The 57671-nt window shown below is 45.0% G+C and carries 44 protein-coding genes and 4 pseudogenes (1 of these 48 running past the window's edge); 21 read left to right on the top strand and 27 right to left on the bottom strand.

Annotated features, from left to right (window positions below; all coding sequences use genetic code 11):
* Positions 1-73 precede the first annotated feature (73 nt).
* Positions 74-274, bottom strand: a complete 201-nt coding sequence (locus JGK22_RS10480; protein ID WP_293312826.1) for a type II toxin-antitoxin system Phd/YefM family antitoxin — start codon at positions 272-274, stop codon at positions 74-76.
* Between the two features lie 557 nt (positions 275-831).
* Here JGK22_RS10480 and JGK22_RS10485 point away from each other — a divergent pair.
* Complete coding sequence (locus JGK22_RS10485; RefSeq protein WP_293204707.1) at positions 832-3480, top strand: hypothetical protein; 2649 nt, start codon at positions 832-834, stop codon at positions 3478-3480.
* A 30-nt stretch (positions 3481-3510) separates the two neighbouring features.
* On the opposite strand, the gene JGK22_RS10490 is transcribed toward JGK22_RS10485, so the two are convergent.
* Both JGK22_RS10490 and JGK22_RS10495 read right to left on the bottom strand, forming a co-directional pair.
* Complete coding sequence (locus JGK22_RS10490; RefSeq protein ID WP_293204708.1) at positions 3511-3900, bottom strand: hypothetical protein; 390 nt, start codon at positions 3898-3900, stop codon at positions 3511-3513.
* Positions 3901-3916: 16 nt separating this feature from the next.
* Positions 3917-4240, bottom strand: a complete 324-nt coding sequence (locus JGK22_RS10495) for a hypothetical protein (RefSeq protein WP_293204710.1) — start codon at positions 4238-4240, stop codon at positions 3917-3919.
* A gap of 89 nt (positions 4241-4329) precedes the next feature.
* Between JGK22_RS10495 and JGK22_RS10500 the strand changes: the two genes are divergently transcribed.
* The gene (locus tag JGK22_RS10500; protein WP_293204712.1) at positions 4330-4656 is read left to right on the top strand and encodes a nucleotidyltransferase domain-containing protein; all 327 of its coding nucleotides are present in this window, start codon (positions 4330-4332) and stop codon (positions 4654-4656) included.
* A 198-nt stretch (positions 4657-4854) separates the two neighbouring features.
* Here JGK22_RS10500 and lpdA read toward each other — a convergent pair whose 3' ends face one another.
* The gene (gene lpdA / locus JGK22_RS10505; RefSeq protein WP_293204714.1) at positions 4855-6294 is read right to left on the bottom strand and encodes a dihydrolipoyl dehydrogenase; all 1440 of its coding nucleotides are present in this window, start codon (positions 6292-6294) and stop codon (positions 4855-4857) included.
* Between the two features lie 570 nt (positions 6295-6864).
* Between lpdA and JGK22_RS10510 the strand changes: the two genes are divergently transcribed.
* Complete coding sequence (locus tag JGK22_RS10510; RefSeq protein WP_293204716.1) at positions 6865-7155, top strand: hypothetical protein; 291 nt, start codon at positions 6865-6867, stop codon at positions 7153-7155.
* A 117-nt stretch (positions 7156-7272) separates the two neighbouring features.
* On the opposite strand, the gene JGK22_RS10515 is transcribed toward JGK22_RS10510, so the two are convergent.
* Positions 7273-7575, bottom strand: a complete 303-nt coding sequence (locus tag JGK22_RS10515; RefSeq protein ID WP_293174246.1) for a hypothetical protein — start codon at positions 7573-7575, stop codon at positions 7273-7275.
* Positions 7576-7631: 56 nt separating this feature from the next.
* Between JGK22_RS10515 and JGK22_RS10520 the strand changes: the two genes are divergently transcribed.
* The 3 genes from JGK22_RS10520 (at position 7632) to JGK22_RS10530 (ending at position 16614) form a co-directional block, all read left to right on the top strand.
* Positions 7632-8747 (top strand): ATP-binding protein, encoded by a 1116-nt coding sequence (locus tag JGK22_RS10520; RefSeq protein ID WP_293174244.1) that lies wholly within the window; start codon positions 7632-7634, stop codon positions 8745-8747.
* A 766-nt stretch (positions 8748-9513) separates the two neighbouring features.
* Positions 9514-11040, top strand: a complete 1527-nt coding sequence (locus JGK22_RS10525) for an AAA family ATPase (RefSeq protein ID WP_293241336.1) — start codon at positions 9514-9516, stop codon at positions 11038-11040.
* A gap of 759 nt (positions 11041-11799) precedes the next feature.
* Complete coding sequence (locus tag JGK22_RS10530; protein ID WP_293312828.1) at positions 11800-16614, top strand: Calx-beta domain-containing protein; 4815 nt, start codon at positions 11800-11802, stop codon at positions 16612-16614.
* A gap of 971 nt (positions 16615-17585) precedes the next feature.
* Here JGK22_RS10530 and JGK22_RS10535 read toward each other — a convergent pair.
* The 5 genes from JGK22_RS10535 to JGK22_RS10555 all read right to left on the bottom strand — a co-directional run bounded on the left by JGK22_RS10535 (position 17586) and on the right by JGK22_RS10555 (position 25201).
* Positions 17586-19883, bottom strand: coding sequence for a tyrosine-protein kinase domain-containing protein (locus JGK22_RS10535; RefSeq protein ID WP_293189342.1), 2298 nt, complete (start codon positions 19881-19883; stop codon positions 17586-17588).
* A gap of 505 nt (positions 19884-20388) precedes the next feature.
* Positions 20389-21972 (bottom strand): polysaccharide biosynthesis/export family protein, encoded by a 1584-nt coding sequence (locus tag JGK22_RS10540; RefSeq protein WP_293174235.1) that lies wholly within the window; start codon positions 21970-21972, stop codon positions 20389-20391.
* A 131-nt stretch (positions 21973-22103) separates the two neighbouring features.
* Positions 22104-22814 (bottom strand): cyanoexosortase B system-associated protein, encoded by a 711-nt coding sequence (locus JGK22_RS10545; RefSeq protein WP_293174232.1) that lies wholly within the window; start codon positions 22812-22814, stop codon positions 22104-22106.
* Positions 22814-23689 (bottom strand): cyanoexosortase B, encoded by an 876-nt coding sequence (crtB, locus tag JGK22_RS10550; protein ID WP_293174229.1) that lies wholly within the window; start codon positions 23687-23689, stop codon positions 22814-22816. Before crtB ends, JGK22_RS10545 begins: the two co-directional genes overlap by 1 nt.
* A gap of 330 nt (positions 23690-24019) precedes the next feature.
* Entirely contained in the window at positions 24020-25201 is a 1182-nt protein-coding gene (locus tag JGK22_RS10555; RefSeq protein WP_293174226.1) for a DegT/DnrJ/EryC1/StrS aminotransferase family protein, read from the bottom strand.
* Positions 25202-25396: 195 nt separating this feature from the next.
* On the opposite strand from JGK22_RS10555, the gene JGK22_RS10560 reads away from it, so the two are divergent.
* Positions 25397-26434: an NADP(H)-dependent aldo-keto reductase gene (locus tag JGK22_RS10560; protein WP_293174223.1), complete on the top strand. Its 1038-nt coding sequence runs from the start codon at positions 25397-25399 to the stop codon at positions 26432-26434.
* A 437-nt stretch (positions 26435-26871) separates the two neighbouring features.
* On the opposite strand, the gene JGK22_RS10565 is transcribed toward JGK22_RS10560, so the two are convergent.
* Positions 26872-28812 carry an ATP-binding protein gene (locus tag JGK22_RS10565; RefSeq protein WP_293312830.1) on the bottom strand — a complete coding sequence of 647 codons (1941 nt, stop codon included), beginning with the start codon at positions 28810-28812 and terminating at the stop codon, positions 26872-26874.
* Between the two features lie 248 nt (positions 28813-29060).
* Entirely contained in the window at positions 29061-29927 is an 867-nt protein-coding gene (locus JGK22_RS10570) for a substrate-binding domain-containing protein (RefSeq protein ID WP_293174217.1), read from the bottom strand.
* Between the two features lie 259 nt (positions 29928-30186).
* On the opposite strand from JGK22_RS10570, the gene JGK22_RS10575 reads away from it, so the two are divergent.
* From JGK22_RS10575 to JGK22_RS10590, 4 genes are all read left to right on the top strand, one after another.
* Positions 30187-30711, top strand: coding sequence for a hypothetical protein (locus JGK22_RS10575; RefSeq protein WP_293174214.1), 525 nt, complete (start codon positions 30187-30189; stop codon positions 30709-30711).
* 457 nt (positions 30712-31168) lie between these two features.
* Positions 31169-31441, top strand: coding sequence for a hypothetical protein (locus JGK22_RS10580; RefSeq protein ID WP_293174212.1), 273 nt, complete (start codon positions 31169-31171; stop codon positions 31439-31441).
* Positions 31442-31530: 89 nt separating this feature from the next.
* Complete coding sequence (locus JGK22_RS10585; RefSeq protein WP_293174209.1) at positions 31531-31935, top strand: hypothetical protein; 405 nt, start codon at positions 31531-31533, stop codon at positions 31933-31935.
* Between the two features lie 5 nt (positions 31936-31940).
* Positions 31941-32309: a type II toxin-antitoxin system PemK/MazF family toxin gene (locus JGK22_RS10590; RefSeq protein WP_293174206.1), complete on the top strand. Its 369-nt coding sequence runs from the start codon at positions 31941-31943 to the stop codon at positions 32307-32309.
* Positions 32310-32488: 179 nt separating this feature from the next.
* Here JGK22_RS10590 and JGK22_RS10595 read toward each other — a convergent pair whose 3' ends face one another.
* Both JGK22_RS10595 and uvrB read right to left on the bottom strand, forming a co-directional pair.
* Entirely contained in the window at positions 32489-32812 is a 324-nt protein-coding gene (locus JGK22_RS10595; RefSeq protein ID WP_293174203.1) for a DUF4926 domain-containing protein, read from the bottom strand.
* Between the two features lie 76 nt (positions 32813-32888).
* Complete coding sequence (uvrB, locus tag JGK22_RS10600) at positions 32889-34901, bottom strand: excinuclease ABC subunit UvrB (protein WP_293174200.1); 2013 nt, start codon at positions 34899-34901, stop codon at positions 32889-32891.
* A gap of 171 nt (positions 34902-35072) precedes the next feature.
* Here uvrB and JGK22_RS10605 point away from each other — a divergent pair, with 171 nt between their 5' ends.
* Positions 35073-35546: a hypothetical protein gene (locus JGK22_RS10605; RefSeq protein WP_293174197.1), complete on the top strand. Its 474-nt coding sequence runs from the start codon at positions 35073-35075 to the stop codon at positions 35544-35546.
* 203 nt (positions 35547-35749) lie between these two features.
* Here the strand turns inward: JGK22_RS10605 and JGK22_RS33245 are convergent.
* The 8 genes and pseudogenes from JGK22_RS33245 to JGK22_RS10645 all read right to left on the bottom strand — a co-directional run.
* Positions 35750-35944, bottom strand: a pseudogene (locus JGK22_RS33245) (DUF5615 family PIN-like protein); the annotation flags it as partial.
* Between the two features lie 40 nt (positions 35945-35984).
* Positions 35985-36247 (bottom strand): annotated as a pseudogene (locus JGK22_RS33250) (hypothetical protein).
* A complete protein-coding gene (locus JGK22_RS10620) occupies positions 36237-37193 on the bottom strand; it encodes an ISAzo13 family transposase (protein WP_293202696.1) in 957 nt (318 codons plus the stop codon). The pseudogene JGK22_RS33250 and the gene JGK22_RS10620 overlap by 11 nt, the downstream one beginning before the upstream one ends.
* 255 nt (positions 37194-37448) lie before the next feature.
* Positions 37449-37739 carry a helix-turn-helix domain-containing protein gene (locus JGK22_RS10625; RefSeq protein ID WP_293189355.1) on the bottom strand — a complete coding sequence of 97 codons (291 nt, stop codon included), beginning with the start codon at positions 37737-37739 and terminating at the stop codon, positions 37449-37451.
* 265 nt (positions 37740-38004) lie between these two features.
* The gene (locus JGK22_RS10630; protein WP_293174188.1) at positions 38005-38787 is read right to left on the bottom strand and encodes a DsbA family protein; all 783 of its coding nucleotides are present in this window, start codon (positions 38785-38787) and stop codon (positions 38005-38007) included.
* 456 nt (positions 38788-39243) lie between these two features.
* A complete protein-coding gene (locus JGK22_RS10635) occupies positions 39244-39756 on the bottom strand; it encodes a hypothetical protein (protein WP_293174185.1) in 513 nt (170 codons plus the stop codon).
* A 573-nt stretch (positions 39757-40329) separates the two neighbouring features.
* Entirely contained in the window at positions 40330-40536 is a 207-nt protein-coding gene (locus JGK22_RS10640) for a hypothetical protein (protein WP_293206736.1), read from the bottom strand.
* An 81-nt stretch (positions 40537-40617) separates the two neighbouring features.
* Entirely contained in the window at positions 40618-42078 is a 1461-nt protein-coding gene (locus tag JGK22_RS10645; protein ID WP_293189357.1) for a hypothetical protein, read from the bottom strand.
* 721 nt (positions 42079-42799) lie between these two features.
* Here JGK22_RS10645 and urtA point away from each other — a divergent pair.
* The 3 genes and pseudogenes from urtA to JGK22_RS10660 form a co-directional block, all read left to right on the top strand.
* Positions 42800-45673, top strand: a complete 2874-nt coding sequence (gene urtA / locus JGK22_RS10650) for an urea ABC transporter substrate-binding protein (RefSeq protein ID WP_293174176.1) — start codon at positions 42800-42802, stop codon at positions 45671-45673.
* A 150-nt stretch (positions 45674-45823) separates the two neighbouring features.
* Positions 45824-46570 (top strand): annotated as a pseudogene (locus JGK22_RS10655) (IS4 family transposase); the annotation flags it as partial.
* Positions 46571-46691: 121 nt separating this feature from the next.
* Positions 46692-47315: pseudogene (locus JGK22_RS10660) on the top strand (transposase); the annotation flags it as partial.
* Between the two features lie 677 nt (positions 47316-47992).
* Here JGK22_RS10660 and JGK22_RS10665 read toward each other — a convergent pair.
* The gene (locus JGK22_RS10665) at positions 47993-48868 is read right to left on the bottom strand and encodes a DNA adenine methylase (RefSeq protein ID WP_293174173.1); all 876 of its coding nucleotides are present in this window, start codon (positions 48866-48868) and stop codon (positions 47993-47995) included.
* A gap of 434 nt (positions 48869-49302) precedes the next feature.
* On the opposite strand from JGK22_RS10665, the gene JGK22_RS10670 reads away from it, so the two are divergent.
* From JGK22_RS10670 to JGK22_RS10680, 3 genes are all read left to right on the top strand, one after another.
* Positions 49303-49506, top strand: coding sequence for a DUF751 family protein (locus JGK22_RS10670; RefSeq protein WP_293144336.1), 204 nt, complete (start codon positions 49303-49305; stop codon positions 49504-49506).
* A 403-nt stretch (positions 49507-49909) separates the two neighbouring features.
* Positions 49910-50302, top strand: a complete 393-nt coding sequence (locus tag JGK22_RS10675; protein WP_293144339.1) for a PadR family transcriptional regulator — start codon at positions 49910-49912, stop codon at positions 50300-50302.
* 321 nt (positions 50303-50623) lie between these two features.
* On the top strand, positions 50624-51160 hold the full coding sequence (locus JGK22_RS10680; protein WP_293175838.1) for a cofactor assembly of complex C subunit B: 537 nt from the start codon (positions 50624-50626) through the stop codon (positions 51158-51160).
* A gap of 832 nt (positions 51161-51992) precedes the next feature.
* On the opposite strand, the gene JGK22_RS10685 is transcribed toward JGK22_RS10680, so the two are convergent.
* Positions 51993-52316 carry a DUF3155 domain-containing protein gene (locus tag JGK22_RS10685; protein ID WP_293144355.1) on the bottom strand — a complete coding sequence of 108 codons (324 nt, stop codon included), beginning with the start codon at positions 52314-52316 and terminating at the stop codon, positions 51993-51995.
* Positions 52317-52950: 634 nt separating this feature from the next.
* Here JGK22_RS10685 and JGK22_RS10690 point away from each other — a divergent pair.
* Together JGK22_RS10690 and JGK22_RS10695 are read left to right on the top strand one after the other, a co-directional pair.
* The gene (locus JGK22_RS10690) at positions 52951-54330 is read left to right on the top strand and encodes an ATP-binding protein (RefSeq protein ID WP_293312834.1); all 1380 of its coding nucleotides are present in this window, start codon (positions 52951-52953) and stop codon (positions 54328-54330) included.
* 149 nt (positions 54331-54479) lie between these two features.
* On the top strand, positions 54480-55172 hold the full coding sequence (locus tag JGK22_RS10695) for a hypothetical protein (RefSeq protein WP_293312836.1): 693 nt from the start codon (positions 54480-54482) through the stop codon (positions 55170-55172).
* 136 nt (positions 55173-55308) lie between these two features.
* Here JGK22_RS10695 and JGK22_RS10700 read toward each other — a convergent pair whose 3' ends face one another.
* The 3 genes from JGK22_RS10700 to JGK22_RS10710 form a co-directional block, all read right to left on the bottom strand.
* Positions 55309-55440: a hypothetical protein gene (locus JGK22_RS10700; protein WP_293175832.1), complete on the bottom strand. Its 132-nt coding sequence runs from the start codon at positions 55438-55440 to the stop codon at positions 55309-55311.
* On the bottom strand, positions 55433-56428 hold the full coding sequence (locus JGK22_RS10705) for an Npun_R2479 family HD domain-containing metalloprotein (RefSeq protein WP_293175830.1): 996 nt from the start codon (positions 56426-56428) through the stop codon (positions 55433-55435). The genes JGK22_RS10700 and JGK22_RS10705 overlap by 8 nt, the downstream gene beginning before the upstream one ends.
* A gap of 123 nt (positions 56429-56551) precedes the next feature.
* On the bottom strand, positions 56552-56689 hold the full coding sequence (locus JGK22_RS10710; RefSeq protein ID WP_293193746.1) for a hypothetical protein: 138 nt from the start codon (positions 56687-56689) through the stop codon (positions 56552-56554).
* Between the two features lie 257 nt (positions 56690-56946).
* Here JGK22_RS10710 and JGK22_RS10715 point away from each other — a divergent pair, with 257 nt between their 5' ends.
* On the top strand, positions 56947-57671 hold the beginning of the coding sequence (locus JGK22_RS10715; protein WP_293197863.1) for an AAA-like domain-containing protein. It continues 1315 nt past the right edge of the window; only the first 725 of its 2040 coding nucleotides appear in the window; it begins with the start codon at positions 56947-56949; the stop codon falls past the right edge of the window.

Raw genomic sequence — 57671 nt, forward strand, 5'->3', positions numbered from 1 at the left:
GGTGTCATCACCCTCAAAACGTAGTTGTAACTGAGGCTGGCTATCTCTTCACCTTTAGGTACTGGTTGTCCTGTTATGTCCGGTGATTGGTGGATAGCAGCAGGTGTAATGTCTCCAGTAGACTTGCCAACTCATCAGCGGCAATTAAGGCGACGTTTTCGCCGTCTTTGCGGGTGATGATGATGGTATCGCGATCGCTGATGACTTGTTCGCAAAGTTCATCTAGATTGGCCAGAGCTTCAGTATAAGTTACTTGGGTTTGTCTGAGTGACATGGTTTTTGGCTTCCCAATACTAAGGATATTATAAGGGCGATCGGGCTTTTTGTTCTATTTGCGATTCAAGATTGAAGTCAGATCGATCGAAGATGCAGCGATCTAAATCGGTCGCACCGATTGTTTTGTGAAAATTCCCAAATTGCATTTGTAGAGAGGCGATCGATCGCCTCTCTACAAGATGCGATCGTTACTGAGAGTTTTTGTTCAGAACAATAACAATGACAACTTTCTGGGAGTCTGGTTTTTTAACTTCCCTTCTGCGTTCACTCCGGATCTGAGTTCGCGATGGGGGAGAATCATAGTAATTTTTTTCCTCGCCCCAAGGAAGACTAAGTTGCACGGCGACTGGTTGATATTGAGAGACTTTGCATCCTTTGGAATTAGCCATCTTTTTTCTGTGTCAAGTAGTGATTTGGATTGAGGAAAAGTTAGTTGGCCAACTGCGCTTCCCATATTTCTACAATGATTGATTTGTCATGGTTTCACTAGATCAGCTTCCGATCGTGGATATTTCGATCTAAAATCGATCTTGACAATTGCTTAATTCAGGTGTAATGGTGGCAAATCTCAAGACTTCTGAGCAGGGAATAGCAAAAAATAAGCAGGCAAGAAATGAAAAGGGGTGGAGAGTAGATGACCCCAGATGGCTTGTGGAAGCTAGTAAAATTTTGGAACCAAAGAAAATTTGGCAAGAAGGAGGCCCTTATGCTGACGGTTGCTCCGAAGGAAATTGGAAACGTTTTCTGTACGGAACAGGAGCCGTTAACACTGAAGTTTTCAAAGCTTTGTGTAGAGTTTTAGGGGTATCTTGGGAAGAGATTGTCGATCGGGCTGTTGTCGCTCAAGATTTTGCTGTTGAGCAGAGTCCTGACAAGTCGCAGGAGGTTGGTCGCCGGACGCTGTTGGTGGAACAAATAGACTTATTAAATCGAGAGTCTAGCGTTCGCTGCGCGGGGCTTTGGCAAGTCATAAGAGTTAACGATAAGGAAGCTGATGAACTTGCTAATGACCAGTCCCTTGGAGCCCCCCCAGCCAATCTCCAGCTCGATCCTGGTAGGCTGATTCTTTTAATTGGGGAAATGGGTGCGGGGAAATCACTGATGGCAGAGCGCCTCTTTCAAAGAGCAATTCAACAGTTAAGAGAGGATATTAATGCTCCCATACCTATCTACATAGAAGCATGGCAGTTGCAGGCTCAAAAACTACATGAAAAAGTTATAGAAGCATCTACCAGTAGTATGGGCAATCCACAAACTCAAGGCGCTGTAGTGATTATTGATAGAACAGATGAAGTTGAAAGAAGCCTTGCTTCCAGGATCTTGAGAGAAGCTAGAATTATTGTCAAAGGATGCCAGAAAACTACAATAATTATTACTAGCAGACCCATCCCAGACTTTGCAGAAGCAGAAGAATCAGTTATTGTACCACCGCTTTCTAATGAACAAGCATATACTTTAATTAATCGGCTTGCAGGAAAAACTGTCACTTCCATTGTTCAAAATTCAGCAGAATCAGTCCTAAATGCTATCAATAGACCTCTTTTTGCTGTGTTGATAGGTATTTATCTGCGAAATCAAAATGGCAGACTACCACGTTCAAAAGAACATTTATTATCCAGTCTTGTAGAACACTCTCTGCGTTTGGTAAAACTACCAGAGAAAAGGATTGTGCAAATGCTGCAACAGCTTGCAATCTTTTCTGTAGATGGTGGCGGTGCCCCTGTTCCTGCTAACAAAGTGGCATCGTGGTTTGAGCGACAAGAACTTTTAAATTCTGTGCTGGTCATTGAGCATTCTGAACACTTGAGATTTTCACTCCCAATTCTGACCCAATGGTTTGCAAAAGAGAGTTTAGCGATTGGCAAGCCTGACCCTAACGAACTAGCAAGCGAGATAGAGCGAATCGAGCGTTGGCGATACCCTTTGATTCTTGCTACTGCTACCCTCGACAGTGAACAAGTATCAAGATTTTTGGAGGTGATTGCTGAAAGATATCCTGCAATAGCTGCTGAAATTGTCAATGAAGCACTGGTAGATGGGAACATCACAAATGAAACTTCACTGCCGCAATCGCTTGAACTTGGGCGACAGGTACGAACAGCTATGCAAGCTTGGATAAATGGTATTGCATCAATCGCTCAATTGATTGCAGGAGTCCGAGAAGATGGTACACTTCGACCAATAGGTGTTCGTGTAAGTAAGAAGCGCTTAGATATCGATCTACCAATTGATTTTGATATATTTGAGAGCAAGATTGAAATTGCTAGATATATTGGGAATGATTTTCGCGCTGATGTCTTTAAGTTGAATTTAGACTTTACAAATCCAGAAGATTTCCTTAAAAATGGTTTTGACTGGTATCGAAGCCCTACGCTTCAGCAGCAGTCGTGTTGGCATTGGAAATGGACACAGCAAACACTTGTTGAGTCACTTTCTGTTTTATTACGAGAATTCAGATTGCCGATCGATCGAGGTATTCTTGTATATGAAGGGGCGTGGGTAGCAGCATTGTTGATTACTAAAAGATACTCAAATTGTTCTTTACATTATTCTCCGATTCCATTAGCAGAGATCGAACAATGCTTAGATAAGTTCGATCGTGTATTTAGAGATGAGATACTGGGAATAGGGATAGATAAACACCATTTCGATCTACTTGTAATGGAGATAGATTGTCTTCATATAAAAGGAAAAGAAGAGTTACGTTCTCCGTGGTTTAGTATAACAGAATTATCTCATGAGCAAATACTTGCACAGGCGATAGAGATTTACACTCAGTCCATTGAGACATATCAAAAAATAGTCAAACAGTGGTTTCCAAAATTTTCTGATAGCTTGCAAACAATGGCATTACTACCAGCTCAAATCGCAGGTGTAGTTATCCCACCATCTCTAAATAGAAGTCAAGCAAGTGTTAGTTGGTATTGGAAGCCTCTACCCGCTGGTAGCTTAAGTACAGTTGACTTTGTTCTCAGCGATCGCTCTATATCTGAAGAAGAAAATTGTTTGAGTTTAGCCTTCAAACAACTATATTACCAGCGTCCCCAAGTTTTAGAGCGGTCTGGAAAAAGAATGACTGTGCATACAATAGACCCTACAATATCCTGCCTAAGACCTGTGACTGAGCTAGTTTACAATTGGCTGTGGAATGACCTTAAGCGAATCTTTTGGGTGAAAGGAGAACTAAAATCCTCGAATTTTTGACAACAAATATGAACTTTATCGCACTCTCACTTAAACCTTAACCGCTTCTTGCGATTGAACTTCCATCGCCTGCAAAGCTTTCGATGCCACCTCAACTACCCTTGTCCACTCAGAAGATTTAATATACTCCTCATCCGAAGCTTCTGTCCCCAACACCTCAAATACTAAATCTATAGCCTGACAAACAGCTTCCATCAAACGAGCTTCTTTTTCATCTTCAATAATTACTCCGATCGCCGCATCAGGGTTTTCTGCCAACACTGTATCATCGTAAAGAAAATGAACCGCCTCATCAAAACTATCGTACTCAATTCCTGGCGGACAATCGTTCTCTAGCCAAACTTTATGTTGATATTCTCTATCTGCCAAACTGCGGAGAGTTTCTAATAACTCCTCTCTCATTTTTGGATACTTTACCATACAACTTTCTCCTTTACTAAGGTTCGTACCAAGTTTGCCATTGCAACCATTCATCTAAAGGGATGTGAGCTTCTGTTGGATTATTTTTGATGCTACCTGCGATGGGTTGACCATTTTTACCGATAACTTGACCGTCTTTTCTAAGAATAACGTGGTCTATCTGCTGAGAAGGAAAACTGCTATCTGCATCTCCTTTGTCAATCCTCACGCCATTTCCCTGATTTGCTGGATCTCGCCACCGCCAACCCGGTTTCTTTTTGTTTGGTTGTGCATCGCCCCAGGATTCGGGTATTTTCTGGCGGGCTGCTTCTGGGACTGTCCAATCTTGACTTGAAATCACCTCGCACCTGGTTTATGCTTAATCTTGTTCCTATACAGCAATTTTAGCACAGAGGATCTATCGACCTCCAATCATTTACAACAAAAAATATGAGCATTAACGATAAACTTAAGAACATATTGATAGAATTACGATCGCACTTCGAGCAACTTTACGACAGTCGCCTTGTCAAAATGGTGCTCTACGGTTCCCAAGCGCGAGGTGACGCACATCCAGACTCTGATATAGATGTGTTAGTAGTTCTCAAAGCCCCAGTTCAAGCGGGGGTCGAAATTGATAGAACTCTTCAGATTGTAGCAGATTTGTCGCTCCAAAATGATGAAGTGATTAGCTGCCAGTTTATGAATGAAGAACGGTTTACTAATTATCAAGACCCTTTGCTGAGAAATATCCGTAAAGAGGGAATAGCTTTATGAAACCTGAACAATTAGAATACCTAGATACCCGACTTCTTGAAAAAGTCGGGTATCTAAAAATAGCACTTACGCGCGGGGGCCAGAAACCGGGTTTTTTTAGGAAAATATTTCGTTCCAACCCACAGATTAAGTAAAAAACCCGGTTTCTTTGCGTGGAGTGCGTCCAGGAGTGTAAAAAAAGAACACCGCCCCTACAAATTAATGACCGCCCGCCGCCCCAGCCGCCCGTTTGAAAGCCTCATCCAACACTTCCGAAAGCGTCGGGTGCGTGTGAACTCGGAATGCTAAAGTGTTCACAGAATCCCGCTGGGCGATCGCATTTGCCGCCTCCTGAATCAAATCCGAAGCGTGCAAACCGAAAATGTGAACTCCCAACAATTCCCCAGTATCTTTCCGGTAAATCACCTTAGCCATACCGTCGGTTTCACCCTCCGCAATAGCCTTAGAATTTCCCTTAAAATAACTCTTGACAGAAGCGACCTCAAACCCTTCGGTTTTTCCTAACTCCTTCGCCGCAGGTTCATTCATTCCCACATAGCTAATTTCTGGGTGAGTAAAAGCCGCCGCTGGGATACTCAAATAGTCAACTTCGCGAGTGCGGCCGCAAATATTTTCGACGGCGGCAATTCCTTGAGCAGATGCAGCGTGGGCTAACATCATTTTGCCGTTAACATCGCCGATCGCCCACAAATTCGCGATCGGTTCTCCTGCTACCAAAACCTGCATCTTATCGTTAACTGGAATATAGCCGCGCATCGTTTCGACGCCAACTGTTTCTAACCCCAAATTCTTGCTGACGGGAACTCGACCAGTTGCTACCAAACAAGCGTCAACTTCCAAAATTTCCACAACTTCTTTAGTTTTGAAATCAGCTAATTCAATAATTACGGGCGAACCAGGAATAATTTTCTTAGCCAACAAACCAACTTTTGTTTCAATATCGCGCGGTGCAATCAAAACTCGTTCTGCTAATTTAGCAATATCCGGGTCAAAAGTTGGCATCAATTGATCTAGAGCTTCAATCATCGTAATTTCGCAGCCGAGGGCTGTGTAAATATCCGAAAACTCCAAACCAATATAACCGCTGCCAATAATTGCGATCCACTTCGGTAGAGATTCCAATCTGACAGCATCATCGCTAGTAAATACAGTTTTGCCGTCAATTTCTATCCCCGGAGGGACGAAGGGAATTGAACCGGGGGCGAGAATAATATCCTTGGCGGTAATAGTTTTCTCGCCTTTATCGGTTTCGATCGCAATTTTTTGAGCAGCGGCAATTTTGCCCCAACCTTGGATGACATCGACGTTCAAACGTTTGAGGCTGTTTGTCAAGTCGCCGCGCAGTTTGCTAACAATAGTATTAGCGTGATTGGCGATCGCCCCTCGATCGAAATCCACACTTCCCAACTGAATTCCCAAAGTCTTGAGATGGTGGGCATTCCGCATATCCCGCACCCGCCCGGAAGCCGCCAGCAGCGCCTTGGAGGGAATGCAGCCGCGGTTGACGCAAGTCCCGCCCATGTCGCCTGCTTCGATAATTGCCACTTTCAGCCCGCAGCTAACCGCGTGTATGGCGGCCCCGTGCCCGCCCACGCCGGCGCCGATAATTGCTAAATCGTAATCAAATCCTTGAGTCACCTTAAAATCTCCTAATGCCTTTGAAATCTTAGGACTCAAGCAAAAAACACCGTCTGTCCGTCCTTTCGAGGTGGTGCGTTGCGATCGCAACCTTTGAACAGCGGTAATAGTTGCATAAGTCCTGTGTCCTTATTCTCGACTAGACTAGGGTTAATTAGACAGTAACTGAGATTTTTTTAGGGTCGATTATGTTGAGCTGGCTGTGCGCCAAGTCTCAAATCACCCTGTCGGCGGGTGTAAAGTTAAGTACAGATTGATGGCTGACAATGCGTAAGCCGTGTCAACTGAAAGTCAAATGCAGTGTCGGTCTACTGTTTGACGATAGGGCCCAGATCCCCCCTAGCCCCCCTTAAGAAGGGGGGAACAAGAGGCGATCAAAGTTCCCCTTGTCAAGCCCTTCTTAAGGGGCGGACAGGATTCTTCTCAAAGTCCCCCTTCTTAAGGGGGATTTAGGGGGATCTCGCAAGAGGATAAAAGCGAAATTTCTCAAGGATTTTAGTTGATTGAGGTTTTGATGTCTAATATCTGCACGTGCCGGTGGGCAGAGTTTCTAGGCAAGTTTTGAAGTCTATGGAGTGGCTTATGATGGATGAGGATGATTTGAAAGATTCACGCCGGGCCTCGGCTCAAGCTTTTTTTCAGTCCCTGGATGAATTGTTTGATTATATAGAAGCTTCCAACCCAGAAGCAGCACAGCCTCAGTCTCCGTCGCCTCAAGCTAAGCCTGCGAGTGAGTCTGTGAGTCCGCCGAAGAAGGCTAAAGCTAAGAAAATTAATTTGTCGGATTTTGAAGATGCGATCGCAGATTTGGAACAGTTTATCCAGAATAAGCGCCAGAAACGCCCGGAATCTAATCAATAGTTCGACACATTTTTTAAGTAATTATGTCCGGCCAATGACGGATGATATAAGCTGGCGGACGATCGCCCTGGCTGGATTTTGCCTGAGAGTGCGATCGGGCCAGCGGTTATACCGTGGTTAGTCTTGGTCTATGGATAGGCGATTTAGGCGATCGGTGTTTTGTCGATCGAGCTTGACGAGCACAAACAGGATCTTGAGTGTTAACTCGCTGGCGGTGTTAATTGTTCCTTCTGGAACTTTGCCAGCCACAAAGGAACCGATACCTACAAGATAGAGCAAAACACTGGTGATGATGAATCCACGGATTGCCAGAGAATAGGAATGAGCTTGATGCAAAAGTTCTTGTTGAGGAGTGCGATCGATTGTGCTATAATTATCACAGGACAATAGTTGGTTAATATTTAAATGATTATTAGACATTTATCTTGCTGGAAATCTACAAGCATATTGCAGATTAACGATCGAATAAATATTATTTGCTGATAATAATTATGGGGCGATCGCTTAGAGTTTCTCCAGGGTGCATTGAACAAGTCCAATCGGCTGTAGTGATGAGGGGCTTTGCGAGTAAGGTGGATTTGGCTGAAACATTGAGATTATCCCGATCTACTGTCACGAAATTTCTGGCGGGACAACCTGTTGATTATCGAAATTTTGTTGAAATTAGCGAGAAATTGGGGTTTAAGTGGAACACCATTGCCACTCTAGAAATAACAAATCCTCAGTCACCTCAGCCTAATTCACAACAAATCTTTGAGGAAACTTCTTCGTTTATAACTGGGAATCCCATCACCCATCCGCGCTGCTTCTTTGGACGCGAGAAAGAACTCAAACGCCTATTCAATTTGCTCAAACGCCTTCCATTGCAAAATGCGGCCATTATCGGCAAAAAGCGCAGCGGTAAAACTTCTCTACTGCAATACTTAAAAAACATTACCACCACATCAATAGAACAGTTACGTCCCAATCAAAAATCTGACTGGTTGCCCAATCCAGAAAACTATCGCTGGATATTCGTAGATTTTCAAGATTCGCGACTTCAGAATCGGGAAGGGCTGCTGCGATATATTTTAGAATCCCTGAAAATGGCAGTGCCTAATCCTTGCGACTTGGATAGATTTATGGATGTAGTTAGCCGTAATTTACATCAGCCGACAGTCATCTTACTAGACGAAATTGGTGTCGGTTTACAACGCTGTCCGGAATTAGATGATGGATTTTGGGAAAGTTTGCGTTCTTTAGCAACCAACCAAACAAATGGGAATCTAGGGTTTGTTTTAGCTGCTCCTGAATCACCGATTGAATTAGCGACTAGCACCGGACATAGTTCGCCTTTTTTCAATATTTTTGGATATACTACAACTCTGGGAGCTATGACTGAAGAAGAAGCACGGGAGTTGATAGCCAGTTCGCCCATTCCTTTTCCCGATGAGGATGTCGAGTGGATTTTGAATCAAAGTGAATGCTGGCCTCTGCTGATGCAAATCCTGTGTAGAGAACGATTATTTAGTCTGGAAGATGGGGAAACAGGGGATAATTGGCATGAAGAAGGTTTGCAACAGATAAAGCTATTCGCTCATTTTAAAAAGTAAATGCCGTGAGAACTAATTTGCCTCTAAAGCTGAATCATTTACTCACCTTTTGCTACTAGATGGTGCTAGAAATAAGCTAAGCTATCGCGCAGTTAAGTTGGATAATTTTGAGGCTGAAACCGCCTCTTGCCTCTAGGGGGCTGGCAATCGGTCTTGCGGAGCCAATTTATGCAATAATTTCATTGTTAACAATAAGTCAGTCACAAGTCAGTCACAAGTCAGTCACAAGTCAGTCACAAGTCAACTTCATAAACTTTTAAGTCAGTCACGTCTAAATGTATAATACAAATATGTATTAACGAAAACAGACTGTATTCGTTTAAAGCGGTGTAATCGTGTAAAACAAAAAAGCCAAGTAAGTTGTCACCTTACTTAGCTGGTCTTGATTACAAAAAGTAGTTCAACGATTCACACTGTTGCTATTCATGCTTGTCGTCATCCTTGCCCTTGCTCCTATCCTCCATAGGCATGAGTAATTGGATGATAACGGGAAACACGACTGGATCATTAAAAGGTACGTCATTCAAGATGGCGCAAATCACCACTGCAACAATTAACAGTGGTCGATAAAAATTAGCCATTTAGCTCTCCAATTGTTCAAAAGTTTAATCAAAGCTTCTGAACGGTAGCTTAACGGTAATGTTCAGGGGGAGCGTGGGTGTCCAGAGTCTAAAGGTACTGGGCACTCTATTCTCTTTTTCCCTAACGCAAATCTAACACAGCAATTTTAGCGAGCTGCATTAATTTATTGCCAGCTCATATTTTAATGTTTTATGTATTTGCACTCATTTGTGCATTTTTACTTATATTTTTTGGATATACTAGCTATCGGCGATCGTCCGATCGGCTAACAAAGATTAAACAGGATGTACAAAGGCTAGAAATCTGTGCAGACGTAACAGCCATAAGTAACGCTCACCGCAGTATATCGATCGGCGAACTAAACAGTCAAGTCAGCACCATACTCAGTAGCTTCAGTTATATCAGCCAAGACGTAGATGCAGCCCTCAACCAGAAAAGTCCTTACAACCAGCGTTTAGCTCTCAGTTCGGTAGCAGAAAAATTAAACAATTTAATACGAGAATTCACCCGCAGCAGCGATAAATATTCTGTTCGTTTTCGCCCCATTGCTACCAATTGGTCGGAAATAGTCACCAACCATATACGAGAACTAGCAGAAGCAGTCGAACTTCGCCAAGAAATTGACAGCCCTTATATCATCGGCGTACCCCTGACAGAACAGCAGGAAATCTTCACCGGGCGTACTGATATCGGCACGCGCATCGAGCAATTACTCCTAGACCGCCGCCGCCCACCCTTGCTACTGTACGGTCAACGGCGCATGGGCAAAACTTCCCTACTCAACAACCTTGGACGCTTGCTACCGAGCAATATTATTCCCATGTTTGTAGACTTGCAAAGCCCAGTTTCATCAGCAAGTGATTCTGCTGGGTTTCTCTACAATATCGCTAGGAGTATGACAAACTCAGCGAAGCGCCAAAGCGCGTTAACTCTCCCATCTCTCGATCGCGAAACACTGCAAGATGACCCTTTCACCCGCTTTGATGAATGGCTGGACAAAGTAGAAGCAGCCCTAGCACAAAATATTGCCCTGCTTGCCTTAGATGAATTCGAGGCGCTAGATGATGCCATCAGAAAAGGACGTTTCGACGAGCAAGATGTTTTGGGAATGTTGCGTCACCTAATTCAACATCGTCCCCGCTTCAAAGTAATGCTAGCTGGTAGTCATACCATAGAAGAATTTCAGCGTTGGGCAAGCTATTTAATCAATGTCCAAGTCGTTCATATCAGCTACCTAAAAGAACCAGAAGCGCGTCAACTAATTGAGCAACCCGTCCAAGATTTTACCCTGCGTTACGAACCGAATGCGGTCGATCGAGTTTTGCAACTCACCCGCTGTCACCCTTTCCTAATACAACTCCTCTGCGCTGAAATTGTCGCTCTCAAAAACGAGCAAATTCCCTCTATCCGCCGACTGGCAACTTTAGCGGATGTGGAAGCAGCAATCCCAGAGGCTTTAAGTGTTGGCAGTTTCTTCTTTGCAGATATTCAAAGCAATCAAGTAGATGCGGCAGGATTAGCTATTTTGCAGTTTTTGGCTGCACAAGGGGAAGGGGGAATCGTTAGTCGGGAAACTATTTTACAAGAGTTTCCTGATGATTTTGATGCTGTCGGTTTGCTTAGGCAACGGGAGTTGATTGAGGAAGTTGGTGATGGTTATTGTTTTCAGGTTGAGTTGATGCGGCGCTGGTTTGCACGGGGTGTTAGATAGTACGCGATTTTAGGGATTAGTAACCTATTTCGGTCATTGCGAGGAATGTTAGTTTTCGCCAATCGTTCCTCTCTTCGGACAACCTCTAACCCAAGCGTATTGTTTTTATATCATTTCCGGTTGCATCGGAATTATGTAGTGCGAGCGTCTCGCTCGCGGCCTGAATCGTGAGCGAGACGCTCGCACGCTCAACGATTCAAATATATATAGCCTTTCTCAAAAAGATGAGGTATAACTGACAGCTTATATCACCACTTAAGCCAAGAAGGGCTGAAGCCCAACAACGTACCTCATCTTTTAATAGCAATTTTTAAAAGTATTGCTACCAAACAATTTTTGGGTTTGTTGGCTCAAATATTGTCGCGGGTGTGCGTAGCTGTGAGATTTTCGATATTTTTTGGATACGATCTTTACTTTGACGCACCCTACAAATAATTTGTTCCTCGCAATGATAAAAAACTTTAATCCAACGGTATTCACCTTCAGAGTCCAGAGAGAACACCGCTGCCGTCTAACTACACCTTCACATATTTTGATAATTATTATACGTAAATTCACGTATCTTGACAATTATTTAAACTCTCCCCTACGTATGTGGAAAACCCGCTATTTGCATTGCTGAAAAATTTATCTGAAATTTATCCGGATCGCAGTAATTGACGATGAAACACTTCATATCGTGACCGATAACTATAAAGAAAGCCAAACTCTCTGGTTTTCAGTCACTTCTAATCGTTAATTACTATCAAAACAGAAGCTATGCCTACTCCATTGAATGGTTCTTTGGGTCAACCCACTAATTTCACCAGCGTCAATGACCTAATTACAAAATGGCCGACTGCTGCCCAGAATCAAGGTATCAAACTGTCTGGGATAGCTTTTGATGGCGTGGAAACTGATTACCTTAATCCTCAAGCGATCGCCAATCTCACCTTACCAACTAATGAAAATCCTAAAAGCTGGTTGAGTTATGGCAGTAGCCCTGGTATTGGTGTCCCATCTTCCTATGATGGTTGGTTCACCGACACCACTAAAATTAGAGCGGAAATCAACTATAATCCCAACACAAATCAATCTCAGGCGCTGAAGCTGAAATGGGCAGATAACCAAAATATCACTAGCGCCACGATCGACCTTAGCACCTTGGGTCCCAAAACTAGCCCAGGAGTTGGCGATCAAGGTAATGAAGTTGGTTTGCTACAAATCTTTAATAATGGGACTCTGGTACCGGCCAGCAATTTTACGATCACTCGTCTCAACGCTCCGATCGCTCCAAAAGCGATTACTGCGGGTGCAGATGGAGTGACTTTCACTGGCGATCGCACCGATGGCAGTTTCCAATTCAAGATAGAAGCCAAGCCTCTCACCAACACTGCTTTTGACGAACTGCGGTTCTCCGCCAAACCCTACGATAGCCCCACCGCTGCCTACACCGCCAGCTCTTTCAAAGACGATAGTTCCGACTACCTGGTGCGGAAGATTGACTATCAAGGCACGGCAAATCAGCCTAGCCTTCAGTTTAGTGCCCCAACCTTCAGCGTCAACGAAAACGGGACAGCGGTTGCAGCCGTAACCGTGACGCGCACGGGTGGTAGCGAGGGCGCAGTTTCAGCTACTGTGAACTTGACCAATGGAACTGCAACAGCGCCTGGTGATTACAACAATGCTGCCATCCCTGTCAATTTTGCCGCTGGGGACACAGCACCCAAGACTATTACCATTCCCATTGTCGATGACACCTTGGTGGAAGGTACCGAAACAGTCAAGTTAACTTTGGGCAGCCCTACAGGTGGTGCAACGATTGGGACGCAAGGCACTGCCACTTTGAGCATCGTAGACAATGACACTGCCCCTGCGAGCACTCTGCAATTTAGTGCTCCTACCTTTAGTGTCAACGAAAATGGCACGGCCGTTGCAGCCGTAACCGTCACTCGTACTGGCAGCAGTACCGCCGCAGTCTCAGCTACTGTGAATTTGACTAATGGTACTGCTACAGCCCCTGCTGACTACAACAATGCTGGCATCCCTGTCAATTTTGCCGCTGGGGACACAGCACCCAAGACTATTACCATTCCGATTGTCGATGACACTTTGGTGGAAGGTACTGAAACTGTCAACTTAACTTTGGCAAACCCGACAGGTGGTGCGACGATTGGGACACAAGGTACTGCGACTTTGAGCATCGTAGACAATGACACTGCCCCTGCGAGCACTCTGCAATTTAGTGCTCCTACCTTCAGGGTTAGAGAAGATGGCGTACCGATCGCAGCCGTGACAGTCACTCGCACTGGTAGCAGTACCGCAGCAGTTTCAGCCAGCCTCAACTTGGCCAATGGTACTGCTACAGCCCCTGCTGACTACAACAATGCTCCCATCCTGGTCAATTTTGCCGCTGGCGATTCTGCACCCAAGACGATCAATATTCCGATCGTCAACGATACTTTGCTCGAAGCTACCGAAACAGTCAATTTAAGTTTGGTTAACCCGACAGGTGGTGCGACGATTGGAACGCAAGGTACCGCCCGTTTGGACATCGCAGACAATGACAGCAGCCTGCAATTTAGTGCTCCTGTCTTCAGCGCCAACGAAGATGGGACGGCCATTGCAGCAGTGACAGTCACTCGCACAGGTGTAGCCTCTGGTGCAGTCTCAGCCACTGTCAGCTTGGCCGATGGTACTGCTACAGCCCCTGGTGACTACGGCAATACTCCGATCCTGGTGAATTTTGCCGCTGGCGACTCCACATCCAAAGTCGTCAATATTCCGATCGTCAACGACACTTTGGTAGAGGGTACCGAAAATATCCGCTTAACTTTGGGTAGCCCGACAGGCAATGCCACAATCGGGACGCAAAGTACAGCCACTTTCAACATCATAGACAATGACACTGCCCCTGCGAACACTCTGCAATTTAGTGCTCCTACCTTTAGTGTCAACGAAGATGGGACAACAAGCGCAGCCGTGACAGTCACTCGCACTGGTAGCAGTACCGCAGCAGTTTCAGCTACTGTGAACCTAGCCAATGGTAGTGCTACAGCCCCTGCTGATTACAACAATAGTCCGATCCTGGTCAATTTTGGCGCTGGCGATTCTGCACCCAAGACGATCAATATTCCGATCGTCAACGACACCTTGGTAGAAGGTACCGAAACAGTCAACTTAACTTTGGCAAACCCGACAGGTGGTGCGACGATTGGAACGCAAGGTACCGCCAGTTTGAACATCCTAGACAATGACAGCAGCCTGCAATTCAGTGGATCCAGCTTCAGTGTCAACGAAGATGGAACCCCCATCACAACCGTAACAGTAACTCGCACTGGCAATAGTGCTGGTGCTGTGTCAGCAACCGTCAGCTTGGCCGATGGCACTGCGATCGCCCCTGGTGACTACGCCAATACTCCGATCGCTGTCAATTTTGCCGCTGGCGACACCACACCCAAAACGGTCAATATTCCGATCGTCAATGACACTCTGGTAGAAGGTAACGAAACTGTCCGTTTAACTTTGGGTAGCCCGACAGGCAATACCACCATTGGCACCCAAAGCACAGCCACTGTCAACATCGTAGACAATGACAGCAGCCTGCAATTTAGTTCCCCTACCTTTGGCGTCAACGAAGATGGAACGCCCGTTGCAGCAGTGACAGTCATTCGTAATGGCAGTAGTGCTGGTGCAGTCTCAGCCAACGTGAATTTGACCAACGGTACTGCGATCGCCCCTGATGATTACACCGGTACTCCGATTCCTGTCAATTTTGCCGATGGGGATTCTACACCCAAAACGGTCAATATTCCGATCGCCAACGACACCTTGCTAGAGCCTACCGAAACAGTCAATTTAAGTTTGGTTGGCCCGACAGGCAATGCCACTATTGGCAACCAAAGTACCGCCACTTTGAACATCTTAGACAATGACAGCACCCTACAATTTAGCGATCCTACCTTCAGGGTTAGAGAAGATGGCGTACCGATCGCAGCCGTGACAGTCACTCGCACTGGCAGTAATATTGGTGCAGTCTCAGCCAGCGTCAACTTGGCTGATGGTACTGCTACAACCCCTGCTGACTACACCGGTACTCCGATCCTTGTCAATTTTGCTGATGGGGACAACACACCCAAGACGATCGATATTCCGATCGTCAACGACCTTTTGGTGGAGGGTAACGAAACAATCAATTTAAGTTTGGTTAGCCCGACAGGCAATGCCACCATTGGCACCCAAGGTACCGCCATTTTGGACATCGCAGAGAATGACAGCAGCCTGCAATTTAGTTCCCCTACCTTTAGCACCAATGAAGATGGAACACCCGTTGCAGTCGTGACAGTTACTCGCACTGGTGTTAGTACCGGTGCAGTCTCAGCCACCGTCAGTTTGGCAGATGGAACTGCTACAGCCCCTGCTGACTACGCCAATACTCCGATCTTGGTCAATTTTGGCGCTGGGGACACCATACCCAAAACAGTCACCATTCCCATTGTCAACGACACCTTGGTAGAGCCTACCGAAAATCTCACCTTAACTTTGGGCAGCCCGACAGGCAATGCCTCGATTGGCACCCAAAGTACCGCCACTTTCGACATCATTGACAATGACAGCACCCTCCAATTTAGCGCCCCTACCTTCAGGATCAGAGAAGATGGCGTACCGATCGCAGCCGTGACAGTCACTCGCACTGGTAGTAGTGTTGACGCAGTTTCAGCTACTGTGAACCTCACTAATAGAACTGCGATCGCCCCTGGTGACTACGCCAATACTCCGATCGCTGTCAATTTTGCCGCTGGGGATTCTACACCCAAGATCGTCAATCTTCCCATTGTCAACGACACTTTGGTGGAGCCAAACGAAACTATCAATTTAAGTTTGGTTAACCCGACAGGAAATGCGACGATTGGAGGGCAAAGCACCGCCATTACGACGATCGTAGACAATGACAGCACCCTGCAATTTAGTGCCCCTTTCTTCAGTGTCAACGAAGATGGAACGCCCGTTGCAGCAGTGACAGTCACTCGCACTGGCAGCGATCTCGGTGCAGTCTCAGCTTTTGTCAACTTGACCGATGGTACTGCTACAGCCCCTGCTGATTACAGCAATGGTTTGATCGCTGTCAATTTTGCCAATCGGGATTCAACACCCAAAACCATCACTATTCCCATTATCGATGACCTTTTCCCGGATGGCGCTTTCTTTCCGCTTGACGAAACTGTCAATTTAAGTTTGGTCAACCCGACAGGCGCCACGATTGGAACCCAAAGTAGCGCCGTTCTGACGATCGTCGATAATGACTCAGAATTTGGGAATAGAACGGCAAGTAGTCTCACTTTGACAAACGACGAGCTACTCAACGGTGGCCTGCGAAAGACTTCCAGCTTGTCTGGGGCTCCGGCGCAGGGAAGAGCAGATTTGGTGAACAAATCTATCGCCGACGAGCTACTGGGTGGCGGAATCGGAGCCTCTAATGTCGGGATTAATTCCAACTCAGTCTCCAACTTCGGTGTCGCCGATAGCTGGTTGAATTCACTCACAGACTCGAAGCTTAATCCTGGTTTCGTTGCGTTGAACAACCAATTTGCCTAAGTAGCTCTTTTGACCGAAGGACGAGCCCGCCCGGCCCCGGGCTACCGACACGGGGATAAGTCGGTGGCGGTTTCAACCGCCTTCAGTATTTGTGATACAATGGAACAGTAAGTAAGAATAACCATCTACGTGTTGAGACATCCTAGTTCTGAGAAATCCAGGCAACGGACATATCCGACTTCGATTCGGAACAGTTAAAGGGCAAATAATGGCAGGTTGTTGAGCGTACCGTATCTTTGGCATTAGTGATGGACTCCGAAAGCATAGAAAGCTAAAAGTATACGCAAAGCTTGGATTTATTTAAGCTGAGCGGGTAGGGGCGCTTTGATTTCGCCCTTGAAAGTTCGTATCTGGACTCTTCAAGAATCCCCGTCCCGGAGCGGGCTGGGGAGTATCAATAGCAATTTGCGTTAGTGGGTTTTAATCAAAAGAGGGCCCAAGCCCAATTATGTGCCTCTACGGTATGTAGTTGGGATGCGAGCTCTCTAGCTAACTCAACTACGTACCTTAAATGCCAAGAGCGCTAAAGCGCAACTACGTACCTTAAATGCCAAGAGCGCTGAAGCGCAACTACGTACCTTAAATGCCAGGAGCGCTGAAGCGCAACTACGTACCTTAAATGCCAGGAGCGCTGAAGCGCAACTACGTACCTCTACGGTATGTAGTTGGGATGCGAACCCTCTAGCTAAGGAATCACAATTAAATAACTTCCACTCTTGAAAGTGGGATGGGCGTCCCGCCCGTCCCGGAAAGACGGGCGGGACGCCCATCCCACAATAATAATTAAAATTGTAAGTTATTTAATTTGCGATCCTAACTCAACTACGTACCGTAGAGGCCAAGAGCGCTGAAGCGCAACTACGTACCTGTTTTTTAAAGAGCGCTGAAGCGCAACTACGTACCTTAAATGCCAGGAGCGCTGAAGCGCAACTACGTACCTCTGCACAACTAAGATGCTATCGAATGTAAAATTAGTTGAATTTACTATTAATAGCTTTGTTTTTTGACTTAGACTGCTGCGGTAATTGCCTCGATCGCACTTCGATCGCCCCATCGCTCACAGCACTCAAAGGCAACTCGAATTCATCAATATCATTGCGGTACTTCACCGCAATATCAGCACCATTAATAATCGCCCCCAACAGCCGCGGCCCCGATTTGTGCGAATCCTCATCATCAGATTCCAGCAACTGATCCGCAGCCTCAGACAACATACTCGCCAGAGTATAACCAGCCCGCGCCACCAAAATTATACCGTCCGTATAGGGTTCCAGCGTCAGCGCGTCGTTGCACTCGCTCAACGCCGGAGAATCCACTACCACAAAATCAAAGCGATTGCGAACATCCTCAAACAACCTCCGCATTTCGCTCGATTCCAGTACCGCCGAAGCCTGCCGCAAACTGCCCGGACTCGGCACGACATATAGGTTCTCTACCTCTGGAACCAACAAAACGCACTCGCTCATATTGCCGTAATAGTGCAAAGGTTCCACCGCCGCCAGAGGATCCGCAGCTATTTTCAAAGATTCCACATTAGAACCCGATCGCAAATCTGCTTCAATTAACAAAGTCCGTTTACCCGATCGAGCCGACGCAATTGCCAAATTGTAAGCACTAAAACTCTTTCCCTCCAAAGGCGCCGCCGAAGTCAGCAACACCACTTTTACAGGCTTTTCGCCAATTCGGCGTAAATTAGTCCGCAACCGCTCGTAAAACTCTAAATAAGGCGAATTGGGTTCCAAAGCCAGCGGCATCTCCTCCCCATAGGAATCAAACACAATCACTTCAGGCAAAACAGCCAGTATTGGCACCTCTTTTTCCACCAAAGCCGCCCGCACTTCTTCCCAACTGTAAAACTTCCCGTTGAGCATTCCCAACAAAAATATGAACCCGCCGCCCAGCAGCAATCCCACAAATCCGCCCACCGCCAGCATCACCGGCAAACCTTTCTTGTTTGGCGGAACGTCATCAATTTTGGGAGGCTGGGCGACTGTCAAACTCCCCGTTGTCTCAGCTCTCGCCGCCTCAGCATCTACCAAAGCCGCCTGCATCTTATCGTAGAGAGCTTTTTTCAGCGCCACTTGCTGGGCTAACCGCGCTTGTTCTAACTGCTTGTTGGGGATTTTCGCGTATTCCTGGCGCAATTGTCGTTCAGTGTTCTCTACTCCTTTGAGTTGTTCTTGCACCACATCCCGCTGCGTTTGTAAAGCAATCAAACTTTGAGCTAGCTGCTGTCTCGCCGGGTCTAAAGAAGAGTCTATCCGAATTCGATCGGCACTTCTGAGTGGAGCCGCCACCCCGTTACCCCCGAGCACCTCCGATTGTCGCTGCTGTAACTGCTGCTCAAAAGCTTGTTTTTGTTTGAGCAATTCCACAATTTTCGGGTGTTCCTCCTGCAAGTCGCTACGCAGAATTTTGAGCTGAGATTCGATCGAAAACAGTTGCACTCGCAGTTGTGCAATAATTGGATCGGCAGACAGTGCTTGAGCCACGTAAGCTTGCTCTCCATTCAATCCCAAGCGTTCCTGCAAGCTTTTAATTTGAGCTACTATTGCTCCCAACTGCACCCGGAGTTGCCGCTGCTGCTGTTCGGTGGCGATAATCGCTTGCGGCAAAGTACCGCTCTGAACTGCTAAAATAGAAGTTTCTTCTCGTTTTTCGTAGGATTCAAGTTTTGCTTCCACCTCTCTGAGTTCCTGAGTTACTTTCGGCAAGCGTTGGTTAATTTGGGCGATCGTTTTTCGGACGCTGAAATTATTAGAATTTTCGCTGTAAATCACCATTTCGTTCATCAACGCCTCTGCTCGCTTTTCTGCTTTTTGGCGATCGGCATTTTTGTACGATACTTGAATCAAAGCACTGGGGTCATTACTCTTGGTCGGCATCTTGATCTCCACGCCGTCTTTCAGCTTTTTAGTCAATATTTTTACTTTTTCGTTCAATTCTTCTGAATTTAGTTCTGCTGCTTGTTTATTTAATTTGTTTTCTGCTTTAATGAGTTTTTTGGCGGCTGCTTGGATGACCTGTTGATTGAGCAACTTATCTTTAGTTATTTCTTGTCCTTCCTGTTGAATCTTGGTAGTGGTTGATGAAAAAATCACGGTCGGCTTGCTGTAGGCCAGCGTACCTTTAGCAACGTAAACCGGCGCCTGATTTGGCTGCACGGCAACTACTCCGGACACGCCCACAGTCACCGCAAGAGTGGCTAGTCCCACCCACTTGTATTGGTCAAAAGCAATCAAATAACGTTTGACAACTGATAAAGTCATAACTATTTTAGATTTTAGATTTTAGATTTTAGATTGAAGAATTGCTAACTATAAATCCTAACTAAGTAGGTGATGGAAAAAAAACTATAGCCTTTTGAGCTCCCATCTGAGGTACCAGACGTGCATAATAGGGCATTGGCAAACAGGGCAAACAGGGCATTGAGCCAACAGGGCATTGGGCAAACAGGGCATACCTCATTTTTTTGAGAACCGCTGTAGTATCTTGTCTCGGCGGGTTTAGCTAACAGTCTTTGATAGAAGCGAGTTTACGAGTACAAAACCGCCTCTCCCTAAGCGTGTTTATGTGTAACAACCTACTGAATGACCAATGACCAATGACTGATTTTTGCGATCGGGGACAGCACTGCTGACTAATGACAACTGACAACTTACAACTGAGGGCTGGCACGGGGTACAGCCCCTACCAACTAACAACCAACAACCAACAACTAACAACAACTAACAACTAACCACTAACAACTAACCACTAACAACTAACCACTAACTACCTATTATTATTGTTGTTGGATGGCCCAAACAGATTGTTTACCCCATTTCTCAACTGCTCAAAAAACAGAATAAATCCCAAAGTATCCCGGAATGGTCGAGTAAAGGTATTGAGAACATAACCAATACGCTCTACCAGATTCCGACCAATCACAATCACATCATTATCTTCCAGCATCGGGTTCTGAGAAACATTGCCCTCCAAAGCAGCTTTTGCATCTATCTTGCGGTTGATTGCTCTACCTTGCTTTTGGTCGAACCGGATCAAGGCCATTTTCCGCAAATCAGCCAGATTCACAGGCAAGTTGTTGATAGCATCCAAAAACTTGCTGCCATTTTCTAGGTAAAACGAGGTCAAACTACCACTAGCGTAACTCAAAACTCGAACGTAGATCTTGGGCTTCATCAGCGTAGAACGCGCCACCAAAGCTTTGTCGTAGTCTAGGTTTTTGATACTAGCGTCCAATTCTGGGATGACAATCACATCTCCCGAGGCCAAAGGAAAATCAAACAAATCGTTAGCCTTTGCTAAGGGAGTGTAGAGGTCGAGGGGTTGCTCCACCGAGGAGCCATCCACCAGCGTCCGTCGCACTCGCACGGCTCGTAAATCGGCTTTTCCCGTGACTCCCCCCGCAATCGTCAAAGCGGCGGAAATTCGACCTGAACCCGCCGGAAGCGTGTAAAAACCAGGTTTGCTGACTTCTCCGGTGACTGTGATTTGAACGGGGACAGCGGCAGCGGCTAGGCTGTATCTGGATGCTAAATCTCGATCGGACTTGCGATCGGCTGTAACCTGTTTATACGGTACGACGATCGCATCTCCATCTTCCAAACGCAAATCCGGCGGAGCAATACCAGTTTGCAGCGGCGTCAAAATATCAACAACTTGCTCAGCCACAGCACCACCCGGCAAAGTCCGCCGCACCCGCACCGCCCGCAGTTCAGCCGTCGGAGTCGTCCCAGCAGCAGCAGCCAAAGCCGCCGGAAGCTGCGGAGTTTGCAGCGGATAAAAACCAGGCCTGGCCACTTCCCCCGTCACCGTCACCACTACCGGGCGCTGAACGAGCAAAGCAGCCGAGACTTGAGGATTTTTGATAAATTGAGTAAAGCGCTCGCGGAGGCGCTGCTGTGCTTCTTCGACGGTAAGGCCGCGCACATTTACTGTGCCGATTAGCGGCAGTACAATTACCCCTTCAGGGCTGATTGCACCCGTAAAATTTAGCTCTGGAAAGCGCTGAACTTGAACGGAAATCTGGTCTCCCGGGCCCAGGCGGTACGGCCGATTCCGAAAAGCTGGGTTAATTTCCCTGTTGAAATTAGTAGGTGGCGGTGGCGGTACGCGCAGTGGCTGTGGCGGCACAAGTCGCTCAGAACTAGGAACAACAGATTGGGCTAAAGCCGTTTCTGAAAAAACCTTGCCGTTAAAGCCCCACAATACAGCAGCGAAAGATAGAGTCCAAGCACTTGAATACAGGCCAGCCAAGGAAAAAGCGACGCGATTTCTAATTATGAATTTATCCGGCATTTTGAAATAATAAAAAAGGGTAATATTTTCAATGTTTCGCTGTTTTTTAAGTTTCATCTCCGCAATTCTCAACTATAAATATCTACTCTTGATACCAAATTCGTTTAACTTTTCCTCTTGATTCTTCTAGCCCGCGGAGGCGGTCTTTGTTTGTGTAGAAGCGATTTCAATCGCCCTCTTGATTAAACTCAGAAAATTTCTGCCATTAATTGAGTCTGAACACTTTGGCCCAGAGATTCCAGCAGCGGTTCAACTATCTTAATATCGCCCTGCGGTTGGATGGGAACTATGATACTGACAGCAACCCAAGAGGCGCGGCGGTTCGACAGCCTCGCAATGCTATCTTCCCAAAACCAGCGGCTGGTTGCTGGAGAACCCCCATTAGGCCAAGCGTACCACTGCACGACAGCAAAAGTTTGTTGAGAAGTCCAGCTTCGGAAAAACCTCGTCTCGATAGTAGGTGAGGGCTTGTCGGATGTTGGCGCTAATTTAACTGTAAACCTCAAAGTGCGATGAGAATCTGTTTGCCACCGGTGAAATCCATCAATATCTAGCCATTCTACTTGCGGCTGGTTTTTGGGGGAATTTTGAGGCATTAGCAATAAAATGGCAATTGTTTGATGATTTTTAATTTCTTCAACTAACCATCTGTGTCCGCCAATTTGAAGGTTATTCTGGATGCGGATCACCTCCCAGTCAGGAAGTGTCATCCCGTGTTGGCGCAAACTTTTTAACTGCTTGAGGTTTGTAACTGTTGGCGGATTTGTCCAAGGCCACCTTCCCGTCGCGTAGCCAGGAATTGCTACTCCCGCAACCAGTACCAGCAAAAACACCAGTACCACAATTTTAGATACTTGGTAGCGCCGCAGTAGTTTCCGTGCTGAAATCATTTGTTTCATTAATCGGCAGGCTGGCTTGGGAAATACTTTTCCATCCCGTTGATGAGAAGTACCAATAAGCCTAGTATACAAGCAGAATACAAGTCTCCGCCCCATCCGGCGTGCAACCAAGTAAAAAGTCTCTCTCTGTCGGTTCCGTGAAAGTAAGTCAGCAAAGTGTTGCGGAGAATGTTGGAAGTGATGCTAATGATAGATGTGGCCACTAAAAACAAAATGCTTCTTTTTTGGGAACTCCAAACTCCCGTCCAATCTATCAAAATTAAGCTGACATAAAGACTGGTAAACAGCATTTTTAAGCCTGCACAGTGAGGGGCGACTTCGACAATGCGATCGTTTACGTACAGATAAATTTCTTCGATTCTCACGTTCAGACCGACTTTAATTAAGATCCAGCCTGATACTTGAGCAATGAAGTGCTGTAACGGCAAGGCGTAGGGTTCTATGAGGTAAGGAATGTGATTTGGCGAGGCAAAAAATACGAACAAAAGCGGCATTGCTTGCAATTTTAAGCCGGAAAATCCTTTTAAAGACAAGCAAATACTGGCTAGCATTAGTGGTAGAGATAAATTCACCAAATCGCTTAAGCGACTCAGATAAAAAAGCGTTGCTATTAACAGCAAAAAGCTTCCCAAAGGATGTGGCGAGTCGCCTAAGCGCCGCCAGCAGTTTCGGTTTGTCCAAGCAATATAAGCGGCGTAGGGTAAACCAATTATTCCGTGGCTGAAATATTCGTGTTCGATGCTGATGTTTTTGTTGAACCAGCCGTCGTACCAGTGTACTAGCAGGGGGGCGTAAAGCAGCACTAGGAGTACCGTGATACCTTCCCCCATGAGGTATCGCTTGAGAACAATGCGAATTCGGCGCTGGATTTGCATGGTTTGAGAAGTTTTGACATGGCCGCGCTGGATTCGCAACGCGAAAGCGATTGTGAACGGTGAGTTAAAGATTTGTTAATTCCCAACTCCAACGCTTTGAGATTTCTACTCTATGGCTTGCAACATCCTCACCATAACTTTTATAAACAATTAAGTAAATTAACTTAATTAAAGGTAAAATACCGATCGCGAAACAGTTTACTGTCTGTGTATTCTTCCATCTAGAGCATTGCGTCTTCTTTCAGTATTGCGCCTTCCTTCAGTATTGCGTCTTCCTTCTGTCAACTGTCAACTGTCAACTGTCAACTGTCAACTGTCAACTGTCAACTGTCAACTGTCAACTGATTTCTCGATCGCCCTTACAACCTGCTCGATCTGAGTATTGCTCAATCCGGGATACATTGGCAAGGATAAAATTTGTTCGCACAGGGTTTCGGTGTGGGGGAAGTCGCCCGGATTGCCTAAGTTTTGGTAGGCTGGTTGCAGGTGGCAAGGTACGGGATAGTGGATGCCTGTTTGGATGCCTTCTCGGGTGAGATGTTCCTGAAGGGTGTTGCGGGCGATCCTCTTCGTTGGCGTAGCCCCCGTAGGGGAGGGCTTCCGTAACGGGCTTTTGTCAGTAATCTGGATTACGTAGAGGTGATAAATGTGACCTGTGCCGCTGTGATTGGCGATCGGTACAATGCCTTTGGGTTTCAGGGGTTCTAGTAGAGTATTGTAGTATTGAGCGGCGTCGGTGCGATCGCGATTCCATTTTTCCAAGTAAGGCAATTTCAAATTGAGCACGGCGGCTTGCAAATTATCGAGGCGGCTGTTGGTGCCGATTTCTGCGTGCAAATATTTGCTGGGTGCTCCGTAATTGCGGAGAGTTCGCATTTTTTGTGCTATTTCTGCATCGTTAGTAATTAACATCCCACCATCGCCAAAACAGCCGAGGTTTTTGCTGGGATAAAAGCTGAATGCTGCTGCTTTACCAAAGGAACCTGCACGGTATCCTTCTCTTTCGGCTAAATGGGCTTGTGCCGCATCTTCAAATATCATTAATTTGTGGCGGCTAGCAAAATCTAAAACTTCCCTAGGCGATACCATTTGACCGTAGAGGTGTACGGGGATAATTGCTTTAGTTTTTGAGCTGACTGCTGTTTCGGCTGCTGTGAGGTCAATCAGGGCGGTTTCCGGGTCACAATCTACCAGAATAGGTACTGCTTTGGCTTGAATCACACCAATTATAGTAGCGATAAATGTGTTGGCTGGGAGGATGATTTCGTCGCCCGGATGGATGCCACAAGCTTGGAGTCCGAGGGCGATCGCATCAGTTCCACAAGCCACTCCTACGCCGTATTTTACTCCAGAAGCTGCTGCAAAGGCTGTTTCAAATTCTGCCAGTGCTTCACCTAAAATAAAGTCTCCGTGCTGGATAATTGTTGCAAGTGTTGCTGCTATTTGAGATTCGATTGGTTGGTGTTGCAGGTAAAGGTTTACAAATGGAACTTTTGGCTGGCGACTGCTCATACATCGGAGGGAGAGTAATTATTTATATTAGCACTTAATTGCGGAGATATTTTATTTTTTTTAACCGCAGAGGGCGCAGAGATCGCAGAGAAAAAGAGGAATAGAGGAGAAAGCCGATCTCACTTTTCTGAGCTGTATATTAAATCAAGGTTTTTCGGTAAGATAGAATTAGATAATTTTTCGGCAATTGAGATCGTGGAATACAAAAAACTAGGTAACAGCGACTTATTAGTATCTGAAATCTGTTTGGGTACGATGACTTACGGCCAGCAGAATACGGTTGCAGAAGCGGCTGAACAGCTCGATTTTGCGATCGCCCGAGGCATCAACTTTATCGATACGGCAGAAATGTATCCGGTGCCGGGAAAACCCGAAACTCAGGGCAAAACCGAGGAATATATCGGCGAATGGTTGGCGCGACAGCAGCGGGATAAAGTCATTATAGCTACTAAAGTGGCGGGGAGAAGCACTCGATTGAAGTGGATTAGGGAAGGGAAAAATCAGATCGATCGCCCAAATGTCGAAAAAGCCCTGAACGACAGCCTGAAGCGCCTGCAAACAGACTACATCGACCTCTATCAGATCCACTGGCCCGATCGCTACGTGCCCCTATTTGGTGCGCCAGATTACGACATCGCCCAAGAACACGAAACCGTACCGATTTTGGAACAATTAGAGGTATTTGCTGACTTAATTAAAGCTGGCAAAATTCGCTATTTGGGTTTGAGCAACGAAACGCCTTGGGGAGTTTGCGAGTTTTGCGAATTAGCCGAAAAACACGATTTGCCGAAGGTTATTTCGATTCAGAATGCTTTCAGTTTGAGCAATCGGACTTTTCACATGAATTTGGCAGAAACTTGCAGATTTAAAAATGTGGGATTGATGGCTTACAGTCCCTTGGGTTTCGGACTTTTAACGGGTAAATATCTAAATGGAATCCCGGAAAATTCCCGACTGGCTTTGTTCGCAGGATTCGGTCAACGTTACGATAAAACTAATCTGAACGATGCCGTGAAAGCCTATGTTGAGATTGCGCGATCGCACGGTTTGAGTCCGGCGCAAATGGCTTTGGCTTATGTGCGATCGCGTTGGTTCGTAACTAGCACAATTATCGGTGCAACATCGATCGCACAACTTGAGGAAAATCTTAGCAGTTTGGAGGTGACTCTCGATCGAGATATCGTAGCAGAAATCAATTCGGTACACGCGAATTATCCCAATCCCACGCCGTAATCCTTATTAGTAGGTTGCGGTTAAGTGATATAGCCTCCGCTCGAATGACCGCAATCAGTAAGGTTCGTAGTGCGGACTTCAGTCCGCAGCCCAAACACAAAATGAAGGGCAATACGAACCGTTTTTGTTAAGGTTAAATCATATCATTTTCGCTGGAATCGCCATCCTAAAATTGGTTCGCTCGTTCGGATTTTATATCGTTTCCGGTAGCATCGGAATTATATATTTGAATCGTTCAGTGCGAGCGTCTCGCTCGCGAGTGGATCGCGAGCGTCTCGCTCGCACTACATAATTCGGATGCTACCGGATTTGATTTTATTCCTCAGGTGAATGCGGACTAAAGTCCTCACTACAGACCTTCAGAGCAATTGCTAATTGCCAATTATCAATTACCTAAGCGTAACTCATGTTACACCATAAGTGCTATAATTATTTCCCTAATGAACTTGATGGTTGCCCGATATTGGCAGCTCGATGATAAATTTCGTGCCGCAGTTTGGTGCAGTATCGCACCATAATTTTCCGCCATGCTTTTCAGCAATTATCTGATAGCTAATAGATAAGCCTAACCCGGTTCCCTTTCCCACTGGCTTGGTGGTGAAGAAAGGGTCAAATAGGCGCGATCGCACATTCTCTGGAATACCTGCACCATTATCGGCAAACACTATCTGCACTTGATTTGGTTCCGTGCGAGAGGTAGTAATGCAGATCGTGTTCGGGTTGGTGGCAATCTGATCGAAACTGCGCCCTCGGTTGCTCTCCTCCAAGGCGTCAATCGCATTTACTAGCAGGTTCATAAATACTTGGTTGAGTTGTCCTGCATAGCATTCTACCTGCGGCAAATCGCCATATTGTTTTACGATCTCAATGGTTGGGTGTTGTGCTGTCGCTTTGATGCGGTGTTGCACAATCATTAATGTGTTATCAATGCCTTCATGCAGATTGACAAACTTCAATTCTGCTTGATCCAGGCGAGCAAAATTGCGGAGCGAAATTACAATTTCCCGAATGCGATCGGAGCCTACTTGCATCGAATGCAGTACCTTGGTGAGATCTTCACTCAGAAAATTTAGATCCACATCATCTAGTTCTGTTTGCAGCGATTGGGGAGGGTTCGGATAGTGCTGTTGATATGAATTGAGCAATCGCAGCAGTTCTTGTGTATATTGATTGACGTATGTGATGTTGCCGTGAATAAAGCTAACTGGATTGTTGATTTCATGGGCTACGCCTGCTACCATTTGCCCTAGTGCTGACATTTTTTCACTCTGCACCATCTGACTCTGGGTACGATGCAATTCTTTCAGCGTGCTTTCTAATTGCTGCATTTGTTGGCTTAGTTGTCGATCGCGATTTGTTAGCTCTTGTGCCATAACGTTAAATGATTGTGCCAGAATCCCCACTTCATCTTGGTTGTTGACAGGAATGCGAGTCGTTAAGTCGCCTTGGGCTAATTGCTGGGTTGCTTGGGTTAGGCTTTGAATCCGACGCCCCAGAGATTGGGTGATGCGAAATCCCCAGAGTGTCACTCCCGTCACCAGGAAACTTCCCAGCAGCCCAAAGCCACCCACCACAAACCACAACTTTTGTTCTGCTTGTTCGGTTTGTATGACAGACTTGAGTACGGCGATTTTGAGGGTTGCGCGATCGAATCCTGGTAGCCCGATCGTTTTAATCAAGTAGTTTTCGCCTGCAATCTTTGCCACTTTAGGTAGAGATTCAGGCTGGGGAGCTTGCCAGGGTCGATCGCGATTAAGCTGTAAAGTAGAAGCAGTTATGCGATCGCCCTGGAATGCAACTAAGTGCATGGATGTGTTACCGCGAATTTGCTGAAGTAGTGCGTCGTCAATCGCACCCCCCACAACCAAACCAGCCAAAATTTGTGTAGAAGATTTGATCGAGATCAATCCCACCAGGGAGGGTACAGCCCCTTTTTCTGCCAGCAGAATGCCCGATAAACTTAGTCCAGCACGAGCCGCACGATTGATGGCAGTATCTTCTAATATTGCTTGTGTCAGTGCTCCCTGCTGCGAAGATACTAAGAGTTCACCATTTGTGTCTACGATTCTGATCAAATCCAGTTTTAAGGATGCCTGGATTGGTAACATGGTACGGAGCAATAAAGGGCGATCGCCCGCAGCAACGGCCCTGATTACATTCCTGTCCTCGCTCACCCAACGAGCTTTTAAGTAGAGCAATTCTTGCTTTTGCTTCAGATCTTGTTGGAGTAAAGTAGCCCTATCTTCTATCTCCTTGTGCGCCGTTTGTTCTAAGTTCTTTCTGGCAAAATAACCAAAGCCCAGGGTTCCGAAAGTCCACAGGCTAAGGAATGCCACCAACAAAGGAGACAACAGCTTGACTGAGATAGGGAGTCGCACATATCTGAAGCCCTGTAACATATCTACTTCAACCTAGGATTGAGTGTAGCTAAAACCATGTAGTGTCAATTTAAACGTCAAGTTGTTTAATAAATCTAGCTTACCGCGCACTCTCGATACCAGTAAATATTCCTTAAAAAGGGGGAATCGATCGTCTAGTCCCTTCTTAACAAAGCTGGATAGAGAAGGATCGAGAAGATTGTTAACTCATCAGTAAGCTGACACTAGGTTCGCAGCTCAAGTTGATGCTATTTACTAACAACAAACCCAGACTTCTCCAAAGCAGTGGTTCCTGACGGGCTAAAAATGTATTTAATCAGTCCTTGAGTAGACTCCGAAGCATTTTTATGCCAAAGAATTTCGATCGGGCGTACCATTTGATATTTGCCTGCTTTGACATTTTCGGCTGTAGGCTCAACATTGTTGAGACTAAGACGGTTTACGGGTAGTTTATGGGAAATGGCGTAAGCCAGGGAAAAAGTACCGATGCTGTAGGGAGTGCTTTGAATCGCCTCGATTAATTCTCCTTCTTTGCGGAACACTACTGCTTGCGGTGAACTCTTCAAATCTTTTCCGAGATAGTGTTTGCGGAGGAGGCGTTTGGCAGATTCATCTTCTGGGCGATCGAGTACCACAATCTTAGCATCGGGCCCGCCCAGTTTTTTCCAGTTGGTCAAGGTGCCGCTGTAAATGGCTTTGAGGTCTTTAGTGGTCAGGTTTTTCACCCCTTTGACGCTGGGATGAGTAGCAACGAGAAGGGCATCGTGGGCGACTTCACGAAACTCTAATGTGCCATCATTTTCCTCGGGCTTTAATGTTTTAGAAATTGCACCAATATCAATAAGTTGTTGTTTGACTCCTGCAATCACTGTTTCAGATTGTCCCGGCTCTAACTGAGTAATTTTGGTGTTTTGGGAGGTGGATTCATAATTAGTCGCTAGCGTCTGAATCACACCTATTGTGCTGCTTGAACCTCCGATTTTGAGCGAGGCATCAGTTGGCGCTGCTGCCGTTGCAACCGTTGTAGCCGTGGAGGTACTGGCGTTTGTTGAGCAACTGGGCAAGCCAAAAAGTGCGATCGCGCCTAAAGTCAGGATTAATAAATTCCGTTTCATAGTATACAATTATTGGGTAATATTGTCAGCTTGCTAAATTTTTCATCAAACCAAACAGCAATCATTTTTTTGTGCTTCCCTGACTTGGCCTTACACTAACATAAATACCGAAAAGTGGCGATCTATTTAAAAATTCTTTACAAACTTGTGTATAGTCGAAGCGTTTGAGCAAAAATCTGTAAGTGCGATCGAATATCATATATTTTCATACTTTTGCATAATCGGGAGAGCGCGAAGTTCTAACATAGGAGTAGCAGCCATGAATAGCGGTCAAAAATTTAATTTTAAATTAGGAGAGCGTTTCTTAGAAGACTGGGCAGAACCTCCAGAAGATCCATTAGGAGAGCTTTCTCATTTTGAAATGGGATGGCGATGTTTCTGTTTTGAATACAACCATAAAGTTTTCATAGAAATAGGTGATGCTCAAAAAGAGGTGTTTTTAGATCCAGATATCTGTATGATGATCGACAATTACTTTCCCAAGGAAATTGCGAAGCTATCGCAAGGTAAACCAATAGAAATAGACTTTGGTGAGAGTTGGTTTACTATTATGTTGCTACCGATCGACAATAAGATTAACTGCACTTGGATCGAGTTTGGGACTTCGTGCTGGGAAAAGGTGTTTGAATGCGATCGCACTCAAGTATTAGATACCCTCAGAGGATTTTTGACGGAAGTGATGCAGCTAGCTGTAGATCAGGGTTTCATCACGCTGTTCGAGAAGGAGGAGTTTATTCATCCGGCTTTTGCTAGCAGTACGGATGCTGTGGTATTGAGCAAGTAGTTGGTTTTTGGTGGTGTTTTGGGCGATCGCCCTTGACGCAGAGGAAATGGGATAGAGGAGCGATCTAAACTTTAGCATACCTAACTCAACAATCTTTCAAGTCATTATTCCCAATATTGGGAAAATTTCCCAGATTGGATTGACGCTGATATCAGGTAGAGAGGTTTATATTTATCGATATTTGGCACAAAATATAGTTGCCAATTCTGCTGGCCAGTGTTAAAGTCTTAAAAGACAAAAGAAGACAAAAACTCCTCAAATTGCCAAGTATAAGAACTCTCTAATGTCTTGTATTTTTTGCAATCTTGGATTTTTCGCAATACCGAATCCTATCCTGATACGAAAAAGGCTCGCCTGAACTACTAATTCAGACAATGCCCTCGTTTTAGCTAGGTAGCTCAGTTGATTTGACCTGTAAACGTCAGACCCACACAACTAAACCCAACTTTTGAAATATATGTTCGACAATTATAACCCACAAGATGGACTATTGTATGCCAAGCATAGCCTGACTCCGATCTTCTCTGCTTTGGAGGAGTTAAACCCCGCTTGGGCAGAGTGTATCCGCAGTCTGCTTGATGACAAGGACGAAACTATCCAAGAACAGCGACAGGAAATAGATGACTTGAAGTACGAACTTGATTGTCAGCCAAATCCTTGGGATAACGATGGTTCATCACACGCAGATTGTCACGATCGCGAATATGTTACGGATAGACTAGGAATTTAACAAAAAGCCGATCGCCCTTACCATCCAAAAAATAAGACAATGGTAAAGGGCGATCGCCCTTCATCCTAAAATCTTTCTCAACTAAACCCATGAGTACAATTCGCTTACAACTAGCCGAATACTTGAAATGTCGAGGTTTCACCCCCGAAAACTTGGTCGAAGCTGTGGGCGAAACACTCAATCCTGAAACCGTATACCAACTGATCGAAAAAGCAGAAAACCTCAGCCACCTAGACTTATCCGTCTTAGCCGCCATTATAGATGGCTTGAGCAAACTCAATGGTTTTCCAGTCGGTATCCCAGAAGTGCTCATGTTTTTTCCTGACATTTCCGAAGAAGCATTAGCAAAATCACCTTGGCGTCAACTTTACCTCGTCGATAATGAAATTCCTCCATATGATTGGGGAGATGTAGATCCGATGAAACTTGGCCAACCCGTGCGCTATATACCGGGAGTAGGTGCCGTTATTCTTGAAGACGAAAGGGTAAAGTAATAAGCGTGACTAATACATTCAACATCCGCGATATTTTACTCGTTGATTTCCCTCCTCAAACGCCTGCACTGCACGAACAACAAGGAAGACGCCCTGCTGTAGTAGTGGGGAGCCCAAGCGACACAGGTACGATCCGTTTTGAGCTTGTGATTGTTGTGCCGATTACCAGACAATCAGGAGATTGGACTGCACAAAATCCAATTTTATACCCAAGTCTTCGGGCAGGAGTGGGAAATCTAACTGCCGACTCGATAGTATTGCTGGATCAAGTACGCACTGTAGATATCCGGCGAATATTGCGGTATCTTGGCAGTTTAACCGCAGAAGAGTATCAGCCGATCGCAAATGGACTCAAGCTAATGTTCGGCTTTTAAATTATCCATTAATAACCTAACAGTCGATCGCGCAAATTCTTAATGCGAGCGCCCTTCCCATTCATCTATATAATAGGTCGATCGGAATTTATGCACTCCGACAAAGAAACCGGGTTTTTAACGAATTTACTCGCCACAACGAAGTATTTTCACAAAAACCCGGTTTCTGGGCCCATGCGTCAGTTGTATAATCGCAACTGATGCGGATAAACCGTTTCAACACCTATCGTTTCCATAAATGATTCTGGTTCATCCTGAGTTGCGGTAACAAAATCTCCGCCAACTTCTGCTTTCACCCATCCGCCAAATAACTCGACTAAATAGGCTTCACCGTTTTTGAATACCTCAACAATTGCCCCGGCTGTTTCTGGCGGTGCAATCTCGCCATCACCGAGGGCGACTGCTTCGGTTAAACATACTGCATCGAATAACTGAAATTTGCTCATTGCTCCCCATTCTTCAACCCGCGAAGGCGGGTTTTGTTCGTGTAGACGCGGTTTCAACCGCCGAGTTTAATATACATCAAAAGCCTATTTTGAACAGGCAAGATGCCTGTTCCACGGTAAATATGGTCGATATCTAATGCCCTAACAGTTTATCCCGCAGATGCTTAATTCGATCGCGCAACTTACCAGCCTCCTCAAACTCCAACTTCTTCGCCGCCGCCTTCATCTGCGTCTCCAACCGCCCGATTAACTGAGGAATCTCGTCCAAAGATAACTCATCCACCTGTTCGTAAACCTCCTCCAACTGCTGCGAGTTCAGCTTGCGCGACACATCCAGAAACGCCAGAATCGCATTAGTCGATCGCTTTTTCGCGATCGGCTGCGGCGTAATCCCGTGCATCTTATTGTACGCTAGCTGAATCCCCCGGCGCCGATCCGTTTCGTCGATCGCCTTAACCATACTATCAGTCAAATTATCCGCATACAAAATAGCCTGTCCCTGCACGTGGCGCGCCGCCCGTCCAATCGTTTGAATCAAAGAACGTTCCGATCGCAAAAACCCCTCTTTATCCGCATCCAAAATCACCACCAGCGACACTTCCGGCAAATCCAAACCTTCCCGCAGCAAGTTGACACCAATCAACACATCAAACTTGCCATCCTGCAAATCTTGGATAATTTCGATGCGTTGAATCGACTGAATTTCCGAGTGCAAATACCGGACTCTAATCGCCCTTTCCTGCAAATATTCAGTTAAATCCTCCGCCATCCGCTTCGTCAAAGTCGTCACCAAAACTCGCTCGTCCCGAGTGACTCTCTGCTTAATTTCCCCCAACAAATCGTCAATTTGTCCTTCCGTCGGGCGCACGAAAATTGTCGGATCGACGACTCCCGTAGGGCGAATTACTTGCTCGGCAACTCTCCCTTCCGAGATTTCCATTTCCCAATTCCCCGGAGTCGCAGAAACAAAGATGCACTGATTCTCTTTTGCCCAGAACTCCTCTGCTTTCAAAGGGCGGTTGTCAGCAGCACTTGGCAAGCGAAAACCATGTTCGATCAATACTTTTTTCCGCGCTTGGTCGCCGTTGTACATTCCCCGAATTTGCGGCACTGTGACGTGGGATTCATCTACTACCAACATCCAATCTTTCGGAAAATAATCAATCAAACATTCGGGCGGTTCTCCGGCATTTCGGCCTGCTAAATGCCGCGAATAATTCTCTACTCCGTTACAGTATCCAACTTCCCGCAGCATTTCCAAATCGTAGCGAGTGCGCTGTTCTATCCGCTGCGCTTCTAATAGTTTCCCTTCTTTTTCAAATGCTAGCAGCCTGTCTTCTAATTCGAGTTCTATTCCTTGGCAAGCTGCCTCTAATTTATCATCAGCAGTCACAAAGTGGCGCGCAGGATAAATATTTAAAGCCGTTGTACTTTGGATGATTTTACCAGTTACGGGGTCAACGTAGCGAATGGCATCGATTTCGTCGCCGAAGAATTCGACGCGAATAATTCGATCTTCGTAGGCGGGGCCGATTTCTACAACATCGCCTTTGACTCGAAATTTGCCTCTACCTAAATCTAGGTCGTTGCGGCTGTATTGGACGTTGACTAAATCTCGCAATATTTGCCGCTGGTTGACTTCCATTCCTACTTGCAAAGGGATAGCAGCTTTCAGGTATTCTGCGGGCATTCCCAAACCGTAAATGCAGCTAATTGATGCTACGACAATTACGTCGCGGCGTTCAAAGAGCGATCGCGTGGCGGAGTGTCGCAGCATATCGATCTCATCGTTAATTGCTGCGGTTTTTTCAATAAAAGTATCGCTGACGGCGATGTATGCTTCAGGTTGGTAGTAGTCGTAATAACTGACAAAGTATTCGACTGCATTGTTGGGGAAAAAATTGCGGAGTTCGTTGCACAGTTGAGCGGCCAGGGTTTTGTTGTGTGCTAAGACTAAGGTGGGTCTACCGATTTTTTCGATCGCCGAGGCAATGGTGAAGGTTTTGCCCGTACCTGTGGCACCGAGTAAGGTTTGAAATCGATCGCCCGCTTGGATGCCTTTGACGAGTTGGGCGATCGCTAGCGGTTGGTCGCCCGTGGGATCGAAGGGCGCTTGCAATTGAAAAGATGCTGCCGCAGTTACCATAGGAAAATGTCGCTATTACCGATAAATTTTAACAAAAATTCAGAGATTCTGCAATTTCGTTAAGAAAATAGTTAAACTTTATAATATTATTTTAATTATCGGTTCAAATAGAAAGCAGAAAGCCCAGAAAAGCAGTTGTCCGAACCCAGTAATCAGCAAGGAAAAAAAATTATGGCTCTCACACCCAAAGACAAAGTCAAAGCGAGCCCCCGCGGCGGCAAAGGCACTACCAAGGCCCTACCACCCGCCAGCGAAGCCAAATCAGCGGGCATTCAACTTTATCAGCCGCAACTCCTACATGACAACCGCCCCGTCGGCCCAAACGATTTTACCATCAGCGAGACAGTCTCGATCTCGGGGAATCGCCCGATCGGCGCTAGCACCCTGCACATCAGCGAAACCTACGGCACTGTAGGCAATCGCCCGATCGAAGCCAGCGACTTTGAAGTGGTGGCTACACTCGGCAGACGCCCGATCGGCTCCAGCGCCATGCAAGTCAGTGAAATGTTCAGTATGTCCGGTGCGCGCCCTATTGCGATCAGCAATCTGCACATTGATGAAGTTTACTCCACCATGGGAGGCAACCGGCCAATTGCTTCCAACGACATTGACGACAGCTCGACCTTAATGGGATTTTTAGATTAATTATTCATTGGTCATTAGTTATTAGTTTTTCACTATTAACTCTATTAACTAATGACTAAAAACACATTTTTAGAGAAGTTTGTGACCAAGGAGATTGATAATTGGAAAACTCGAAAGTAATTTATAGCGGATCTAGCTCTCATATTCGCGGACGTTGTTGGGATGCGAGCCCTCTTTGTCTGGGAGGTTATGTAAGCTGTCTGTCATACCTCATCTTTTTGAGAAAGGCTATATTTTATCCTACCAATTTCCACAATATTTTCGCCATTATTAAATAGCTCAATTGCGTCAGGAAAAGCACGAGTAAAAATACGATGCAAATCTTTATTCGTAATGTTGCCACAGGTTAGCCAAAGAATTTGAGGCGGTTTGCCAAGGCTAATTACTAAATCAACAAAATCCCTATCCTTAGGACTGAAAAATTAATAACTTCATTATCTACTCATTTGTCGGAACAGCACGGTAATTCCATTTTGGCAAATATTCATCAAAAATAATTTTCATTGTATTCTTAAATCCATCTGCTACTTTTCTACCAGTTTTATAAATTTTATCAAGCACATTTACCACCACAGAAAGTCCGGTTTTGTGTGGTTTTTTTTCATGAGCTCTTTGACCAACTCAACAGAAGTAAAAATCACTCCTTGACAAGCTCTCGTTACATGAGAAAATAAGCGATGCTCTATTGGATTATACTCCAATGTATAGGGAGGATAATGTGCTATTCTGATTTCTATATGGAGCTACGTTGACTAATTTTTGCAAATCCGATTTAAAGATATAGTGATTAGAATTATTACTACCACCTCCATCGCATTTAATCAAGATTGAACTTGCTTGAGGGTAGAGATAGATTCCGTAATTTATCCACCATGATTTAATCGATTCACAAGCAAATTCACTCGTATCTTTACTAATACCTAGGGTTAAATATCCTCGGTTATGTTGCACATCATAAATTCCATGAGGTACTATTTTGCCCTCAGCCAAACTGAAAAAGTCATGGTCAAGTGTGGTAACTGTTTCGGTAGTATACAGAGTTCCTGAGCGATATAAATTTCCAATAAATTCCTTTTTTTTGGTATCCATGCTAATGATAGGATTTCCCTGTAACTCATACTCTTCAGTGATTCTGGCAAGATTTTCAAATTGTTCGTTACGATTCTTTGTTATTCCTGTTGTTTGTTTTTTTTGAGCTTGACGTTTCACATATCCGTGCTTTTTTAATAATTTTTTGACAACCGTTACACTGACTGTTATGCCATGAACTTTCAGACCTTCAACTATTTCTTCTTGAGTGAGATTAGTCCATTTAATTTTCTCATCCATTGGGCTGCCTGCTGTATAATGTTTTAACACTTCTAAAAAACTTTCATTCAAGCCAGGTATCAGAGACTCGCTAGTTTTTCTTCCTCCTCCTTTTTGACGAATTCTGTGTCCCTCAAAAGTAGTCTCTGATTCACTTTTTAATTCCTTAATGCCTTTGGCTATTGTATTTCTGTCTGCTGCCAAAATTCGGGATATGTAACTAATTCCACCATAACCAAGTTTTTCGGCTTCTATTGCTGCATATCTTCGTCGATCTTTTTCAGATAGAGATTGATAAAGTTTCCGCATCTGAGCAGTAATTTCAGAGGAGTAATACATAAATTTACCTGAACAAAATGAAGGAAATTAACTAACCAATTATTAGGGAAACAAAGAAGGTGAACATCGAATAAGGATGAGTTTTGACCACCAGAATGAAATGTTACATCCTTTGTAATCACTCATTTGTTTATTATACCTTGCTTGTGTTATTAAATTTTCATTCCTAAGGATGAGTTTTGACCACAAAATGAAATGTTACATCCTTTGCAATCACTCATTTGTTTATTATACCTTGCTTGTGTTATTAAATTTTCATTCCTTATCCCGTCGCTCAAAGAAATTGATAAACGCTCTAGACAAGTTTAGCGACACCGATTGCAACACTTGGCTATAAGGTTCAGCCAACCATCCAAACTCTTTTTTGAGAGCAGGTAGACGGTCGTTTCTCCCTTCCTGGGATAGCCCTTTACCAGTTTCTTTATAAAGTTGATTGGTCATGGCTAACGAATTATTCCAAAACCAACGGGCACAGCCGAATGCTTTTGATAGCGCTACTTGCTGCTCATCGTTAGGATAAATTCGTACCTTGACTGCGTGTTTCATGTCTCTATCTTACTACGAAAAACTTAAATCAGTAAATAAATATTCTAGGTCGAAGGCAAAGCTAATTGGCTGTTGGATCGGGGAGTTCCAACAGCCGCGCTATCCATCCCCACCGTGTAGACGGATGGGGAATTCCGCTAATCAGTTAAATTTTGATTGTTCCCAGACTTTAGTCTGGGAATGCATCTTTAACGACTCCAAATTGAAATTGCAACGAAAAAGTGAAAAAGACAGAAAAACTAAGTTTGTCGTATCTTTTACCTTGTTATTTGGAGACACTGGCGAGAATCTTTTCCATCTCAGAAAGCTCCAGCGCACCGGAGAATGTTTTGCCGTTCAGAATAAAGAATGGAGTGCCTTCGATTCCCAGTTTTTGAGCCAGTTGCACGTCTTTCTGAATCGCGGCTTCGGCGGCGGGGCTGTTGCGATCGCTGTTGAATTTATCTAACTTGAGATTGAGCTTTTGGGCGATCGATCCGTAAAATTCCTCGCCTAACTGTTTTTGCCCTTCAAACAAAGCGCTGTAATATTCCCAGAATTTTCCCTGCTGTTGGGCAGCCCAAGCTGCTTTAGCTGCTGGTAGCGCTTGAGGGTGAATTGAACTCAAGGGAAAATGCTTGTAAGCTAAAGTAACTTTGTCCTGGTGTTTTGCCATAAACTGCTTAACGGTATCGTGAGCGCGCGCGCAAAACGGACATTGAAAGTCAGAGAATTCTAAAAGTACAATCTGCTGCGAAGCCGAACCCGTGCTAGGAGAATCCCCGATCGCCGATTTGGGATTTGTTTTCATCTCCTGGAAAAATGACTCCTGCGCTGCTTTGAGAGACTGCTGCTGCTGTTGCTGATACGCTTGTACCGAATCTAAAATTGCTTGGGGGTTTTCGCGGATCACCTGCAAGACTTGCTCTTTAAACTTGGGATCGACTGAATTGCCAGCCGCTGACTGGGCGGGGGAACAACCGATAAATACAAGGCAACCCGCAAGCAGTGCAGCCAAGCAGAAGGCTTGCTGGCTGCGGAATTTTCGCCAAATAGTGGATATGTTCATCTTTTTTCCTGGTTTACGGCAACACTTAATCCTACATTTAATTTTGCGGAGTGTCAGGTGTACCGCAGTTTAGTGCTGTGCAGCTATTTTTATATCTAAGCAATAATTAGCAATTGGCGATCGCAAATTCGGAGTGGGCAATTGGCAGTGGGTTTTACTAACCGGGAGCATCTCAGTTTTGCATTTATAGTGCTGTCCCCGCTCGCGTGTTTATACAAACACGCGAGCGGGGACAGCACTAGAATAAAAAACGCTTCTTGCAACAATGAGATGCTCCCTACTCACCCTAACAGCAACCAGCGGCATAATTAAGATTTAAAATCTCGAAATTTAGTATGATATTGGAGCGAATAGTCTGTAGTGAGGACTTCAGTCCTCATCAAATGAGAGAGGACTGAAGTCCTCGCTACAAACAATCTCTAAAGGTTTGTAGTGAGGACTTCAGTCCTTCCTCAATCATTTCCGGCTGTTGAGCCATTTAGCAGCAACTATCCCCAAAATACCTGCCACAACTGGATTTCCCAAAAACTTCATCAAACTAGGCTGTTCTGCCAGCACTTCTCGGAAAATATCCGGGTGATTGTGATAGGTGAACGAGGCAAGCTTGGTAACATCATCAGCAGTCATGCGGCTCGCGTGGTGGGTAGAAAGTCCTAATTGCTTTTCCAACTGGCGATCGTTCAATCCTCTCTTGTCCAACTGCTTGAAGAACTCCCGAGCCACGTCGTCCAGTTCGTTCGGCTTGATTTGGGCGATCGCCTTTTGCAATTCCGGTTCCAACTGTGCCGGCGGAAGAGACTCGTGATTAAAAGAACGCCCGAATAATTGTTTGCGCTGATCCGGGGAAGTTCTCTGAGCAAAATCGTCAAAATTTTCGTACTCTTCACCAGTTGTCTCAGGCATCATTTCGCGATCGCCCTGAGCCAAATCGCTCATGATTTGTCGCTTGTAATTATCGCTGCTACTCATGGTAATTATTTTTCCAACTACACAACAGTTCCGTCTCAAATTGAGATTCCTTCGACTTCAAAAAGCTGCGGAATATTAAAGCGTCGCGCTGCTATAAATTCCGCTTTTTAACCAAGTCAAGACTTGTCTTCAATCTGATTTGATTGCTGGTCGTACTTGGCAGTCAAAATCAGTTTTTTGTCAGGAGCATAAACCAAAACACTTAAATCCTGATTTGGGAAATTAACGTTCGCGAGCGGGGACGCTCGCGCTAAGGAATGAGAATTAAATAACTTACAATTTTTATTGTTCTTGTGGGATGGGCGGGAGAGTCCATTCTTTCTGGACGGGCGGGACGCCCATCCCACAAACTTGTGTAAGTTATTAACTTTTCGTTCCTAATGACAACTCACAAACGTTCGCGAGCGAGGACGCTCGCGCTAATGACAACTAACAAATAACAAATAACAAATAACAAATAACAACTGACAAATAACAACTAACAACTAACAAATAACAACTAACAACTGACTTCAAAAAAAGAGTGTGGGCAAGACTTCATCTTACCCACACCCTAAAAAAACGTTATTAGTTTTAATCTACCTTGTGATGACATTCTTTATCTATTTTGTGCTGAAGTTCTTCTTTCAACTGTTCCACAGCGCGCATAGTTTGAGCTTTTTCTTGTTTCTGCTGGCCGAGGGCTTTTTCTGTTTCCTCGCCCACCAATTTTTCCCTTGATTTTGGTAATGTAACTTCGCTGCCACTTACAGTGTGGATCTGGTTTTCTTCAATATTCATTAGTTTTCACCGCTTTTAAAAATCTAGGTAAACCTAGCAAGACTCAGCGGTTTAAGGTTCTTAAGCATTCTTTCCTATCGCTTACGCTTCCTCAATGTCAAGGTTGCCCAGGAAATCCCAGTTAGAGTTAGAATAGTAACTATGTCTATTAGTTATTATTCCAGATTGCTTGATTTTTTTATTCAGTTGATTCCACAGGCTCCAAACGTGCTTTGTTGAGTTCACCTCAACAAAGGCGGTTAAGGAGCCTGGTATTTTTTCCGACAATCTCATTCCCCTACGGCCGATAACTAACGCCGCTGCTTCATCACTAGCCAAACCATACATCCTCAGATATTTGACTAAACCAATAATACTAGAATAAGCAGGATTGACCGTTAAAAGCTCAATACCTCTGTTAGAAAGAATTGAGTTTAACAACTTAAACAACTCAGAATAAGCCCAACCTGATAGCATCCGAGCATATTTCTTGCCACGTTCTCTAAGTTGCTCTTTCTTGCTGGTAAAGTCTAATTCCTCGCAGACTATTGGACATTGAAACTTGATAGCTAATGCCGATAATTCTCGGCAAGCTTTAACAATTTGAGCTTGCTGTTGACCCTTGCGTAAACCAGTTTGTAGTCGGATTTTACCCTGTGCTTTCAAGTTACCTTCGGTATCAATATACGCCCAACCAATCGAGCCGGGATTCATGTCGATACCAATACAACCATAATCTACAGAACGCGATACCTGCTCAACATTGGAGGGCGTGAAACTAACAGCAACACACCATTTACCAGATTTATAATAGAAGTGCCAAGTTTTAGCGCCCGTAGCTGGTAATCGGTTAATATTGCGAGGGAAATCGCCAATATACGAATCTACATTTTTACCAAACTTAGATTCTAAACAAGCTGGCACTCTAACTCTTAAATTATCCCCATCCCACTGACACACTTGATTACCATAAGATTCATCTTTGGAACCCACGATAAAGGCTTGATTCTTGGGGACACGAACCCGCACAGGGATTGATTTTAGGACGGCTAATATTTGCCGATACCTGGTCAGCTTACGTTTTTTATTGTGTATCTGAAAGCGTAGGTTTTGCCAGTTAGTTTGTCTATACTTTAGGTCACTAGATAACGGAAATGCACAACCGCTTTTACTATTTTGCCAGTTCTTTTTAGCGTAAAACTTCCGAGCTAATTTGAGTTTTCTCTCAGCTTTTGTTAGCCAAGCTTCACAAGATTTAGCTTGATTTTCTAAGGTTTTTATGTGTGAAATCCGGCACTCCTTGGCGCTATCAACAGCACCCTTAGCCGATGAGATTACACCATTGGCATGACGTTTGCTAATACCGTAAGTTTTTTGTAGGTGCGTGTTCCAGTATGACTTGTTAAATCCTTCTCCTAACATCATAAAGTTGACAGTTTCACATACTGCTTTGTGAAATATTGGTGTGTAAGCGCTCAAAAACATTTCTAGCTGAGTTTTACCGATCGCGTTCAACTCATCTATCGGTGTAGAAAGTGCTTTGCAGTAAGTGATGCTGGTCATTGAGTTCGATAGTTGTCGGGTTCGCCTGACTTGATTTTTATATATTAACATCTATCTTAAATCTACTGACCACCCTTGAATTAACTTTTATTTCTAGGTAAATCTAGGTATTTTGGCAACTGCTGACAACCCTAATTTATGCCAAAAATATTTTCAACAAGGCTAATTCAAAGTTGACCTTACCTCGATCCTAAGGTAAAGCACGGAGAGTTCCCTCTGCCTGAAGGGTGATAGGGGCTGGGGAAGAGTGGGTGAGTTCTGAGGTTTGAGTATTATACTAAGAGCAATCTACCGAGAGTTACATCTCCCGGAAGCAAGATATGGGAATGGGAATAGTGTCTGAGTAGGTGCTATTAGTTGGTGACTCGCACGCAGCTAGGCGGTGAATGAGTTGGGGAGAGGAGATGGATGAGAGCGTGGGAGAGTGTAAGAGGGAAGAGGGGGATAATTTTTCTGCTGCATTGCACAAGTGGGTTCTACCGTTTGTTTGATGAGGCTGCTTAGACCTCCGTCACAGATTGAGAGAAAAATCGGTGACAGGTTAGTGCAGAATTAAGTCAATGCAGGAAGGTTTGACCGTTAAAATCAACAAGATGCAGCAATTGTCAAGTTGTGTGGCGATCGGGTGAAATAATCTGCTAAACCAGAGTTAGCCTCCGGACTAACTTCCCGCAGGATTGAACTAAAATTTCTGTTATTAGTAAAAAGTATCTAAAACCCTATGGGAGCAAGCAGCAGTAACCCCCTCGAAGCAGCCGGCCAAACTTGTGAGCCGATCAAAATAGGCGTGTTGCATTCGCTGACGGGAACTATGTCCATCAGCGAAATTTCTGTAAAAGATGCGACGCTGTTGGCTGTTGAGGAAATTAATGCGGCGGGAGGGGTACTCGGACGCCCCTTGGAAGCGGTGATAGCAGATGGAGCCAGCGATTTGCAGACTTTTGCTCAAAAAGCTAAGCAATTGCTCCAAGAATCGCAGGTGGCGGTGGTATTTGGTTGTTGGACTTCGGCCAGTCGCAAGGCGGTACTGCCGGCTTTTGAGTACGGCAATGGGTTGCTCTTTTATCCGGTACAGTATGAAGGGCTAGAACAGTGTCCGAATATTTTTTACACTGGTGCGGCCCCGAACCAACAGATTGTACCTGGGGTGAATTACTTGCTGGCTCAGGGGAAGCGGAAAATTTTCCTGTTGGGTTCTGATTATATTTTTCCCCGGACGGCAAATTTGATTGTGAAAGCTCAACTGGCTGCACTCGGAGGAGAGTTGGCGGGGGAAGTGTATCTGCCACTGGGTTCGAGGGAGGTGGACGAGGCGATCGCACATATTTTAGCAGTGAAACCGGATGCGATTCTCAACAGTCTTAACGGCGACAGCAATGTGGCTTTTTTCCTTCGTCTGCGGGAAGCTGGTTTGAAACCGGAGGATTTGCCGGTGATGTCGGTTAGCGTGGCAGAAGAGGAAATACGGGCGATAGGGCCGTCCAATATTGCCGGACATTGGGTGGTTTGGAACTATTTTCAAACTGTTGATACAGCGGAAAATCAGAAATTTGTTAAGGATTATAAAGCGAGATACGGGGAAAATCGTGTCACGGATGACCCAATCGAAGCGGCTTATTTGGGGGTTTATCTGTGGAAGAAAGCAGTAGAAAAAGCTGGTTCGATAGATGTAATTAAAGTCAGGGCGGCTGCTAAAAATATTGAGTTTGCAGCGCCTTCTGGCATGGTAAAAATAGATGCCAAAACTCAGCATACCTGGAAAACAGTGCGGATTGGTCAGGTGCGATCGGACGGTCAAATTGAGGAGATTTGGAATTCCGGGGCACCTGTACAGCCGGATCCTTTTCTCAAAAGCTACCCTTGGGCGGCCGCACTAAGTCCGAAGCAGATTTCTGTGGGTACTAGGGCTTCTTTGCTCGGGCTGTTTGTGATCATGGTACTGATCGCTTGGATGGCGGTGGGAGTCGGGTGGATGGGTTCTTTGGAGATGAAGAACTCTTTGCTGGCGATGCAGGCAGCATCAGCTCCAGCGGGGGCTGCGGAGGCAACAATGGCGGTGCTGGCCGAGCAAACTATGGCTGTGGCGAGTCGCACTCAGAGTTGGCTGGTGGGGGCTTTGGTTTTGAGTTCGATCGCAGGTATAGTTGCTTGTGTGTCGGTGTCGGCGATTATTCGGAATTTGGGTTTGCTCCGGGAAACTGCCCAACTGATTGCGAGCGGTGATTTGACGGCTCGATCGCCTGTGGTGTCTAATGATGCGATCGGAGTTCTATCTTCTACTCTCAATACAATGGCTCAGCAAATTAGCAGTTTGCTCAAAGGTTTGGAGGTGCGGCAACGACAGCTAGAAGAGCGATCGGGTGAATTGGAAATTGCTAAGAACGCTGCGGAAGCTGCTAACCGCGCGAAAAGCACGTTTTTGGCAAATATGACTCACGAATTGCGGACGCCCTTAAATGCGATTATTGGCTACAGCGAGCTGCTGCAAGAAGAGGCTCTTGAACTCGGCGAAGAAGAGTTTGTGATGGATTTGGCAAGCATTAATATGGCAGGCAAGCAGTTGCTGAACATTATTAGTGACATCCTGGATATTTCTAAAATAGAAGCAGGAAAGATGACTCTTTTCCTGGAGACTTTTGATGTCTTGAATTTAGTCGATCAGGTTATGACTACTGTTCAACCGCTGGTGGGGAAAAATGGCAATACTTTGAGTGTCAATTGCGATCGCGATATTGGTACGATCTACGCTGATTCGGCGAAGCTGCGGCAAGCGCTGTTGAATTTGGCCAGCAATGCTGCTAAGTTTACCGATCGAGGCAAAATTACAATTAATGTTTGGAAGGAAGAATCGGAAGTTTTGCCGGTGGAGAATTCCGAGGATCTCTCGGATATTGCCTCTGAATTTCACAAATATTCGATCGTGTTTCAAGTCACCGATACGGGCATCGGCATGACTGACGATCAGATTTCGAGGCTGTTTGGAGCTTTTTCACAAGCGGACGATTCGACTACCCGCAGGTACGGTGGCACGGGTTTGGGGCTTACTATTAGCCGAAAGTTTTGCCAGATGATGGGCGGGGATATTACAGTTGAGAGCCAGTTTGATTGCGGTTCTACTTTTACGATTCGCTTGCCGATGGCGATTAAAATCGAGAAAGAAGCCGAGGGCGATCGAACACCGGAAGAAACGGCGCAGCAAGAAGTGCGATCGCAAGCGCTGGAACTTCCTGATGCTGCGACTGTGCTAGTAATTGACGACGATCCTGACTCGCGAGATTTGATCGCCCGCTGCTTGTCGAAACAAGGATTTCGGGTACTCTCGTCAGCTAGCGGTGAGGCAGGGCTTGAGTTAGCTAAGGAGTCGCTACCTGATGCGATTACTCTAGACGTGATGATGCCGAGTATGGACGGCTGGGCGGTTCTCTCGGCCTTGAAAGCCGATCCGGAGTTAGCTAATATTCCGGTGATTATGTTGACTTTTTTGGACGATCAAAATCATGGTTTAGAATTGGGAGCGGCGGAGTATTTGAGGAAGCCTTTGGATTACAAACGCTTTGCTGATTTATTGAGTAAATATCAGCGCCCGCAAAAGTAGTCTGTTGACGGTTGACGGTTGACGGTTGACGGTTGACCATTTGTGACAAGTTAAGAAAAAGTGCAAATTGTCAAGGGGGTAGACTTGCAAGAGGTAAAATAGGATGAAACCTTGACCGGGTAAGCAGTTGAGCCATAATTGAACCAGTTTATGAGTAGCAAAAAACGAATCAACCGAGATCGTGCAAAGAAAAAAAATCGTCCTCAAGTAGAAAACGAAGCGATCGCGAATCACCTGGAAGATTTATTAATTCCAGCAATGGCGGCCCAAAAAACTTTTTATCGCCAACTAAATTTAAGAGATAGAATTCTAACACTACCGTTAATGATGGCCTCTGTATTAAGTTTATTATGGCGAGACGTAGCAGGAGTAACAAAATTAACCAGATTATTAAAGAGAGAAGGCTTTTTATGATGTCAGCCACAAGAAATTAGCCAACAAGCATTATCACTCAGATTTTTAACTTTGAGAGCTATTTTGTTTGAAAAAGTATTTAAAGAATTAGTACCTCATTTTCGACAAAAATGGTTGATGAGAAAGTCGAGACCATTACCAGATAGCGTACAATTTGCCTTAAAAAACTTTGAAAATATCTGCATAGCAGACGGCTCAACATTAGAAGCATTATTTCGTAAACTAGAAAGTTTATCAGATGTTCCAATTGGTAAATTATCCGGAAAAATGTGAGTAATAATAGACCTAGTAACTCATCTTCCCGAAGAAATTTGGTTTTGGACAAATCCGAAACAAGCAGATACCCATTGGGAAGAAGATTTACTAAAAACAGTTAAGCCAAAAACTTTGCTGTTACTGGATAGAGGCTTCTATCACTTCGCTTTTTGGTCAAAATCAATTGAGCAAGAAATTGGATTTATCACTCAAATTAAGAAAGGTGCAGGGTGTATCTCAGTTTTGCATTTGTAGTAGTGCGAGCTTAAGAGCTCGCGTATTGTACAATACGCGAGCTCTTAAGCTCGCACTGTAAAAAAAAATGCTTTTTGCAAAAATGAGATGCTCCCAAGGTGCATCTTATCAAGTCAAGCGGGTATTAACCAATACTTATAATGTCAAAGACCAGATAATCCAGATAGGTGCAGGGACAAAAAAGACACCAAGTTTGACTATAAGATTAGTACAAATTCGCTCGAAAAATAGCTGGCGTTCTTATCTGACGAGTGTCCGAGAACCCGAAATATTGCCCCCTATGTAGTGGCAGATTTATATCAAAGACGCTGGCGAATTGAAGACGCCTTTTGTATAGTAAAGAGACTCCTAAATTTAAGTTATTTATGGACAGGTTCTGTCAACGGAATTCAGCTCCAAATCTGGGCTACCTGGCTATTTTATGCGGTTTTGGTAGACTTAGGGGATGCCGTTGCAGATGAATTAGGAGTGCCAATTGAACGTGTTTCATTAGAAATGATTTATCGGGGAATGTATCATTTTTCTGTTGCCTATCAAAAAGGATTAGCTTCTGACGAAAGTTAAGTATTTTGCTGACGATAAAAATCAAGATTTAGGGATTGTTAAGCGACAACGAAAACCTCAGATCAGGCTAATTATTTCTCCTTTCCCTGGAACTCAAAGAAGTCCCGAACAATTTTTTTTCAATAATAAAGGAACAAATGGAGTCATATTTTAATTGGTATCTCGGTAAAAAAAATGAGTAAGATTACTCATTGACAACAGTGCTTTTAGCTTAACTTGTGAGTAATGGGCAAGGTTCGATCGACTGGTTTAAAAAGCAAATTCCCTAAAATCAAAATCTTTTGGGGGCTCACAAGCTCGAAGCTTTCATTACTTGGGCTAACAAACATCTCTAATCAGGCATTACCGATCGCGATCGCCATTTTCCCCTTCCCTACAGTTGCTTTTTTTGGGGAAACTGCTATTATTTACGATAACCCAGCATTCAAATATTTTAATTTTATTAAAGTGAAAAAAATCGCCCTTTTTTTTCGAGTTAACCGCTTGACTCTGAAGTTTTTTGGAAGTACAATTTAATAATGGGAATAGTCGCAAAATTAAAGTTAGACTCACCACTTCCATTATCTAAAATATACCACCTAAAGTCCAGACAAGTCAATAGGTAATAATTCCTTTTTTTTGCCAATTTTTTGACACTGTTTCTAAACTTTTTGTGGTTGATATCGACGAAAAGCATTGCTATCCAAAAATGGGTTTGTTTCCACAGGCCGTGCAATCACAGGTGTGGAACGGTTACATTATCAATTTTTCTTGAGGGATTTTCGGTGGCGGCGCACCCTACACCTAACTAACTCAACTTCGACTAGATAGAGAGTGGATTTTGGTGTTTAGTTAAATTGAACTTATTAATAATTCCTTGACTTTGCCGCGCTTGGAACTCTTAGAGTTAATTCCCCTAGACGCTGATATTTCAATTTGCTGAGGGAGATGAGCTATTTTAAAAGCTTCAGCATCGCTGTATATTTTATCGATGAAATCGCAGTTAGAATTAGACAGCATAATTTTGACACCCCGTTGGGCAAGTTCTGCAAAAACATCTCTAAGCTTTATCTGTTCGGCTTGTTTGAAGTTCTCGCGGCTGTAAGCTGTGAAATCGCTAGTAGAACTGATAGGATAATAAGGCGGGTCAAAATAAACAAAGTCTTTGCTGCTTGTAGCAAAATCTAAAATTCGATCGAATTTTCTCACTTCAATTTGAGCTGGTTCGAGTAGAGATGAGACCGATCGCAATAATTCTGGTTGACAAATGTTAGGATTTTTGTATCTGCCTATGGGAACATTAAATTCACCTTTGGAGTTTTCTCTGTAGAGGCCGTTGTAACAAGTTTTATTGAGGTAGATTAGCCGTGCTGCTTTTTCTGTATCTGTGTTGTAGGATCGCGATCGCACCGAGTAATAATAGGCTGGATTGTCCTTGCTGTGCTCTAAAGCGTGCTCTAACAAAAGCTCAATCAGATCCTCAACTTTATCCCTGACACAGCGATAAGCATTAATCAACTCAGGATTAATATCTGTTAACACAACTTGCACAGAAGGGTGCTGTTGTGCTAAGTAAAAAAATACGGCTCCGCCGCCCAAAAAAGGCTCGTAGTAAGTGGTGAACTTTTTAGGAAAATAAGGTTGATATTGTCCAATCAACCTTGTTTTGCCTCCAGCCCATTTCAGAAATGGACGCGGCAAGACGAAAGAAGGTGCGGCAGCAGACATTTAGGTAGAAATAACAGCCCTATAATATTTATCACAACTACAACTCACAACTACAACTGAATAGAAATACTTCTCTCATTCGTTACCAGAAAGAATTGGTTGAAAGCCGGAACGCTTTGAGGGAGAAATTAAAATCAGACTATTCATTACTCCAATCCTCGGACTTATAGGTAGAGGTCGCTCTCAAACTGTCAAGCGGTCAACTGTCAAGCGGTCAACTGTTGAACGGAGGTCGCGTTCCGGCATTGAACAGACTCAGACCCGATCGCTCTCACAAAACTTTTCGTTAGAATTATATATGTTAGCATCGCCCTTGAAAAATGACCGATCGCCCGATCGGCAGATTTAGCTCCGGCTGTGCCAAAATTGTCTAACTCGCTCACAAGTGTTACCAGTCAAAGATCGAGCTGTAACACTTTACCCCACCGGTGCTCATGCAAGATTTCATTAATAACATCTCTCGCTACCCTCGTTTTTTGATTACTGTGTGTCTGGGAATCTTTTTTTTCCTGTTCGAGCGACTCAAACCTCTGCTCGATCGACCGGCAACTGCGATCGCCCTGATTACTTCGATTGTAGCGACTTTTGTGTTTCTAACTTTTACACTGCGCGCCATGTTAGGTCTGAGTCCGGTTTAAAGGCAAAATTTCTGCCCGAAAAAGCCGGCGAACTCTGACAAACCATAGCCCACAAACCAGGAACGCAGAGGGTTTGGGGGTTGCGACTTCTGAGTTTGAGTTAAAACACTAACCCCCGAAATAAGTGCAACTCTTCCGTGCGATCGCACACTTGGCAATAGTCGCTGCGATAGATTGGAAGAGAAAGTAAAGTTACCCTAGTTATGTGAGCGCTCCTCAACCTTGGCGCAAGCAAACATTACCGAAGTGCAGCACAACAGTTCCGGCTATCAACACAACTGGGGAAATACTGCACCTCTGTTTCCCCCATTCCCACTTAATCCTTAGGAAGCGGCACACCCCGCCCCGCTTTCCTCTCCCGTTAACCTGACGGTATCACGAGAGTTTCCAGCGGACAAGACAGATGAAATTTGAACATATCTATCAATTTTTTCAAGACCCCCCTCCTGTTTATCTAAACAAGGAACTGGCAGTGTGCTACATTCTCTCGGTGTTATTGCGCGGAGATTCCTACGGTACAGAACTCATCGGACAACTAGAAAGGGAATTCCCCATCTACCGACTTTCTGATACCGTCCTCTACAGCGCTTTGAAATTTCTCGAAGATGAAGCCGTCATTACCGGTTACTGGAAAAAAGTAGAAGGACGCGGCCGCCCCCGCCGGATGTATCAAATCCTCCCTGAGTGGCGGCATCAAGCTCAAGACCTGGCTCGTCTGTGGCACGAGTACATCGGTCAGGGAAACGGCGCGTCTGGCCGTCGTCCCCGTGCCTTGGAAACTGGTCACACGGGTTAGCAGGCGTTGAAATCGGATGCCTAAACCCTTGAGATGCGGTGCTACTAGCAAAGCGAATTGTCCGATTGCCTTCGCTTTGCCAGCATCGCCGCCGCACAGCGATTAGAGTAGCGATTCACTACGTCAGGACTTACGCATTGTCACTTGAGAATTAAGGATGATGGGGAGATATGGGAATTGGGTGATGGGGAGAAAAACGCATTGCTAGAAAGCTTGGCGAGAATTTGGGTTAAAAAGTGTCTGCGTAAGTCCTCGATCGCTTTCTTCTGTAAACTTATGTAAAGTCATAGTAGATAATTTCACTTACACAAACTTCTACCGATGGATACTACTGTTCTTTCTTCAACCTTTGTGATGACGCTGCTGTTGGCTGTTGGCTTGTTTTTCTTCATCAAGGCCTCAGTCAAAGATCGCATCGAACAAGTCAAGCTTGCTTCCGAGAGCGCCCAAGAGTTACTGTTAACCCAGCTACAAGAGTATTTTGCTTCTAGGGCTTACCGAGTTGCAGCCGTTGATGCCCCCAACTATAAAGTCACCTTTGAGGGTTTTGTGCGGCCGAGTTGGTTTCTAGCTATCTTTTTAACCCTGTTGAGTGCAGGCGGCGCTCTCTGCTTGGGACTGGTTTTGGGAATGCTAGTACCACAGCAAGGTCAAATTTTCCTAGGTTTGGTACTGCTGTCGCCGTTGACGGGAGTATTTTACTGGAAAAAAGCCGGACGCTCCGAGCAAGTCATTCTCAAACTCGAATCAGTTGCTGACTCGGAAAGCCCAACTAAAAGCTTTGTTACTGTCAGAGCTCACCGCGACGAACTAGCAACTATGCAAAAAGCTTTAAATTTGAAACCCCTGGAAGATTAAAAGTTTGGCGCGGAACGTTTTTTTGATATGCTAGATGCCGTGCTTCGACTTCGAGCCGACAAAAGGATTGCTGCTGGCAGTTCTCTAGTTGGCCCGAAAGTTCGATCGACTGTTGATGCAAAGTAAATGATTTTCTAGAAACTTATTGAATAATTGGGTAAAAGCTGGTAGTGTAGGGCGGGAATAAAAAACGCTCTAGCGATTAAAACAGCTAGGGCGATGGTCACTTTGAGTCATTATCGTTTTCAGCAAATGTTGAAGCATCAAGCTGTTAAATATGGCAGTTTTGTAGTAGACATAACCGAATAATACACATCACAAACCTGTTCAAAGTGTGAACAGAGATTTAAATGGCGCTTTCAATATCTTGTTGAAAGCTTTGAGAGATACCTCCTTGACGGGAGAGCTTGCAGCTTTCACGCGTCTTGCCATACACAGCTAATTCGGGCTTAGTCTTGGATTTGCTGGGTTAAATGTATCTGGCACGGTCAAACGATTTTAGATTGTGAGATTTTAGATTTGAGATTTATTCTACAGATGAATCTGGGAGCTTTAATTTTCGTCTAAAATTTGGAGTGGTTCGCGACTCGATTCCGGGCTTGTATTCGTTTTTGGGCAGAGTCAAAAAAAACCATTATCCTGAGAGTGCCAATTGTGCCGATCGCCCTTTCTTGACGATCTATCCTGTTGCGATGGCTCCTTATACCTTAACTTCCCAAGGATTTTTCGCGTAAATTTCAGTTGGCACTCTCCAGACAATGAGAACTCTCGCGCTTTTGTTAAAAGAGCTAGAAAAACATTGCTGTCAATGTTTTGAGCTAAACATTTCGATCTATGCGCGACTGGCGGACACCGCAGGAATTTTTTCTGCGGTTGCTTCCAGCATCACCTTTAAGCTGGGAAACAAGAAATGGTTCTCTTCTACGTATTGGGCTCCGAACAAACCTTTTTCAGCCCAGAAGTATCTGTCGGTGGTATGCTCGTTACGCTTGACCAACAGTAAAGCTGGGGGAGCAATGCCTTCGGCATGGATGAACTTGCGAGCCGCTGTTACGGGTTTATCTTCGCCGCTCTCGATGCTATATTGAGGCACACACTCTAAAATTCTCCGTCCTTCTTGTCGGCGGCGACTTTTGCGCTTGCGTCTCCTGGCCAATTTCTTTACCTCCTCTGTGAGCAGACAGTGTGAGCAGACAGTATGAGCAGTCAGGTTTTGACATACTCCCCAGCCCTAAAGACATGGGGATTGTGGATTCAAACAGCTTTTCTCAAGCACAGCTTGTCTGATATTGCCGAGTATCCTAGGTTGATGTCCCAACCTATCTCAGATTTTTTGGATTATAGAGTTGAGACCGGATTTTTACATCTGGCGAATCAACAATATATGATTCAATCATCTAAGCTGTCCCGATCGGGCGTGGCTTTTTATCCAATTTTTAGGTAATGATAGCTACCAAATCCGAGGCCAGTATATCTGTTCTAGCTCTAAACTTCAACTGTTTTTAATATATCGACATAATCTTAACATTCGTGCCGATCGACAAAAGTGCAGCGGTTGTGGTAAGGTGGGCCGCAACTTCCGGCAGCAGCCAAGCTTGGGACTCTGGGGAAGCTATGCAGGCGGGGCTTTAAAGCAATTGTGTTTGTGAAAGCTGAATCCTGGGAACCGAGCAGCCTGCCATCAAAGCCCACATACTAGAAATTTAGGAGTCTCCAATCTGTAATCGGGGGCTGAGCAGTTGTAATTTAGTTAAAATTCCGTAAAATATCTTAATGTGGCACTCATGTTAATGCCAGCCAGTTCAGAATTTGTCAAGCTTTGTCGATCGCAGGTGGCGATCGCAGTCAGTTTGGGTGCGACATTCAGCGCAGTATACCTGACACAAGAGCTGGTAGAAGGCAGCGAGGCAAAGTTAGTGCCGATCGCAGTTTACCCAGAAACCTCAGTCGAACCAGAAAATCAGGAGTTGAGGCTCGAACCGGCTTCAAGCTCGACAGTGAAACCAATGCCACGGCGGCTGGCTGCGCCGGCTTTGGCTGTGGAAGCATCAACCGTGGGGGCGATCGCACCCGAGCCACTGCCGGGTTTTGAAAACAGTTCCAATCAGTGCCAAGGCCCGGGGAATGTGTGGCAGCAACGGAGGCAAATAGTGACGCCTCTGATACACGAGGACGCTGTCCTGGGACTCCTGGTCAGCGGTAGGGAAGACAGGGCTTGGAACGATCGAGAGGAGGCTCAGATCCAACAAATTGCTCGCACTTTGGCCCTAGCGTGCATTTTAGACCAGCGATCGCAGTGGATGCATCAGGAATTGGGATCTTCCCGGCAAATCCAGGCTCAGGTTTATGACACGATGCACAACTTGCTGCACCAGTTCAAGAGTCCGCTGACAGCGTTGCGAACTTTTGGCAAACTGTTAGCGCGCAGGCTGGTACCAGAAGACAAAAATCGCAATGTGGCTTATAGTATTGTCCGAGAGAGCGATCGGCTCTCTGAATTGCTCGGCCAGTTCGATCGCACAGTAGACACCGGCGAAGCAAATCTCAGACTCCCATCAGGCACTTCAGAAACAGCAACATCCAATATCGAATTAATCCAGCATTCTCCTCTGTCGCTGTCGCCTGCGGCCAATTTGGACGAATCCTGTGCAGTGCCAGAAGTCTTAAAACCGCTGTTAATTTCCGCTATGGCGATCGCATCGGAAAGGCATCTGTCATTGTTAGCCGACATTCCGGCGGATTTGCCACCAGTCTCGGCGAGCGATCGAGCTTTGCGCGAAGTTTTGAGCAACCTAATTGACAATGCTTTGAAATATACCCCCGCCGGCCGCCAAATTTATATTAAAGTAAGCTACGAAGCGAACCACCGCCCCTTACCTGCCATAGCAGTTGCAGTCAGCGACACAGGTTCCGGCATTCCCCCCCAGGATTTAGAGCATTTATTTGAGCGACACTACCGGGGAGAAAAAGCCCAGACAGAAATTCCCGGCACAGGATTGGGTTTGGCGATCGCCCGCGATTTAGTCCGCCAAATGCAAGGAGAAATCCAAGTATTTTCCCCAGTAAATCCGGAATGGCTGCCATCTAGTGCAGCTCATTTATATCCAACCGATAGCGGCACTACATTCGTCGTTTGGCTGCCGATGAAAAAGGAGAACAACTGTTTGTAGTGCGGACTTCAGTCCGCAATATTGAGCGGACTTCAGTCCGCACTACAAGCCTTACTTATTGGGGTCAATAGATCGGACATGATATCATTGCCAATCTAAAATTAAAAATATAAAATAGTCTCACAAACTCTATACCTGGGAAAAACCATATGAAGCATCTGCCTTTATTCGATAAAATTCCCAACTTTTCAAATCTTTTAGAAAAGCTCAAGAAACACTTTTTTACTGTACCATTTTTAGTTATTTTCAACACTCTGACTGTCTTGATTTTAGGCGGGCTGAGCCTATATGCCAAACTCAACAACCAGGGAGACGGAGTTGAACGCCTCTTTAGCGATCCTTTTAACTTCTGGTTCCCTTACGAAGGCCTCCTCACCGGAATTTCCGAAGTCCTCTGGTGCATCCCAGTCGCAATTTGTGCATTTACATTCGGACTCCTGCGCCAAAAAGACCCCCGCAGTCGATCGGCAATATTCTTCTTTTTTAGCGCTTTACTGCTGGGAGTCTTTTTCTTGGATGACAGGTTTCGGATGACTTTGATTCTTTCTCAGTTGGGAATATCTAAGAAATTAATTTATTTGTGTTATGGTAGTGGCGTTTTCCTTTACGGAATTAAATTTTGGCGATACATCAAAACCACTCCTTACCTGCCCTTAATCGCCGCATTCCTCTTATTTGCTATCTCGCGGTTTGAGGATATTATAGACACTCGTAGTCTAGGAGCACACGCTATGTTAGAAGATGGCACTAAGTTATTAGCTCTTCTGAATTTGGCTATGTATTTTTGGCACGTATGTTATCAAGCAATTTGGCGACATTTGCAGCAGACGGAAAAACCTTAAGTTAGTTGACAGTTGACAGTTGACAGTTGACAGTTGACAGTTGACAGTTGACAGTTGACAGTTGACAGTTGACAGTTGACAGTTGACAGTTGACAGTTGACATTGGCAGTTGACAGTCATTGGAAGCAATTACTAATTACCAATTCCAATCCGCAATGCCCAATGCGCTGGGAAGGCCAATGCCCAATGCCCAATCCCCAATGCCCTGGGAAGGCCAATGCCCCATGCCCCATGCCCCATGCCCCATGCCCCATGCCCAATTACCCATTGCCAATTACAAACAAACTTTTCATGTTTTTTTTATTCCTCTGACTAAAACTGTCAGGCAATCCCCGAAACCGCTGGAAATTCAGAAATTGAAACCCGCGAACATCAGCCAGTAACTTTGGCGTAGATTTTACCGCCGAAGTTGCAGCACAAGAGGCAATTTCTTTCTCTACTGTTAACACATTTCCGTAAAGATTGGCAATTATTTCTTGACCCCCAGCAGTCATTTTCAAATGCTGCAATCCTTCTTGAATGTAGGGATATACAACATTCCAAAAAAACTTGGGATAGCCCGATCGCAAATCTGCCGGATGGCAGTAGCCTAGATTTTTATTACTACCTATTTCTTCAAATTCATAAAACAGCGCCGGTATTTTTTGTAAGTAGCGGGGGTCGCTGAGTTGACCGAGCAAATCTGCTGCCCGCACTAAGCCGGGATAATTGCCAGTACAAGAGTGTTCTTCGTCGTTCGGTACGGGGAAGCGAGTCAATTCAATATTACGCATAATAGCCTCCGAATCAATCAAATCGTGACCGAAAAAATGTTCTTGTACGAACATTTTACCCCTGTCTATATGATAGGGAGTTAAGCTAGCATCAGTTGTACCCGATTCTAGATAAATTGTATTGTTGTCAGTGCCTGTCGCATACAATCTTTGGCTTTGTTGATCTTGAGGGCAGATTCCTTTGACGTAACCGATATCGTGACACAGCCAAGAAACGATCGCCTCCAGCCAATTTTCTGGGGAGATGTTTCCTTCGCTCAGGTATTTACCGCGCAATATTTCTTGCCCTACTAAGGTGACAAGAACTGTATGTTCGACGTTGTGATAAAGAGCGTCGCTGCTGGCAATGTTTTCTAAAGCTAGGCTGACAACCTGTTCGATAAGTCTGGCGCTGTCAGATTTAATGTTCCCGTAAGTGTTTCGGTATCCGGCTTTTAAGCTTTCAGTTAAGGAACTGATGATGACTGTGGTGGGGTTCAACATTTGTAGTTACCTTGATGGCGGGTGATTGCGAACTATTGCATATTTGCAATTAGTCTGTCAGAGGAGTATTTTTTTTTCCAAGAAGTCATTTGTGCAGTCAATCTAAAATCTAAAATCTAAAATCTAAAATCGATCGACTGGCTGTTGGTTTTTATTGTCACCGATCGCAATTGGCGATCGCAACCAGAAAAGCTCATAAGTTTGACAGTTTTTGCGCCTCAGCAATTTCCCGCTGATTGGGGAGCTACCGCAATACCTCATAAAAACTCATAAAACCTCAGGAAAGCGAAGGAGCAGCTAACTCGACTCGGAATTTGCCGTGCAAGCCCTCAGCTCGGCTGCTGGCTTGAATGTTGACCCGCGAGGCTATACAATTTATAAAAATTCTTGCTATCAAGGAAGTGTGGGACTTTTTTCCTAAAACGAACCTACAGCAGGCAAGCTCCCAACCCTGATAGCCATCAGTGATTCCCAAATCTACAATCTCCAATCTACAATCGAAATACCTTAGTAAAAAAATGAATATTAAAGAAGCTTTAGAATTTATAGAAAACTCAGTTCACCTCAAAACTGGCAAACACCTCAACGATTTGGAAAGGCAGGTTTTTATCGGGACTTGGCAAGGACAAACCTATGAACAGATTTACCCATTAAACCCGGAATATGTCGAAAAAGATGTAGGATACAAGCTATGGCAGAAGCTGTCAAGTATCTTGGGAGAGAAAGTTACAAAAAAGAACGTGCGAGGAGCCATAGCTCGATCGATCGCGCGGCAGGAAATGCGATCGGCAGAACATCTAAAACAGCCTTCCCAGACTGAACCGAGAAATGGGACAAATCACGGAAAACGAGTTTTTATTAGCTATTGCAACCAAGAACCCGATCTGAGTTTGGCACTGGAGCTTGCCGAAGGCATAAATGCAACGGGACACCAAGTATTCGCTGCCAATATTGGGGCGGTTTATCCCGATCGCGAATCAGCAAAAAACTGGCTTTCTCAAATTGACTTTCAATTAGAACAGTGTGACTATTTTTTATTGCTGCTGTCCGGGGAAACAGCAGTTAGTGAAATAGTTATGGAAGAATTGCGGAAAATCAAAGAATTGCGCTACAGACGGCAAAATCCGGCGCCTGCCGTGTTGCCAATTCGAGTCAATTATCCTCCCAGCATACGGCTAAACCATGACTTGCGGAACTACATCAACGATACTCAGCAGCGCGAGTGGACATCGCCGGCTGACAC

The sequence above is a fragment of the Microcoleus sp. PH2017_08_TRC_O_A genome, assembly GCF_020738665.1.
Lineage (GTDB): Bacteria > Cyanobacteriota > Cyanobacteriia > Cyanobacteriales > Microcoleaceae > Microcoleus.

Excerpts from the sequence above, each read along its gene's own strand:
- JGK22_RS10480 (WP_293312826.1), bottom strand. The coding sequence starts at position 274 with ATGTCACTCAGACAAACCCAAGTAACTTATACTGAAGCTCTGGCCAAT.
- JGK22_RS10485 (WP_293204707.1), top strand. The coding sequence starts at position 832 with ATGGTGGCAAATCTCAAGACTTCTGAGCAGGGAATAGCAAAAAATAAG.
- JGK22_RS10490 (WP_293204708.1), bottom strand. The coding sequence starts at position 3,900 with ATGGTAAAGTATCCAAAAATGAGAGAGGAGTTATTAGAAACTCTCCGC.
- JGK22_RS10500 (WP_293204712.1), top strand. The coding sequence starts at position 4,330 with ATGAGCATTAACGATAAACTTAAGAACATATTGATAGAATTACGATCG.
- JGK22_RS10510 (WP_293204716.1), top strand. The coding sequence starts at position 6,865 with ATGGAGTGGCTTATGATGGATGAGGATGATTTGAAAGATTCACGCCGG.
- JGK22_RS10515 (WP_293174246.1), bottom strand. The coding sequence starts at position 7,575 with ATGTCTAATAATCATTTAAATATTAACCAACTATTGTCCTGTGATAAT.
- JGK22_RS10525 (WP_293241336.1), top strand. The coding sequence starts at position 9,514 with ATGTTTTATGTATTTGCACTCATTTGTGCATTTTTACTTATATTTTTT.
- JGK22_RS10530 (WP_293312828.1), top strand. The coding sequence starts at position 11,800 with ATGCCTACTCCATTGAATGGTTCTTTGGGTCAACCCACTAATTTCACC.
- JGK22_RS10535 (WP_293189342.1), bottom strand. The coding sequence starts at position 19,883 with ATGACTTTATCAGTTGTCAAACGTTATTTGATTGCTTTTGACCAATAC.
- JGK22_RS10540 (WP_293174235.1), bottom strand. The coding sequence starts at position 21,972 with ATGAAACTTAAAAAACAGCGAAACATTGAAAATATTACCCTTTTTTAT.
- JGK22_RS10545 (WP_293174232.1), bottom strand. The coding sequence starts at position 22,814 with ATGAAACAAATGATTTCAGCACGGAAACTACTGCGGCGCTACCAAGTA.
- crtB (WP_293174229.1), bottom strand. The coding sequence starts at position 23,689 with ATGCAAATCCAGCGCCGAATTCGCATTGTTCTCAAGCGATACCTCATG.
- JGK22_RS10555 (WP_293174226.1), bottom strand. The coding sequence starts at position 25,201 with ATGAGCAGTCGCCAGCCAAAAGTTCCATTTGTAAACCTTTACCTGCAA.
- JGK22_RS10570 (WP_293174217.1), bottom strand. The coding sequence starts at position 29,927 with ATGAAACGGAATTTATTAATCCTGACTTTAGGCGCGATCGCACTTTTT.
- JGK22_RS10575 (WP_293174214.1), top strand. The coding sequence starts at position 30,187 with ATGAATAGCGGTCAAAAATTTAATTTTAAATTAGGAGAGCGTTTCTTA.
- JGK22_RS10580 (WP_293174212.1), top strand. The coding sequence starts at position 31,169 with ATGTTCGACAATTATAACCCACAAGATGGACTATTGTATGCCAAGCAT.
- JGK22_RS10585 (WP_293174209.1), top strand. The coding sequence starts at position 31,531 with ATGAGTACAATTCGCTTACAACTAGCCGAATACTTGAAATGTCGAGGT.
- uvrB (WP_293174200.1), bottom strand. The coding sequence starts at position 34,901 with ATGGTAACTGCGGCAGCATCTTTTCAATTGCAAGCGCCCTTCGATCCC.
- JGK22_RS10605 (WP_293174197.1), top strand. The coding sequence starts at position 35,073 with ATGGCTCTCACACCCAAAGACAAAGTCAAAGCGAGCCCCCGCGGCGGC.
- JGK22_RS10620 (WP_293202696.1), bottom strand. The coding sequence starts at position 37,193 with ATGTATTACTCCTCTGAAATTACTGCTCAGATGCGGAAACTTTATCAA.
- JGK22_RS10625 (WP_293189355.1), bottom strand. The coding sequence starts at position 37,739 with ATGAAACACGCAGTCAAGGTACGAATTTATCCTAACGATGAGCAGCAA.
- JGK22_RS10630 (WP_293174188.1), bottom strand. The coding sequence starts at position 38,787 with ATGAACATATCCACTATTTGGCGAAAATTCCGCAGCCAGCAAGCCTTC.
- JGK22_RS10635 (WP_293174185.1), bottom strand. The coding sequence starts at position 39,756 with ATGAGTAGCAGCGATAATTACAAGCGACAAATCATGAGCGATTTGGCT.
- JGK22_RS10640 (WP_293206736.1), bottom strand. The coding sequence starts at position 40,536 with ATGAATATTGAAGAAAACCAGATCCACACTGTAAGTGGCAGCGAAGTT.
- JGK22_RS10645 (WP_293189357.1), bottom strand. The coding sequence starts at position 42,078 with ATGACCAGCATCACTTACTGCAAAGCACTTTCTACACCGATAGATGAG.
- urtA (WP_293174176.1), top strand. The coding sequence starts at position 42,800 with ATGGGAGCAAGCAGCAGTAACCCCCTCGAAGCAGCCGGCCAAACTTGT.
- JGK22_RS10665 (WP_293174173.1), bottom strand. The coding sequence starts at position 48,868 with ATGTCTGCTGCCGCACCTTCTTTCGTCTTGCCGCGTCCATTTCTGAAA.
- JGK22_RS10670 (WP_293144336.1), top strand. The coding sequence starts at position 49,303 with ATGCAAGATTTCATTAATAACATCTCTCGCTACCCTCGTTTTTTGATT.
- JGK22_RS10675 (WP_293144339.1), top strand. The coding sequence starts at position 49,910 with ATGAAATTTGAACATATCTATCAATTTTTTCAAGACCCCCCTCCTGTT.
- JGK22_RS10680 (WP_293175838.1), top strand. The coding sequence starts at position 50,624 with ATGGATACTACTGTTCTTTCTTCAACCTTTGTGATGACGCTGCTGTTG.
- JGK22_RS10690 (WP_293312834.1), top strand. The coding sequence starts at position 52,951 with ATGCCAGCCAGTTCAGAATTTGTCAAGCTTTGTCGATCGCAGGTGGCG.
- JGK22_RS10695 (WP_293312836.1), top strand. The coding sequence starts at position 54,480 with ATGAAGCATCTGCCTTTATTCGATAAAATTCCCAACTTTTCAAATCTT.
- JGK22_RS10700 (WP_293175832.1), bottom strand. The coding sequence starts at position 55,440 with ATGGGTAATTGGGCATGGGGCATGGGGCATGGGGCATGGGGCATGGGG.
- JGK22_RS10705 (WP_293175830.1), bottom strand. The coding sequence starts at position 56,428 with ATGTTGAACCCCACCACAGTCATCATCAGTTCCTTAACTGAAAGCTTA.
- JGK22_RS10710 (WP_293193746.1), bottom strand. The coding sequence starts at position 56,689 with ATGAGGTATTGCGGTAGCTCCCCAATCAGCGGGAAATTGCTGAGGCGC.